This window comes from Thermoanaerobacterium calidifontis (genome assembly GCF_055381745.1).
The window spans coordinates 1,921,962-1,979,632 of the sequence record NZ_AP042436.1; the positions used below are offsets into that span (position 1 = coordinate 1,921,962).

At 34.8% G+C, this 57,671-nt stretch carries 55 protein-coding genes, 10 tRNA genes and 1 other RNA gene (2 of these 66 cut by a window edge); 9 read left to right on the plus strand and 57 right to left on the minus strand.

From position 1 onward, the window contains the following. Positions 1 to 1,219 carry the 5' portion of an ATP-binding protein gene (locus ACZ42G_RS10020; protein ID WP_085113727.1) on the minus strand. 614 nt of this gene lie to the left of the window's left edge, so the window shows 1,219 of its 1,833 coding nt (coding positions 1-1,219); the start codon lies at positions 1,217 to 1,219; its stop codon lies beyond the left edge, outside the window. 379 nt (positions 1,220 to 1,598) lie between these two features. Between ACZ42G_RS10020 and kdpA the strand changes: the two genes are divergently transcribed. From kdpA to kdpC, 3 genes are read left to right on the plus strand one after another with little or no spacing between them, the layout of a single operon-like run. After that, positions 1,599 to 3,305: a potassium-transporting ATPase subunit KdpA gene (kdpA, locus tag ACZ42G_RS10025; protein ID WP_464850317.1), complete on the plus strand. Its 1,707-nt coding sequence runs from the start codon at positions 1,599 to 1,601 to the stop codon at positions 3,303 to 3,305. Positions 3,306 to 3,321: 16 nt separating this feature from the next. Then, positions 3,322 to 5,358 (plus strand): potassium-transporting ATPase subunit KdpB, encoded by a 2,037-nt coding sequence (kdpB, locus tag ACZ42G_RS10030; protein WP_085113729.1) that lies wholly within the window; start codon positions 3,322 to 3,324, stop codon positions 5,356 to 5,358. A 31-nt stretch (positions 5,359 to 5,389) separates the two neighbouring features. Continuing rightward, a complete protein-coding gene (kdpC, locus tag ACZ42G_RS10035) occupies positions 5,390 to 5,968 on the plus strand; it encodes a potassium-transporting ATPase subunit KdpC (RefSeq protein ID WP_464850320.1) in 579 nt (192 codons plus the stop codon). A 22-nt stretch (positions 5,969 to 5,990) separates the two neighbouring features. On the opposite strand, the gene ACZ42G_RS10040 is transcribed toward kdpC, so the two are convergent. Together ACZ42G_RS10040 and ACZ42G_RS10045 are read right to left on the minus strand one after the other, a co-directional pair. Then, entirely contained in the window at positions 5,991 to 7,130 is a 1,140-nt protein-coding gene (locus ACZ42G_RS10040; RefSeq protein WP_085113731.1) for a universal stress protein, read from the minus strand. A 58-nt stretch (positions 7,131 to 7,188) separates the two neighbouring features. After that, a complete protein-coding gene (locus tag ACZ42G_RS10045; RefSeq protein WP_085113732.1) occupies positions 7,189 to 7,428 on the minus strand; it encodes a hypothetical protein in 240 nt (79 codons plus the stop codon). 114 nt (positions 7,429 to 7,542) lie between these two features. On the opposite strand from ACZ42G_RS10045, the gene ACZ42G_RS10050 reads away from it, so the two are divergent. Next, on the plus strand, positions 7,543 to 8,964 hold the full coding sequence (locus tag ACZ42G_RS10050) for a PIG-L deacetylase family protein (RefSeq protein ID WP_464850321.1): 1,422 nt from the start codon (positions 7,543 to 7,545) through the stop codon (positions 8,962 to 8,964). A 28-nt stretch (positions 8,965 to 8,992) separates the two neighbouring features. Further along, entirely contained in the window at positions 8,993 to 10,909 is a 1,917-nt protein-coding gene (locus ACZ42G_RS10055; RefSeq protein ID WP_464850322.1) for an FAD-dependent oxidoreductase, read from the plus strand. Between the two features lie 46 nt (positions 10,910 to 10,955). Here ACZ42G_RS10055 and murJ read toward each other — a convergent pair whose 3' ends face one another. After that, entirely contained in the window at positions 10,956 to 12,509 is a 1,554-nt protein-coding gene (gene murJ, locus ACZ42G_RS10060) for a murein biosynthesis integral membrane protein MurJ (protein WP_464850324.1), read from the minus strand. Between the two features lie 164 nt (positions 12,510 to 12,673). Continuing rightward, a complete protein-coding gene (locus tag ACZ42G_RS10065) occupies positions 12,674 to 13,000 on the minus strand; it encodes a thioredoxin family protein (RefSeq protein WP_464850326.1) in 327 nt (108 codons plus the stop codon). A 151-nt stretch (positions 13,001 to 13,151) separates the two neighbouring features. Between ACZ42G_RS10065 and ACZ42G_RS10070 the strand changes: the two genes are divergently transcribed. Both ACZ42G_RS10070 and ACZ42G_RS10075 read left to right on the plus strand, forming a co-directional pair. Next, entirely contained in the window at positions 13,152 to 13,451 is a 300-nt protein-coding gene (locus tag ACZ42G_RS10070) for a carboxymuconolactone decarboxylase family protein (RefSeq protein WP_045410569.1), read from the plus strand. 80 nt (positions 13,452 to 13,531) lie between these two features. Next, on the plus strand, positions 13,532 to 13,984 hold the full coding sequence (locus ACZ42G_RS10075) for a DUF1003 domain-containing protein (RefSeq protein WP_464850328.1): 453 nt from the start codon (positions 13,532 to 13,534) through the stop codon (positions 13,982 to 13,984). Position 13,985: 1 nt separating this feature from the next. Here ACZ42G_RS10075 and ACZ42G_RS10080 read toward each other — a convergent pair whose 3' ends face one another. The 29 genes from ACZ42G_RS10080 to ACZ42G_RS10220 all read right to left on the minus strand — a co-directional run bounded on the left by ACZ42G_RS10080 (position 13,986) and on the right by ACZ42G_RS10220 (position 39,876). After that, entirely contained in the window at positions 13,986 to 14,330 is a 345-nt protein-coding gene (locus tag ACZ42G_RS10080) for a PqqD family protein (RefSeq protein ID WP_464850329.1), read from the minus strand. Between the two features lie 64 nt (positions 14,331 to 14,394). Next, complete coding sequence (locus ACZ42G_RS10085; protein ID WP_464850330.1) at positions 14,395 to 15,798, minus strand: phosphodiester glycosidase family protein; 1,404 nt, start codon at positions 15,796 to 15,798, stop codon at positions 14,395 to 14,397. 376 nt (positions 15,799 to 16,174) lie between these two features. Then, positions 16,175 to 17,602: an amino acid permease gene (locus ACZ42G_RS10090; RefSeq protein ID WP_464850331.1), complete on the minus strand. Its 1,428-nt coding sequence runs from the start codon at positions 17,600 to 17,602 to the stop codon at positions 16,175 to 16,177. A 36-nt stretch (positions 17,603 to 17,638) separates the two neighbouring features. Further along, positions 17,639 to 18,829, minus strand: a complete 1,191-nt coding sequence (locus tag ACZ42G_RS10095) for a pyridoxal phosphate-dependent aminotransferase (protein ID WP_464850332.1) — start codon at positions 18,827 to 18,829, stop codon at positions 17,639 to 17,641. An 18-nt stretch (positions 18,830 to 18,847) separates the two neighbouring features. After that, positions 18,848 to 20,377, minus strand: a complete 1,530-nt coding sequence (pckA, locus tag ACZ42G_RS10100) for a phosphoenolpyruvate carboxykinase (ATP) (protein ID WP_464850333.1) — start codon at positions 20,375 to 20,377, stop codon at positions 18,848 to 18,850. A gap of 51 nt (positions 20,378 to 20,428) precedes the next feature. Next, a complete protein-coding gene (locus ACZ42G_RS10105; protein WP_464850334.1) occupies positions 20,429 to 21,421 on the minus strand; it encodes an asparaginase in 993 nt (330 codons plus the stop codon). A gap of 301 nt (positions 21,422 to 21,722) precedes the next feature. Next, positions 21,723 to 22,787: a M24 family metallopeptidase gene (locus ACZ42G_RS10110; protein ID WP_464850335.1), complete on the minus strand. Its 1,065-nt coding sequence runs from the start codon at positions 22,785 to 22,787 to the stop codon at positions 21,723 to 21,725. Positions 22,788 to 22,935: 148 nt separating this feature from the next. Beyond that, positions 22,936 to 24,456, minus strand: a complete 1,521-nt coding sequence (yjeM, locus tag ACZ42G_RS10115; RefSeq protein WP_464850336.1) for a glutamate/gamma-aminobutyrate family transporter YjeM — start codon at positions 24,454 to 24,456, stop codon at positions 22,936 to 22,938. 658 nt (positions 24,457 to 25,114) lie between these two features. Then, positions 25,115 to 25,188: transfer RNA gene (locus tag ACZ42G_RS10120), tRNA-Cys, on the minus strand. Positions 25,189 to 25,194: 6 nt separating this feature from the next. Next, positions 25,195 to 25,270, minus strand: a tRNA-Gly gene (locus ACZ42G_RS10125). 9 nt (positions 25,271 to 25,279) lie between these two features. Beyond that, positions 25,280 to 25,355, minus strand: a tRNA-Phe gene (locus ACZ42G_RS10130). A gap of 11 nt (positions 25,356 to 25,366) precedes the next feature. Beyond that, positions 25,367 to 25,443 (minus strand) — tRNA-Asp (locus tag ACZ42G_RS10135). A 7-nt stretch (positions 25,444 to 25,450) separates the two neighbouring features. Next, positions 25,451 to 25,523, minus strand: a tRNA-Val gene (locus ACZ42G_RS10140). Positions 25,524 to 25,661: 138 nt separating this feature from the next. Continuing rightward, entirely contained in the window at positions 25,662 to 26,825 is a 1,164-nt protein-coding gene (locus ACZ42G_RS10145) for an SIS domain-containing protein (RefSeq protein ID WP_464850337.1), read from the minus strand. 84 nt (positions 26,826 to 26,909) lie between these two features. Continuing rightward, entirely contained in the window at positions 26,910 to 27,764 is an 855-nt protein-coding gene (gene fba, locus ACZ42G_RS10150) for a class II fructose-1,6-bisphosphate aldolase (protein WP_464850338.1), read from the minus strand. Further along, positions 27,751 to 28,428, minus strand: coding sequence for an HAD family hydrolase (locus ACZ42G_RS10155; RefSeq protein ID WP_464850339.1), 678 nt, complete (start codon positions 28,426 to 28,428; stop codon positions 27,751 to 27,753). Before ACZ42G_RS10155 ends, fba begins: the two co-directional genes overlap by 14 nt. Positions 28,429 to 28,596: 168 nt before the next feature. Continuing rightward, positions 28,597 to 29,034, minus strand: coding sequence for a PTS sugar transporter subunit IIA domain-containing protein (locus ACZ42G_RS10160; RefSeq protein WP_464850340.1), 438 nt, complete (start codon positions 29,032 to 29,034; stop codon positions 28,597 to 28,599). Position 29,035: 1 nt separating this feature from the next. Continuing rightward, on the minus strand, positions 29,036 to 29,836 hold the full coding sequence (gene agaD, locus ACZ42G_RS10165; protein WP_435620009.1) for a PTS galactosamine transporter subunit IID: 801 nt from the start codon (positions 29,834 to 29,836) through the stop codon (positions 29,036 to 29,038). Further along, on the minus strand, positions 29,823 to 30,617 hold the full coding sequence (gene agaC / locus ACZ42G_RS10170; RefSeq protein ID WP_464850341.1) for a PTS galactosamine transporter subunit IIC: 795 nt from the start codon (positions 30,615 to 30,617) through the stop codon (positions 29,823 to 29,825). Before agaC ends, agaD begins: the two co-directional genes overlap by 14 nt. A gap of 14 nt (positions 30,618 to 30,631) precedes the next feature. Further along, positions 30,632 to 31,183 (minus strand): PTS galactosamine transporter subunit IIB, encoded by a 552-nt coding sequence (agaB, locus tag ACZ42G_RS10175; RefSeq protein WP_464850342.1) that lies wholly within the window; start codon positions 31,181 to 31,183, stop codon positions 30,632 to 30,634. 113 nt (positions 31,184 to 31,296) lie between these two features. Further along, positions 31,297 to 32,952 (minus strand): mannose/fructose/sorbose PTS transporter subunit IID, encoded by a 1,656-nt coding sequence (locus ACZ42G_RS10180; RefSeq protein ID WP_464850343.1) that lies wholly within the window; start codon positions 32,950 to 32,952, stop codon positions 31,297 to 31,299. Between the two features lie 3 nt (positions 32,953 to 32,955). After that, entirely contained in the window at positions 32,956 to 33,438 is a 483-nt protein-coding gene (locus tag ACZ42G_RS10185; RefSeq protein WP_333510739.1) for a PTS sugar transporter subunit IIB, read from the minus strand. Positions 33,439 to 33,451: 13 nt separating this feature from the next. Further along, positions 33,452 to 33,862 (minus strand): PTS sugar transporter subunit IIA, encoded by a 411-nt coding sequence (locus ACZ42G_RS10190; protein ID WP_464850345.1) that lies wholly within the window; start codon positions 33,860 to 33,862, stop codon positions 33,452 to 33,454. A gap of 63 nt (positions 33,863 to 33,925) precedes the next feature. Beyond that, entirely contained in the window at positions 33,926 to 36,679 is a 2,754-nt protein-coding gene (locus ACZ42G_RS10195) for a sigma 54-interacting transcriptional regulator (RefSeq protein WP_464850347.1), read from the minus strand. 128 nt (positions 36,680 to 36,807) lie between these two features. Further along, positions 36,808 to 37,011, minus strand: coding sequence for a cold-shock protein (locus ACZ42G_RS10200; RefSeq protein WP_013298441.1), 204 nt, complete (start codon positions 37,009 to 37,011; stop codon positions 36,808 to 36,810). Between the two features lie 76 nt (positions 37,012 to 37,087). Beyond that, positions 37,088 to 37,843 carry an SIR2 family NAD-dependent protein deacylase gene (locus ACZ42G_RS10205; RefSeq protein ID WP_085111536.1) on the minus strand — a complete coding sequence of 252 codons (756 nt, stop codon included), beginning with the start codon at positions 37,841 to 37,843 and terminating at the stop codon, positions 37,088 to 37,090. A gap of 42 nt (positions 37,844 to 37,885) precedes the next feature. Beyond that, positions 37,886 to 38,032: a small, acid-soluble spore protein, alpha/beta type gene (locus ACZ42G_RS10210; RefSeq protein ID WP_464850349.1), complete on the minus strand. Its 147-nt coding sequence runs from the start codon at positions 38,030 to 38,032 to the stop codon at positions 37,886 to 37,888. An 11-nt stretch (positions 38,033 to 38,043) separates the two neighbouring features. Continuing rightward, entirely contained in the window at positions 38,044 to 39,543 is a 1,500-nt protein-coding gene (locus ACZ42G_RS10215) for a peptidase propeptide domain-containing protein (protein WP_464850351.1), read from the minus strand. 111 nt (positions 39,544 to 39,654) lie between these two features. Further along, a complete protein-coding gene (locus ACZ42G_RS10220) occupies positions 39,655 to 39,876 on the minus strand; it encodes a NifU family protein (protein ID WP_013787627.1) in 222 nt (73 codons plus the stop codon). Between the two features lie 170 nt (positions 39,877 to 40,046). On the opposite strand from ACZ42G_RS10220, the gene namA reads away from it, so the two are divergent. Further along, complete coding sequence (namA, locus tag ACZ42G_RS10225) at positions 40,047 to 41,069, plus strand: NADPH dehydrogenase NamA (protein ID WP_464850353.1); 1,023 nt, start codon at positions 40,047 to 40,049, stop codon at positions 41,067 to 41,069. Here namA and ACZ42G_RS10230 read toward each other — a convergent pair. The 8 genes from ACZ42G_RS10230 to ACZ42G_RS10265 all read right to left on the minus strand — a co-directional run bounded on the left by ACZ42G_RS10230 (position 41,066) and on the right by ACZ42G_RS10265 (position 46,405). Further along, the gene (locus ACZ42G_RS10230; RefSeq protein ID WP_274893153.1) at positions 41,066 to 41,869 is read right to left on the minus strand and encodes a TPM domain-containing protein; all 804 of its coding nucleotides are present in this window, start codon (positions 41,867 to 41,869) and stop codon (positions 41,066 to 41,068) included. The genes namA and ACZ42G_RS10230 overlap by 4 nt on opposite strands. Positions 41,870 to 41,881: 12 nt before the next feature. Further along, the gene (locus tag ACZ42G_RS10235; protein WP_013787624.1) at positions 41,882 to 42,451 is read right to left on the minus strand and encodes a LemA family protein; all 570 of its coding nucleotides are present in this window, start codon (positions 42,449 to 42,451) and stop codon (positions 41,882 to 41,884) included. Beyond that, positions 42,448 to 42,954, minus strand: coding sequence for a GAF domain-containing protein (locus tag ACZ42G_RS10240; protein ID WP_274893155.1), 507 nt, complete (start codon positions 42,952 to 42,954; stop codon positions 42,448 to 42,450). Before ACZ42G_RS10240 ends, ACZ42G_RS10235 begins: the two co-directional genes overlap by 4 nt. Before the next feature lie 52 nt (positions 42,955 to 43,006). Next, complete coding sequence (locus ACZ42G_RS10245) at positions 43,007 to 43,783, minus strand: prolipoprotein diacylglyceryl transferase (RefSeq protein ID WP_085111541.1); 777 nt, start codon at positions 43,781 to 43,783, stop codon at positions 43,007 to 43,009. A gap of 123 nt (positions 43,784 to 43,906) precedes the next feature. Further along, positions 43,907 to 44,950, minus strand: a complete 1,044-nt coding sequence (locus ACZ42G_RS10250; RefSeq protein ID WP_464852159.1) for a glycosyl hydrolase family 18 protein — start codon at positions 44,948 to 44,950, stop codon at positions 43,907 to 43,909. Between the two features lie 105 nt (positions 44,951 to 45,055). Further along, a complete protein-coding gene (locus tag ACZ42G_RS10255) occupies positions 45,056 to 45,973 on the minus strand; it encodes a ComEC/Rec2 family competence protein (RefSeq protein WP_464850356.1) in 918 nt (305 codons plus the stop codon). A gap of 11 nt (positions 45,974 to 45,984) precedes the next feature. Beyond that, the gene (locus ACZ42G_RS10260; RefSeq protein ID WP_085111544.1) at positions 45,985 to 46,194 is read right to left on the minus strand and encodes a DUF3006 domain-containing protein; all 210 of its coding nucleotides are present in this window, start codon (positions 46,192 to 46,194) and stop codon (positions 45,985 to 45,987) included. Between the two features lie 139 nt (positions 46,195 to 46,333). Continuing rightward, positions 46,334 to 46,405 (minus strand) — tRNA-Ala (locus ACZ42G_RS10265). Between the two features lie 129 nt (positions 46,406 to 46,534). Here ACZ42G_RS10265 and ACZ42G_RS10270 point away from each other — a divergent pair. After that, positions 46,535 to 47,161 (plus strand): SGNH/GDSL hydrolase family protein, encoded by a 627-nt coding sequence (locus ACZ42G_RS10270; RefSeq protein WP_085111545.1) that lies wholly within the window; start codon positions 46,535 to 46,537, stop codon positions 47,159 to 47,161. 70 nt (positions 47,162 to 47,231) lie between these two features. Here the strand turns inward: ACZ42G_RS10270 and ACZ42G_RS10275 are convergent. The 15 genes from ACZ42G_RS10275 to ACZ42G_RS10345 all read right to left on the minus strand — a co-directional run. After that, positions 47,232 to 47,308: transfer RNA gene (locus ACZ42G_RS10275), tRNA-Val, on the minus strand. A gap of 39 nt (positions 47,309 to 47,347) precedes the next feature. Beyond that, a tRNA-Val gene (locus tag ACZ42G_RS10280) sits at positions 47,348 to 47,424 on the minus strand. 55 nt (positions 47,425 to 47,479) lie between these two features. Beyond that, complete coding sequence (gene manA, locus ACZ42G_RS10285; RefSeq protein WP_274893158.1) at positions 47,480 to 48,436, minus strand: mannose-6-phosphate isomerase, class I; 957 nt, start codon at positions 48,434 to 48,436, stop codon at positions 47,480 to 47,482. An 18-nt stretch (positions 48,437 to 48,454) separates the two neighbouring features. Next, the gene (gene deoD / locus ACZ42G_RS10290) at positions 48,455 to 49,156 is read right to left on the minus strand and encodes a purine-nucleoside phosphorylase (protein ID WP_274893159.1); all 702 of its coding nucleotides are present in this window, start codon (positions 49,154 to 49,156) and stop codon (positions 48,455 to 48,457) included. A gap of 69 nt (positions 49,157 to 49,225) precedes the next feature. Further along, positions 49,226 to 50,335, minus strand: a complete 1,110-nt coding sequence (gene mnmA, locus ACZ42G_RS10295; RefSeq protein ID WP_274893160.1) for a tRNA 2-thiouridine(34) synthase MnmA — start codon at positions 50,333 to 50,335, stop codon at positions 49,226 to 49,228. 76 nt (positions 50,336 to 50,411) lie between these two features. Then, positions 50,412 to 50,789, minus strand: an RNA gene (rnpB, locus tag ACZ42G_RS10300) — RNase P RNA component class A. Between the two features lie 63 nt (positions 50,790 to 50,852). Next, a complete protein-coding gene (locus ACZ42G_RS10305; RefSeq protein WP_274893161.1) occupies positions 50,853 to 51,968 on the minus strand; it encodes a Nif3-like dinuclear metal center hexameric protein in 1,116 nt (371 codons plus the stop codon). After that, positions 51,931 to 52,641 carry a tRNA (adenine(22)-N(1))-methyltransferase gene (locus tag ACZ42G_RS10310; protein ID WP_274893162.1) on the minus strand — a complete coding sequence of 237 codons (711 nt, stop codon included), beginning with the start codon at positions 52,639 to 52,641 and terminating at the stop codon, positions 51,931 to 51,933. The genes ACZ42G_RS10305 and ACZ42G_RS10310 overlap by 38 nt, the downstream gene beginning before the upstream one ends. A gap of 55 nt (positions 52,642 to 52,696) precedes the next feature. Further along, positions 52,697 to 52,772: transfer RNA gene (locus ACZ42G_RS10315), tRNA-Ile, on the minus strand. A gap of 6 nt (positions 52,773 to 52,778) precedes the next feature. Further along, positions 52,779 to 52,853: transfer RNA gene (locus ACZ42G_RS10320), tRNA-Asn, on the minus strand. A 45-nt stretch (positions 52,854 to 52,898) separates the two neighbouring features. Next, positions 52,899 to 53,909 carry an RNA polymerase sigma factor RpoD gene (gene rpoD, locus ACZ42G_RS10325; RefSeq protein WP_464852160.1) on the minus strand — a complete coding sequence of 337 codons (1,011 nt, stop codon included), beginning with the start codon at positions 53,907 to 53,909 and terminating at the stop codon, positions 52,899 to 52,901. Between the two features lie 94 nt (positions 53,910 to 54,003). Next, on the minus strand, positions 54,004 to 55,800 hold the full coding sequence (dnaG, locus tag ACZ42G_RS10330) for a DNA primase (protein ID WP_464850357.1): 1,797 nt from the start codon (positions 55,798 to 55,800) through the stop codon (positions 54,004 to 54,006). Positions 55,801 to 55,929: 129 nt separating this feature from the next. Beyond that, a complete protein-coding gene (locus tag ACZ42G_RS10335; RefSeq protein WP_464850358.1) occupies positions 55,930 to 56,940 on the minus strand; it encodes a deoxyguanosinetriphosphate triphosphohydrolase in 1,011 nt (336 codons plus the stop codon). A gap of 58 nt (positions 56,941 to 56,998) precedes the next feature. Further along, positions 56,999 to 57,238, minus strand: coding sequence for a preprotein translocase subunit SecG (gene secG / locus ACZ42G_RS10340; RefSeq protein ID WP_014759309.1), 240 nt, complete (start codon positions 57,236 to 57,238; stop codon positions 56,999 to 57,001). 70 nt (positions 57,239 to 57,308) lie between these two features. Further along, positions 57,309 to 57,671, minus strand: the 3' portion of a protein-coding gene (locus ACZ42G_RS10345; RefSeq protein WP_014759310.1) for a DUF134 domain-containing protein. It continues 6 nt past the right edge of the window; the window shows 363 of its 369 coding nt (coding positions 7-369); its start codon lies beyond the right edge, outside the window; the stop codon is at positions 57,309 to 57,311.

Genomic DNA, 57,671 nt, shown 5'->3' on the forward strand with positions numbered 1-57,671 from the left:
TCATGCTTGTACCCATCATTATGGATGTCAACGGTGTTTTAAACTCATGTGAAATTATCGATATGAAATCGTCCTTTGCTTGATCTAACTCCTTAAACTCAGTAATGTTGTGAAAAACCAACAGTATATCTGATATTTCCGATTTATAATTTTTTATTGGGGTGATTGTAACATCATAATATTTATCACCGTATTTAACCTGCTCAACCTTGTTAATATTAAATTTTGAATCAACAATTGCATTTATTTGCTCAAAAAGCTTCTCATCTTTAACAGACAGAAGAAAATGCTTATCAATCGCATTTTTTTCTTCGATTCCAAATAACTCTTCCGCCGCACCATTTAATAATATTATTTTATAATCTGAATTAAGCACTAACAAAGGGTCATTTATACTTTTTACTATAGACAATGTCTTGTTGCGCTCATCAATTATCTTGCCTAATTGACTTTCTTCATATTGCTTAAGTCTTCTTATCATGTTATTAAATTCTACTGCTAATTTACCCAATTCATCATCCGTCTTAATTGATATAACTTGATCAAGTTCCCCTTCTTTTACTTCCCTTATAGATTTTATCAAATATTCCATTGGCTTTAAAAATCTATTGGTAAATATTAAAGATATTATGAATCCGAAAATAGCTGCTAAAAGTGTAACTAACAAAATTGTGTACATTGAATTTTTTGCATCCAACGTCGCATTAGTCTTTTTCTTAAACATAGCATCTTCGTTTAATTTGGCAAGGGAATTTAAGAGATCTTTTATATGTTCATAGTTAGGCTTTATCTTCATATTATAATAGTTCAACATGCCAACTTTATCATCTGGTGGCATCCCTTGCAAATATGAAACGCTTGTCGTAAAATTCACATACGCACTTTTTATCTCATCGACATAATTGCCTTCATTTTTTTCTGTTATATTGTTTGCTTCTACATTGTACCAATTGTAAAATACCGAATTGTCCTGATTAAATTGCTTTATGGCAGTTTGCCTGTCTTCATATATAAATGTAAGTATGGCATTGTTTTGATTTTCTAATTCCTCATTCATCAAATTAACAGCTTTTATGCTTTTATAGTTATCAATCATTAAACCATCTATAGTTTTGCTTAAATAATACATATTAATGCCAGATATTATTCCGACTATCAATACCAGTACGACAAGCACCAAATACACAATCGATATCTTGCCTTTTAACGTCTTAAACATTAAATACACCTACCTACATATATTTCACCTTTTAATAGTTAAAGTATAATTTTCAGAAAATATAAAGTCAATAAAGAATTCTTACGAAAAAACGTGAAAAAATGTGATAATTATGTGTATTAGTGAGATAATTTAATATAAAGGGATTTGATAATATGGATAATTTTTTAATGAAAATTTAATGAAACTTTTGTTTTATTTTCCCCTGTATTATAATTTACTCATGCCTAAAAGCATTGATTATTTTATTTTTAAGGAGGAATTGGCAGTGAATATTGAATTTACTTTAGGTGGCATAATATCACTTGTAATACTTTTTTATTTGGTTTACATGCTATTAAAAGCTGATGAACTATGATAAGTGTCAGGGAGGATTAGTATGATATATGATATTTTACAAATGCTAATATTTATATGTCTTTTAGTGATAATTACAATTCCACTTGGTTCGTATATAGCAAAGGTGTTTACGAATCAACATACATTCTTTGATTTTGTGGCAAAACCAATCGAAAAATTTGTCTACAAAATTACAAGTATAGATGAAAACCATGAAATGAATTGGAAGGAGTATGCTTTGTCGCTGGTTATATTTAATTTTTTAGGCATGATCTTTCTTTTTATTCTACTCGTATCGCAGGGCAAATTGCCATTAAATCCACAAAAATTACCTGGAGTTTCATCATGGCATCTTGCTTTAAATACAGCAGTAAGCTTTGTAACAAACACAAACTGGCAAGCATATAGTGGTGAAACAACCGTAAGTTACTTAACTCAAATGTTAGGGTTTACAGTTCAGAACTTTTTATCTGCTGCTACCGGACTTTCTGTTGCGATTGCTTTAATTAGAGGTATAATGCGACATTCTACGAAAGATATAGGCAATTTTTGGGTAGACATCACAAGATCAATAATATGGATTTTTTTGCCTCTTTCATTAATTCTTTCTTTACTCCTTACACAACAGGGAGTAATACAAAACTTTAGCAGCTATATTAAAGTACATACATTAGAAGGTCTAAAGCAAGTCATAGCAATGGGTCCTGTGGCTTCTCAGGAAGCAATTAAAATGCTGGGAACAAACGGAGGAGGCTTTTTTGGTGCAAATTCCGCCCATCCTTTTGAAAACCCAACGCCACTTACAAACATGTTAGAAATGCTGGCAATACTTGCTATACCAGCTTCATTGCCATATACATTTGGTAAAATGGTAAAAAACACAAGGCAAGGATGGGCTATTTTTAGTGCCATGCTTATTTTATTTGTCATCATGTTGGGTACGACATATTATTCAGAAAAAACCGGCAATCCAATTATAAACCACATAAATATAACTGGTCCATCTGCTATGGAAGGAAAAGAAGTCAGATTTGGAATAGCTGGTTCTTCATTATTCTCAACAGTCACAACAGCCGCATCTTGTGGCGCCGTAAATTCTTCTTTAGACAGTATGACTCCTTTAGGTGGACTAATACCAATGCTTCAAATAATGCTTGGAGAAGTCATATTTGGAGGTGTTGGCTCCGGGCTTTATTCAATGCTAATAGATGCCTTTTTAGCAGTTTTTATCGTAGGTCTTATGGTAGGACGAACACCTGAATACATCGGTAAAAAAATAGAATCATACGAGATGAAGATGTCAATATTGGCCATCATAATACCGGCTTCCACAATACTTATAGGAAGTGCTATTGCATCGGTTACAAAAGCTGGTACAAGTTCCCTATTAAATCATGGTCCACATGGTTTAAGTGAAATATTGTACGCATTTGCTTCGGCAGCAGGAAATAATGGAAGTGCTTTTGCCGGACTTAACTCTAACACACTTTTTTACAACTTAATCACCTCAATCGCAATGATTATTGGTAGGTTTGGCGTCATCATACCAGCGCTGGCCATTGCAGGAAGCTTGGCAAATAAAAAGATTGTTCCTGTCAGTGTAGGAACATTTCCTACTGACAATGCATTATTTTCAGTCCTTTTAGTGGGAATAGTGCTTATAATTGGTGCTTTAACATTTTTCCCAGCTCTTTCTTTAGGCCCAATAATCGAACAATTGCTGATGAATGCTGGAAGATTGTTCTAACCATGGAGGTATTAATATGAGCAAAAAAGAATCTACGCGAATGAATATAAATAGTAAAGAACTCATTAAAAATGCTTTTAAAAAATTAAATCCTGCAACACTTTTCAGAAATCCTGTAATGTTTATCGTTGAAATAGGTTCAATATTGACGACTATAATAACGATCGTGGACTTCATAAGTAAAAGTGCTGAAAGAAATTTCGACTTGCAAATCTCAATTTGGCTGTGGTTTACCATCTTGTTTGCAAATTTTGCAGAATCTTTAGCTGAAGGCAGAGGTAAGGCTCAAGCTGATGCACTTCGAAAGACAAGAAAAGATATAAAAGCAAAAAAATTAATAGGTGATAAAACTGAGGTAGTGTTGGGCTCTACTCTTAAAAAAGGTGACATTGTCCTGGTTGAAGCTGGTGATATAATACCAGGCGATGGAGAAGTGATTGAAGGTGTAGCATCTGTAGACGAAAGTGCAATTACTGGTGAATCTGCACCTGTCATAAGAGAATCTGGCGGTGACAGAAGCTCTGTAACTGCTGGTACAAAAGTCTTATCAGACTGGATAAAAGTAAAAATTTCCTCAGATCCAGGTGAATCATTTCTTGATAAAATGATAAGCCTTGTAGAAGGTGCAAAAAGGCAAAAGACGCCAAATGAGATTGCATTGACGATTATGCTTATAGGACTCACTATAATACTGCTTTTAGCCACAGTCACAATTGAGCCTTATGCGATTTATTCAGGAACAAAAATATCGATTCCTACTCTCATTGCATTGCTGGTTTGCCTCATACCAACTACAATAGGAGGACTACTAAGCGCAATTGGCATAGCAGGCATGGACAGGCTCATAAAAAAGAATATATTGGCTATGTCTGGTCGCGCCGTTGAAGCTGCAGGTGACGTAGACGTGCTTTTACTGGATAAAACAGGTACAATCACATTTGGCAATAGAATGGCTACAGAATTTATTCCCGCTCCAGGTGTGACAGAAAATGAATTGGCAATGGCTGCTCAAATGTCCTCTTTATCTGACGAGACGCCAGAAGGCAGGAGCATTGTAGTCTTAGCAAAAGACAAATATGGTATAAGAGAGCACAATTTAAAAGAATTAAATGTTGAATTCATACCTTTTACAGCCAAGACTCGTATGAGTGGAATAAACATAAACAACAATAAGGAAATACGAAAAGGCGCTATCGATGCCATAGAAAATTATGTGAAAGAAAAAGGCGGTAATATGCCTGAAGAAGTTTTAAACGCAGTTAAAATGATTGCACAAAATGGCGGTACTCCTTTGGTAGTAGCAGAAAATGAAAGAGTATTAGGTGTAATACACCTAAAAGACATAGTTAAAGGTGGCATTAAAGAACGCTTCGCTGATTTACGCAGAATGGGAATAAAAACTGTAATGATAACAGGCGATAACCCAATGACTGCAAAGGCTATAGCAGACGAAGCAGGTGTGGACGAATTTGTTGCAGAGGCAAAACCTGAAACAAAGCTTAGCCTTATAAAGGAATATCAAGCAAATGGGCATTTAGTTGCAATGACAGGTGACGGCACGAATGACGCTCCTGCACTTGCTCAAGCAGACGTTGGTGTCGCTATGAATTCAGGAACACAAGCCGCTAAAGAAGCAGGAAACATGGTAGATTTAGATTCAAGCCCTACAAAATTAATAGCAGTCGTTGAGATCGGCAAACAGTTGCTTATGACACGTGGTGCATTGACTACGTTCAGCATCGCAAATGATGTAGCAAAGTATTTTGCAATAATACCAGCTATGTTTTCAGCTACATATCCTCAATTAGGCGTATTAAACATCATGCATTTAAAAACACCTGAAAGCGCTGTTTTATCAGCTATAATCTTTAATGCACTTATTATAATTGCACTTATTCCATTGGCATTAAAAGGTGTAAAATACAGACCGCTGGGCGCTGCAGCAATCTTTAAGCGAAACATGCTTATATATGGATTAGGTGGGCTTATAGTACCGTTTGTAGGCATAAAAATAATAGATATGATCATCACTTTCTTAGGATTAGTTCACTAATCAAGTGTAAAATGCCGAAAGGAGATTAGACATGATTAAAAATGCCATTTTAAAAAGCATAATGCTTCTTATTGTTTTTTCTGTTTTTACAGGTTTACTATATCCACTGGCTATTACAGGGATAGCACAATTAATTTTCCCACATCAAGCAAATGGAAGTCTGATTTACAAAGATGGCCAAGTCATTGGCTCATCTTTAATAGGTCAACAATTTAGCGACCCAAAATATTTTCACGGACGTCCATCTTCTGCCGGCGAAACCGGTTATGATGCAACGTCCTCATCAGCTTCAAACCTTGGTCCTACAAATAAGTTGCTAATTGAAAAAGTCAAAAAATTAGCACAGCAAGTCAGAAAAGAAAATGGCCTTAAATCAAATACCGCCGTTCCATCCGACCTTATTACATCATCAGCAAGCGGTCTTGACCCAGACATAAGTATCGACGCTGCACTTATACAAATACCAAGGATAGCTAAAGCTCGTAACATATCTGAAGAAAAATTAAAAAATCTTGTTAACGAGCATATTGTAGGGAGACAGTTAGGCATATTGGGAGAACCAAGAGTAAATGTATTAGAATTAAATATCGCTCTTGATAACCTCAAATAGCGGTACAATTTTTGTCTTTTGCTTAATTATATGGAATAACATGTATTTCAATGTTTTTTGCCGAGTTTATTAGTTTCAGCACCGTAGATCCTCTTAAAAGCGTCTCCCATTTTCTTCTGTTTGAATGTCCCATTATAATCTGTGTAATATGTCTTTCTTTGGCAAATTTAAGCAGTTCTTCTGATACGCTTTTGCCCCTTAATACAACTACTTCAGCCCCAAGCTGCTTAGCAAGCTTAAAATGGCTTTCCAATACCTCCATATCCTTTTTAGTTGGCTTTTTGGCGAAAATATTTGTGCATTCTACATACACGACTATCCATTCGCATTTGAAGCGGTGTGCTCTTCTTGCACCCCGCCTTATTAATTTTTTTACAAGCGGATTAAAACTTATGCATACCATTATCTTTTCATTTGTTTCCCAATTTTCTTGTATGCCGTGTTCCTTCATGTATTGCTCCAAGTCTTCATCAACTTCATCGGCAGACTGTCTGAGTGCCAGTTCTCTTAGCGCATTTAAATTTCCCTTGCGGAAAAAGTTTTTTAACGCTTGATCAACTTTATCGAGATTGTACACCTCGCCTCTTTTTAATCGATTTTGAAGAGCGTCAGGCGTTACATCTATGACTTCTATTTCATCAGCATTATTAACTATTGTATCGGGAATCGTCTCCCTCACTGTTATACCAGTAATCTGTTTTACAGTGTCATTTAAACTTTCTAAATGTTGTATATTCAAAGTTGACAAAACGTTTATTCCATTTTGCAGTATTTCCTCTACATCTTCATATCTTTTGTTATGCTTGCTGCCGGGGACATTCGTATGTGCCAACTCATCTACCAAAACGACTTGCGGTTTTCTCTTTAATATAGCGTCAAGATCCATCTCATACTGTACAGTACCTTTATATATGATTTCTTTTTTAGGTATTATCTCTAAGTCACCTATCATCGCCTCAGTTTCTTTTCTTCCATACGTTTCTACAACACCGATGACAACATCTTGACCTCTTTTTAATCTTCTGTTTGCCTCATCAAGCATGGCATACGTCTTTCCTACACCAGGCGCATATCCTAAAAATATCTTCAACTTGCCTCTTTGACTTTTATTGGCTATTTCCAATGCCTCTTCTGGAGTAAGTCTTTTAAAACTATCGCTCATTGTATCACTCCTGAAAATTTCTTTATTTTATTAAATGTCGATTTATCTTACAATTTATTTATGATACAGCATAAATATAAGCTGTCTGCTCTAATGAATCATCGCTTAATTGCCCTATAAGCCATCCAGGACTCGTTGTCTCTGCAAAGTAATATTTTGTACCACCAACGCTGTAATATGTAAAATCGTAATCTCGGTAGAGCGGAAGTTCATTATCGTTAAATGCTATTCCAACTGCCATGTGTCCAACTTGTTGGTTTTGAGGCGGAGGAAAACAGCTTTTACAATATTTTATCATATTTTGCTCAGCAACACCATTTTATCTTTTTTTAATCTTCTGTTAACAATTTGTTCATAAAGTTTTGATATTATTTTCTTACAATTATGACACAAATACGAGGGGGAATTAAAGTTGAACAAGAAACTATTCAAATGGAAGTATATATTTATAACTTTTGGGCTAATAACTGCCATTATTATCGCATCCGTCATGAATTTAAAAACTACTTTTGCCAATCTCACAGAGAAAAAGCCTGTTCCAAATAACGACGATCCGGGACAAAGAATACTTGTAGTCGTACCACACCCCGATGATGAATCATTGGGAATGGCAGGTGTCATACAAAAAGCTATCGAATTGAAAAGACCCATAAAAGTAGTAATTGTAACAGATGGTGAAAGCTACAAAAAAGCTGCTCAAGTCTTTACAGGTGACATCAATCCAACGCCAGCAGACTTTTATAAACTTGGACTTCAAAGGCACAGTGAAAGTTTAGCCGCAATGTCTGTATTAGGGCTTCCAAAAAATGACGTGATATTTTTAGGCTTTGCTGATGGTAGCACAAGATTTCTATGGAGCGATTTTTGGGATAACGGAAAACCCAGGATTAGCGGTGGAACAAATGTAGCATATTCTCCATATAAAGATGTATACAAACCTGGTGTTGCATATACAGGTGAAAATTTAGAAAATGAGCTGCAGGACATCATGAAGTCATTTAAGCCTACAGATATTTATTATCCTTTAGCAGATGACGTACATCCCGACCACTGGGCTGTAAGCAACTTCACAAGGTATGCAATAACCGCACTTAATCTAAACGTAAAAGAGCACATGTTCTTAGTTCATCATCCGCAATGGCCTGTGCCATGGTTACTGATGCCAAATGATTCCCTTTTGCCACCAACAGATATGAAAGACAGCAACACTGTATGGCATAGTATTCCTCTATCAAAGCAAGAAGAAGCTAAAAAAGAAGAAGCCATTAAGCAGTATACATCACAGATAAAAGTGATGGAGCCATTTTTATTGGCGTTTGTAAGGAAAAATGAGCTTTTCGGGACAAAGCCTGTCATTACGATTCCAGAAGTTGAAATAAAGCCAAACTTATACGACAAAAACATGCCTTTCTCGCTTTTAAGCATACCGGCAGGTGGAATTCTGGATCAAGAAATCTATAAAAGCGCTGATCTTACAAAGCTTGCTTCCTTCTACTATGATAATCACTTGTATATAGGTGTTCAAACACTGTCGCCTATATCTAAAAATGTAAGATACAACATCGAAATGAGGCTGTTTTACAATAACAGCATAAAGAGGATCGATTTAGGACTGGTAAATGGCAAGCTCTATCAGTACAGAAAAGCCAATAATTCGCTTCTCAAATCTATAGCATCAAGACCAATAATAGACAAAAATATATTGTGGATAAAATTGAATATCCCACAAAAACAGGACTTGCGCTATATATTCATGGGTTCTGACTCAATATACAAGGGAAGACTTATCGATAAGATTCCTTGGAATTTGTACAAGATATCTAAGCAAGCATAGCCTGTTTTCATGAATAGAGGTGACTAATTTGCAAAAGAAATATTTAAAGGCAGTGATATCGCTTTTCATCATATCAGTGTTAATAATCACAGCAGTAGGCGGGTATTTTTATGTAGAAAAGTACAAAAAATCATCACAGGAGACTAAAGCTAAAGTTATAGAGGAAAATTCAAATTTGCCTAACCCTATAAAGCTTAACCTTCCTAAAGACGGAAGTCAGTACGATGTCATAGTAGTAGGAGCAGAACCGGAAGGCGTTGCTGCTGCAAGGTCTGCCGCAAAAAACGACGCCAAAGTATTAATAATTGACAAGCATGATGGCCCTGGCGGCCTCATGACTTACGGAATGTTAAACACAATAGACATGAGTGTATCTCCTGACGGCACATTGCTTACACAAGGCACATTTAAAGAGTTTTTTAAAGGCATAGGCTCTAAAAACTCCTTTGATGTAAAAAAGGCAAAAGAAGTATTCTCAAAGCTTTTGAGCCTTCCAAACATTACCCAGTCGTACAACACTGTATTTGAAAAGCCTATAATGGACGGAAACAAGATAATAGGCATAACAGCATTGAAGGACGGAAAAGAAGTAAACTACTACGGCAAAAGGATAATCGACGCAACACAGGATGCTTCAGTCGCAGCATCTGCAGGTGTGCCTTACACAATCGGAGCAGAAGACATGGGTGTAAAAGGCAAAGTACAAGCATCAACACTTGTATTTAGATTGAAAGGCATAGACTGGGACAACCTAATAAAAATAATAAAATACGAAAAAAAGATACCAGAAACGTATATAAACGACACATCTGCAAACGGGTTTCTATCTATCACAAAAAACTACAAGCCTTCAACGCCTATGCTTAGGCTAAGAGGTCTTAATCTCGGCAGGCAAGATGATGGCACAGTATTAGTAAACGCACTTTTGATATACGGCGTAGACGGACTTAATCAATCATCAATAGAAAGAGGAATGGAACTGGCAAAGAAAGAGCTTCCGCGGATAGTACAATTTTTTAGAGAAAACATCCCTGGATTTGAGAAAGTGCAGCTTGACGGCACAGCAGACGAACTGTATATAAGAGAGACGAGGCACATAAAAGGATACTACACACTTGACATAAACGATGTTGTATTCAATAGGGACTTTTACGACAGGATAGCCATAGGCTCATATCCAGTAGACGTACAAGCAACATCGCCGGAAGACACAGGGTATGTGTACGGGAAGCCTGTAGAGTATGCAGTGCCATTTAGGTGCATAGTGCCAGAAAAGGTAGACAACCTCTTAGTAGTAGGGCGGTCAGCATCCTACAGCCACTTAGCAGCAGGCTCTGCCAGAACGATACCAATAGGGATGGCAGAAGGAGATGCAGCAGGCGTAGCGTCAGCGTACTCCATAGCCAAAGACAAATCATTTGAAGCCATCGCAAAGAATGAAGAAGATATAAAGAACATACAGTCCATATTAGTAAGCCAAGGAGCGTATCTTAAACCGTTTAAAGTAGAAGAAGCTTTAGAGAAAAGTTGGGCCTTTGACGGGCTAAAATTTGCCCTTCATTGGGGTCTTATAGTACCTGGATACACAAATGATTTTAAGCTTAATGAAAGCATAAAAAGCATATCATTTTACTATATGGCATCAAACATGATTAAAAGGTCAATACCAGATAAATCACAGCTTATAGATGATAATTATCAATATCTGCAAAAATACATTGTAGACAAGCCTCTTACAAAGGAAGAAGCTGCGGATATACTTTTGACGTATGCTGGATATAGAAATGAGGCTGACAAATACACCGGTAGTTTATACAATTTAGCACATGAAAAGGGACTAATATCTGATACAGCGTACGAAAAGATGAAAGATCTAAAATACGTAAAATGGGAAGATGCATACGACATGATGGCATCACTTCACAATTATCTGAGCAAACTCTGACAAAGTAAAGTATATGCAAAAAGCTCGGTTTTTAGCCGAGCTTTAATTAATTTTGGAAATTAATTATCCTGTTTGCCACAATGCCAAATAAGTATTTGAACTCTTTTACTTTTAAAAGAAGCATCATACCAACGTATATAGCACCGCCGATAATGACAATCAAACTTGTAAGCAACAATTCCATCTTAAATCCAACCATGTATCTTGAAAGAAAATTATTCATTAAAAATACCGCCGCGCCCATCACAAGCGAAGATAGCACCAATTTACCACCGGTAATTACAACATCGCGTCCGCCAAAAGACCCCATCTTTTTCCTAAAATCCTTCATCAACAACATGGCGCAAATTGCAGCAGATGCAGACGAACCTATGGCAAGCCCAGCGATACCTATATATTTTACCAGTATTATGCTTATCAATATATTTACTGCTATGCCTAAAATACTGTTTATCATAGGCGTCCTCGTATCATTTGTGGAGTAAAATGATACATTAAACACATCTCTTATGCCGTAAAAAATCATTCCTATTGAAAGGTACAAAAGCGCAATAGCTGTAATCTCAACACTGTAATCATTAAACCTGCCATGTTTAAACAATATATCTATTATGTGGTACCTTAAAATCATGATGCCTAAAGTAACCGGAATCATGATCATATTGATATTGTTTATAGCCTTTATCATGTGAGATTTCATGCCTTTATAATCGCCAGTACTTCCTTCCCTTGACAAAGTAGGAAATATGACTGTCACAACCGACGTGGCAAATGTGCCATAAAAAGCACCTGTCAATAAGCTGGCATAGCTAAAAGCGGTGATGTTCCCATTTGGCAACCCTGATGCAAGTCTCGTATTTATGATTATGTTTATCTGGTTCACAGATAATCCCACAATGACAGGACTAATAAGCTTAAGCATCCTTACTATGCGAGGATCTTTAAAATCAACTTTTAGGCTGTACCTGTACTTGTTTTTGATAAGCCATGGTATCTGGTTTACTACCTGAAGTCCAAATGCGACTGTAGTGTAGATAGTAAGGCCTACAATGCCACCATCCTTTGCAAAAAACAGCATAAACACAATAGGCGGAATATCTATCAAAATCCCATTTAAAGCAGGTGCAGTAAAATCATTGAGCGTCTGAAGGATAGCAGTAAAGCCTGCCGACATGCTTAAAAACAGCATGTTTACAATGCTTATTTTTGTCAAATTTACTGCAAGTTGAAATTTCTCACCTGTAAAATTCGATGCCATCAATCTTACCAAGTAAGGCGAAAAAATCCACGCTATTATAAATATGGCAAATGAAAACAGGAATAAAATATTCATGATATTGTTGGCAAAATCAAACATTTCATCTTTTCCGCGCTTAGCATATGTCTCATTTAAAAGAGGTATAAAAGCTGTGGATACAGCAACACCTATTATAGAGTAAAGCACTGTAGGGATATTTAAAGACACAGTGTATGCATCAGTAGCCCATGTAGTACCAAACACCTTACCCTGTACAGTATTTTTCAAAAGCCCAGCAAATTTCCCTAAAATCGTTATAAATGCAACAATGCTTGCCGACTTAAACAGTTTCTTATTACTCATACGATCTCCAATCTAACTCGTAATTTTTCTTAGCAGTGATTTCAAGCCCCATAACAATTTTATATTTTACATCGTAAACGGCTTTTAGGCAATACACAGCAATTTCAAAAATGAAGCGTTTTATCGACTAAAAATAAATTTTTCACATTAATAGCTATCGTAACTTATGAAAAAAACAGATCATAATACTTTTGTATCTTCTCTTCTAAGATGTCCATGCTTATAAATCTCGCCTCTCTTATGACTTCTTTCCCTTCCGCAAAAAGAAGCACTGTAGGCACAGTAAAAACCGAAAACTCCGATGATGCAGCAGGCAATTCATCTATAGAAACATGACAATTGGATATCTTGTCATAATTTAAGAGCATCGCTTCAAGTTTTGGAAGCAATGTAGTGCATATACCGCAATCATTTGTTGAAAAATACAATAACGCCATTTCTTCACTATCTACAAATTTCTTTATTTCGTCAACTGCATATAATTTCTCCATCACCTTTGCCCTCCGAAGCTATTTTTTAAATCTAACATATAAAGTATTTTACCACAAAGCGAAAAATTTTTATATATCTTGCCTTAATATTAAAATTTAATTTTTAAAGGTGATATAATATATATGTAAAAATATACAAGGAGGGATTCAGATGCCATTACCACCATTTTTGTCATCGCTTGATAAAAATGATCCTGAATTTGCATCTGCAATAGAGAAAGTTTATTCGTATGCAATGGGGCCAGGTGCATTAGATCAAAAGACGAAATTGTTAATCGCACTGGCTATTGATGCACTTCACGGCGCTAACCTTGGAGTAGAAAACATATCAAATCAACTGCGAAATATGGGAGTAAGCGACGAAGAAATAAAAGAAGCCATTAGAATCGCATACTTCGCATCCGGAAATACAATATTAGCTTCGTATATTTCCGCCTTCAAAAACAAATAGCTATTAAAAAAGTGAGAAGCTTAAATTTCATCAAAGCTTCTCACTGTATTAAAAAACATATAGTAGAGGTGAACACAAATATGGATAATAAAGAAAAACTGATACATTCATATATTGACAAGAAAGTCTCTAAAAATATCAATGAAGAGCACAAAGATTCGCTGACATTTGGCGATAGAATGGCAGACAAATTGGCAGACTACGCTGGAAGCTGGTCGTTTATATTTACGTTTGGCTTTTTGCTTATCGTTTGGATGGTTATAAACAGCGTCGCTCTTATAAAGCACTTTGATCCATATCCATTTATACTCTTAAATTTGGTTTTATCCTGTCTTGCTGCAATACAAGCTCCAATAATCATGATGAGCCAAAACAGGCAAGAAGCAAAAGATAGGCTAAGAGCACAAAATGACTACGAAGTCAATTTAAAAGCAGAGCTAATAATAGAAGACCTGCATACAAAAGCAGATAAAATCATCGAAAATCAAGAAAAAATACTGAAACTTTTGGAAAGCCAGTCACAAAAACAATAAATTATTGAATCCTCCACCTAATCCATCCATTTTGATGCAAATAGCGTAAATATCTGTTTAGTCTATCGTATGTAGGCTCAGCCTTATCGCCGTAAACTTCTTTAAGCTTAATGCCTATGTCATAAACAGTTCTTTTGCCGTCAATAAGTTTCCAAACGGTGCTGCCAATTTCATCAAGCTCTACCGTCGTTATCCTTGGTCTTTTGATAAAAAGCCTCGCCAACCACTCAACGATTTTATCGTGCCTAAACAAAAGCTTTACTATGTTATCATTCTCTTCCCACATAAGTTTTTTCGAATGAATAGGCACATAAAGCATGAAATTGTTGTTGTTCTTTTTAGCCATTTATCACATCATCCTCATATTATCGTGTTTTTTATTCAGTCACTAAATATATTATATCACACCATTATTTGTAGAATATAAGTGCATTGCTTAAATCTCTACCTGGCTTTGTTAAATACTCACCTTTAAAATAAAGCCCAGAAGAAGCACCGCCATCAAGATTCATTGCATCGTATGCGCCTAATTCTTTCATTATCTGTGCCAACTGATACACCGTAATCTCTGGTGTAGTCACAAGAAGAATGTCGCCTTGTGCCGTTACTCCAATAGCGCTTCTTGCGTATGATAAGCTTACGATTTTATCCTCTGTAAAACCCTCTCCTATAGGATCTACACTGACCACACCATCTTTAACGAGGGTAGGACCTGCTCCTACAGCCTCAGTGACATCAGACCAATCAACTGGATTTCCACCATCATTTGTAAAGTTGATTTTATACTCAACTGTCTTTCCTACATTGAATACTTTAGCCAAGTATTCCTCGCTGCCATTGAGATTTATGACATATCCATCTGCAGGAATATTTACATCCTGGTTTTCTTCAATATCTTTGACCACACCATTTTCTACAACAATATTTATTCCATAGTTGAAGCCAAGGTGACTGCCCCACTCAGATGTAAATATATATACCGAGTTTGTAGAAGGTATATGATTGAAGCCATAAGCATACCAATTATTTGGCCAGCTATAAGAGCCATTAGTCCCACCTACAATACTTATCCTCAGCTTATCCATCTTCACCTGCCCGTCAGCCGTAAAACCAAAGACAGATCCTACATTAACTACATGCACAACTTTGCCATCTTTGATTATAGTATTCCACGGTACTGGATCTCCACCATAAGCATTAAAAAATGTACCGTTTATTGCAACATCTGCATTGTAGTATTTAGCCATGTCATATAGGCTCTGCGTAGTACCTATCTGATTATTCGCCAAAATAACAGCAGGTTTATATGGCGAGTTGTGAGGTATTCTCACACCTGTCACAACAACGCCATCAACTTTCTGAGTAAAGCTTGTGGCGTCTAAGCTATAATCGACCGCTTTAACATAAATATGTGAATTATTAAAAGGGATAGCAGCAATTTGCGTATCATCATCCCATTTGACTTGATTATCACCAATCAATTCAGCCAAGAACCGAAGCGGCAAAAAGGTTGAACCGTCTTTTATTATAGCAGGCACCGGCATATCTTTACCTTCTCCGTTGACAACTGCATTTGTACTGTTAATCTTAATAACGATTTGAAGGCTGTCTTTTATGATTTTAACTGTTTGTGTATCACCATCCCATTTTACATCTGCCCCCATGCTCTGAAATACACCTCTGGCGGGTACCATCATATAGCTATTATTTTGATATGTATACAAAAAACCATTGTAGTATGTGTCAGCGTAAACATGTGAAGTAGATATAAAAACCAAAATCAAAAGTACAATAATTTGTAGAAATTTTTTCATATCAATTGGAACAACTGTTATTTAAGTGTTATTCCTTATCCTCCTCTCCTTTTTATGGATATGATTTACGCAAAATTATAATTGTTATAATACTTTATGAATTATTCGACACATTAAAAAAAATTCCTTCTTGATTTTTGAAAATCTGATTTTATTTTTTATTCATTCAATGTTATATTCAAAAACATTGCGATCTTTATATAAACATTAAAATTTGCTAGAAAGGCATTTTGCAAAATGAATGCTTAGAGACGGCATTACAACAAGGTTTTATGCAAGTAAAATCATAAGACCGCTGACATTATTATTAAATTATGTTTGTCAGCAGTCTGATATACTTATATTATAACACTGGAATGTTTTTCTATATAAATTATTAATTGTTAATTTTCGTAGGCGTAATTGCTGATGTAATACGCGTTATTATAAATCCTACTATTATTAATAAAACAGGTCCACCGTAATCCTTTAATATAGGTATTATTGCTTCACTGAAGCTCTTAGCATCGACAAAATCTCCCCAGCCAGCGCCAAAAAATGCAAATATCCCAAGAATAAGGACTATTCCAGAAGCTATAATAACTATTGATTTCGACTTAAGCATCTCAAATGGAGCATGATTTCCTCTCATTCTGAAAGCCAGGTATGCTGCTCCAAGTACAATGTAAGGAATAACTAATGAAAGTGATGATAAGTTAGTAAGCAGTACAAAGAAATCATTTATTCCCTTTAGTCCTACAAGAGGAACTGCGATAAGTACAATAAGAACTGCACACTGAATCCATAATGCGTTAACCATAGTTCCATCTTCACGTTTTTTAGTTATAAATTTGGGGAATATGTCCTCTGGAACTTCTGAAAACATAGCTCTAAGTGGTGATTCCATCCAAACGACATATGCTGCAATAGAAGTTATTGTATAGATAAGTGCATATATTTGAACAGCAACTTTGCCACTTCCTAATCCCCAATTATGCGCAAGAATTTTATATACAATATATCCTGCATCCTTGAGTCCTGCTTTTGTAAGTACTTCCGGTGATGCAACAAAACAAACTGCAAGTGAACCAATAATATACGCCAAAGCTATAAATATAGTAGCTATAATGACACCTTTAGGAAAAGTTTTTCTTGGATTATCTACATCTTTAATATAAGTACCGGCTACTTCTGAACCTGCAACAGCTAATAATAACCATGAAAATGTCGAAAAATATGATGCATTAAATTGAGGAATAATAGTTTTGGCAGTAAAAGTAGTTGCAGATGGAGTTTTACCAATTATTACTCCAACAATAGCAAATACTATAAATATAACAGTTGTTGCTAAGGTCAGCTTTCCGCCAATATCACTAATTTTTGAGAACGTCTTTACACCTAATGTCGCTATATATGTTAAAACAATTACTAAAACTAGACTCAGGTAGACAAGCATAGCTGGATTTGTAAATCTGTTTTCACCAAATAAAGCCCACGATACCATAACAGGTATTCTTGCAAAAACCATTTGAAGATAAAAAAGGTTTGCAACAAAATAAGACCATGTACCTATAAATGCCCAATTGGGGCCTATCGAACTATTTATCCAAGTATAAATACCACCTTCTTTATCTTGATTTGCAGATGCTAACTCTGCAATCATAATTGATAATGGTAAAAAGTATAATAGAGATACAATAAGCCAAGATGGAATTGCAGCTGGTCCTAATGCAACAGCATTCGACGTAATATTATTAAATCCAAACGTTGGTACAAAAGTTAACATTACTAATGACCATAAACCAATTTTTTTCTTGCTATTCAAAATTTATCGCTCCTTTATTATAGAATATTTGCCGTCTTAAACCAACTTTTCTAAAGCACTTTTTATTCTTTCAAGACCAATTTTGATATTTTCAACTGAAGTTGCGTAAGATAATCTAATATAATTGTCATTTCCAAAAGGTTGTCCGGGTATTATTGCCACATTAGCTTCATCTATTAAATATTTAGCCATATCCAATGAATCATTTATAATAACATTTTTATAAGATTTACCAATGTAATAATCTATGTTGACATATACATAGAAAGCACCTTTTGGTGTTATATATTTAAGCCCATTAATATTATCTAGCAATGACAAAATTAAATTTCTCCTTTTATCAAATTCTTTTTTTATTTCATCTGTAAAATCATGACCTTCTTTTAAGGCAGCAATACTGGCATATTGTGCTATTGTATTTGGATTAGAAGTAGTATGGCTCTGTATATTGCTAATTACCTTAGCTATTTCTAAGCTTGATGCACTATAACCAATTCTCCACCCTGTCATTGAATATGCTTTTGACATACCATTTATCACTATTGTTAAATCTTTAATTTTTTCATCTATAGATGCAATACTTACATGCTTTCCTTCATATATTAATTTTTCATATATTTCATCAGAAATTATAAATATATTATTTTCAACAGCTATTCTTGCAATGTCTGATAACTCTTCTTTTGAATAAATTGCTCCTGTAGGATTATTGGGACTATTTAAAATTAATAATTTTGTTCTTTCAGTAATTAAACTTTCAAATTCATCTGCAGAAATTTTGAAATCATTGTCTATCTTTGTAGTTGCAATTATAGGTTTGCAATTAATCAACTTTACCATTTCGGGATAACTCACCCAATATGGTGATGGAATTATAACTTCATCCCCCGGATTTAATATAGCAAGCATGGCATTGAAAATAGAATGCTTAGCTCCGTTAGATACGACAACTTGATCTACTGCATAATCTAATCCATTGTCTAGTAGCAATTTTTTGCATATAGCCTCTTTTAATTCCATTATACCTGACGATGCAGTATATTTCGTATAATTCTTATTTAATGCATCCACTGCAGCATCTTTTATAAATTGAGGAGTAGGAAAATCCGGTTCTCCAGCTCCAAAACTAATAACGTCTATTCCTTGTGATTTCAATTTATTTGCTTTAGCTGTTATTTCAAGTGTTGCAGAAGGTGTTATTCCCATAGCACTTTTAGATAAAATCATATTCTTATCTCCCCTAACTTAAATACCGTTTTTAATATTATCTAATTTTAATTTAAAAACAGATAATAATTTGTTAGCACTTTCCAAATAATTCTTCTTGTCATCCCATGTTTTTAAGGGATCTAGCAATTGGCTGGGGACATTATCACAATTTTCTGGTATTAATAAATCAAATACCATATCTTTTTTAAATTTTGTCTTTTCTAATTTGCCATTTAAAACATTTTTGATTATTTCTCTTGTATATTTTAAATCTATTCTTTCACCAATCCCATAAGGCCCACCTATCCATCCAGTATTTATCAGGTAAACTGATGTATTATTTTCTGTGATTTTTTTCTTCAATAAATCAGCATATTTCGTGGGGAATGATGGCAAAAATGGTGCTCCAAAACATGGTGAAAATGTCGCTTGAGGCTCGGAAACTTCCTTTTCTGTTCCAGGTATTTTACTCGTATAGCCTAATAAGAAATAGTCAACTGCTTGTTCATTTGTCAATTTAGCAATTGGAGGTAATACTCCAAAAGCATCGGCTGTCAAGAAAAATATAATTTTAGGATTTCCGCCGATTCCATCTGTAGATCTTCTGGGAATATACTCAAGAGGATATGAAGCTCTCGTATTTTCAGTTATTTTACTGTTTATATAATCCGGCACATTATTCGTATCATAAACTACATTTTCTAAAATTGTTCCAAACTTGATCGCATTCCATATTTCAGGTTCACTATATGGGGACAAATTTATACATTTTGCATAGCAACCACCTTCAAAATTAAAAATTCCACGCATAGACCATCCATGTTCATCGTCACCAATCAAATACCTTTCTGGATCTGTTGATAAAGTTGTCTTTCCAGTTCCAGACAATCCAAAAAAAAGTGCTGTATCATTATTTGGCCCTACATTTGCTGCACAATGCATAGGTAGTACATTTCTTTTCAACATCATATAATTCATCATTGTGAAAACGGATTTTTTTATTTCTCCAGAGTATTTTGTTCCACCAATTAAAATCATTTTTTCTTCAAAACTTATGATGATAAATGCTTCAGAATTTGTTCCATCAACAATTGGATCAGCTAAAAAATCAGGAACGCAAATAACTGTAAAATCAGATTCTTTTTTTAGTTCATTTTCACTTTTAGGATTAATAAATAATTGATGTACAAATGCATTTTGATAAGCATATTCATTAATAACTGTAAGTTGATATCTATATTGTGGATCTGCACCAACAAAACCTCTAAAAACATATAGCTTTTTATTTCTTATATAATTAATGACTTTGCTATAAATTTTGATAAAATTTTCTTTTTCCATAGATTTGTTGTTTGCCCACCAAATATCATTATGAATAGACTCTTCATCTACAATGTATTTATCTCTTGGTGATCTTCCAGTGTATTTCCCTGTATAGACATCAAATGCGCCATTTTCTAATAATTTTCCTTCATTATTTTTTATAGCTTCCTCTATCAAATCTGAAACAGGCATATTATAGAGAATATTGCTAGAATTTTTTAAAACATCACCTATATCAAGCATAAATAATTCTCCTCTCAAGCATCATAAAGGTATATTAACATTGCAATGCTCTTAATATGCAGATTGAAACATTTTTTTAATTTCGTCATAATTACTTGAATATCCTAAGCTAAGCATTAATTTTATTCTTGCTTTAAGCCCATCGAGATTTTCACCCAAAATAGCTCCTATTGATACTAACTCTTTACCTCCACCCTTATATCCATAAGTATCAAGCACACGGCCAGTAAGACACCGGGAAACTATAACAACAATAACATTATTGGCAACTGCATATTTGATTCCTTCTACCATAGTAGGCGTTACATTACCTCTTCCTGTACCTTCAATAACTATTCCTTTATCTCCAGAGTCGACGCAAAACTTTATTAATTTGTCATCCATCCCAATTGCGGTTTTTACAAGGCTAACTTTCTCTTCTACTGTATCAGTTAAAATTTTTTCATGCGGCATTATGTCTCTGTAAAATATGACTTTGTCAGTATCCACAATTCCAACAGGACCTAACATCGGACTGCAAAAAGCATCCAAACTGCTGGTACTAATCTTAACAACTTCACTGGCAGCAAATATCTTATTATTAAACACAACTAATACGCCTTTGCCAATAGATTTTTCATCAATCGCAACTCTAATTGATGCCTTTATGTTATTTATCCCATCATACTCATCTTCAGAAATATTTCTCATTGAACCAGTAAAAATAACTGGTTTAGAAGAATTCACCGTTAAATCCAAAAAATACGCTGATTCTTCTAAAGTGTCAGTACCATGTGTTACTACAACTCCACATATATCACTTCTGTTTAACAGACTCAGAATTACACTCTTTAATTTTTTTAATAAGTCAATTGTAATATGTGGACTTGGGTAATTCCCAAAATCAACTATTTCTATTTCAACATCATCAAAATGATTATTAAACAATTTCATAATTTCATAACCTGTTAATGATGGAACGAAAGAATTTTTATCTTTGCTCATCGCCATGGCAATAGTTCCACCTGTAAATACAATTGCAACTTTTTTGCTCAAACTTTTCACCCTACTTCTTTAATTAGATTTATACCTTAACTACGCATTTCCATAGCTTCATATATTCTATTTAGAGATGTAATATATACACTTTGTGCGCATGTCTACTTTGTAGGCATTTGAAGTTTCGTAAACTTTTTTAAATAGCTCTATCATAATCTTTCACTGCCTATCTTCAACATTCAATGTCAAATAGTAATTGTCAAGATTTTGAACCCATTCAAAATATGTTGGTTTTTACCCAATAATTATTTTTTAGTGCAGTTTTTGTGCCAGCAAAGTAGCAATTCGTCATTCAAATTTTTCAACATCAAATCTCAATTAAATCTTTCGGTGAATTTGTAAGATCTAAAACATTATTTTCTTTTATAACTACCATATCTTCAATTCTGACTCCTCCAAAATTTGGTATATATATTCCTGGCTCAACAGTTACTACCATATTAATTTTTAAAATACCATTTTTATTTTTAGCCATAAATGGAGCTTCGTGTATTTCAAGTCCAACACCATGGCCTAATGAATGTCCAAAATATTTACCATATCCTTCATTTTCTATGATACTTCGTGCTAGATAATCTCCTTCATTTTCTTTTATATTTGCTTTTAAATTCTCTATAGCATATTTTTGCGCATTTAACACGATATTATATATCTTTTTTTGTTCTTCTGTCGCTTTTCCTATGACTATTGTTCTAGTCATATCTGAACAATATCCATTATATTTGCATCCAAAATCAAATGTAACAAACTCTCCATTTTCTATTGTTTTTTCCGATGCTTCACCATGTGGCAATGCAGATCTAAATCCTGAAGCAACGATAGTATCAAAAGACGTACCTTCTGCTCCCTCTTTTCTCATGTAGTATTCCATTTCAGCAGCTATGTCTATTTCCTTCATTCCTACTTTTATAACACTCAAAATATGTTCAAATGCTTTTTCTGTTATCTTCTGAGCATGTTTAATATTTTCAATTTCTTTTTCATCTTTTATTGAGCGAAATGACTCTATTATATTATTTAAAGGTTCTAGCTCAATTTTGTAAGTTTCCTTTAATATTGAATATATTTCATATGTCATATAATCGCTTTCGAAACCTAATTTTTTTATTCCCGATGAGTTAACGCATTCACTTACTGCTTTATACATATCACGATTATTATCTATTATTAGAAAACCATCTGTCTCAATTTTTGCCTGTTCAGTATATCTTGAATCTGTAAGGAAAAAAGCTTTATCTTTTGTTACAATTGCAACACTATCGTCTCCCGTAAAGCCGGTTATGTAAGTAACATTTGCCGGTTTTGATATATAATATCCATCTAAGTCATATTGGCTTAGCAAATCTTGTAATTTTCCCAAACGTTTATTCATATTAAAATCCCCTTCTTACATTTATTTTTAATATATTGACATATTTTCTAAATCCTTAAATATTTTTTCTTAAAGGGATAGGAAGTCTTCTATCCCTTTAAGTTATTTTTGTCAACCAATAATTTCGTTCTTTTTATGAATTATTAAATTAATTTTTTAATTCATTTTTTGCATACACTACATTCTTACTTTTCTCGTATCTTCTAAACATTAGTAAAGCTACAACTGTGAAAAACAATGGTCCAGCAATCATCCAAAGTGTTGAAGCTATATCTTTTGAAAATGCTGGTTCGATTATAGTGAAAATATTTGCAAATCCTACTGTGACTGACGTTAATACAGTCGCAATTATTACAGATGTTCTGCTTTTAAAGATTTCAAACGGTCTATTGATCTTTTTATTATTTTTAAATGACGGATATGCTAAGCACAAAAATACATACGGCAATGTCATTGCTACATTCGTCATTAGCACTATGCGAGCAAAGAAAACTTTTGCTATGTCTCCTCCAAATGATATGAGGAACAACATAACAGCAACTAACAAACATTGTATCCACATTGCATATTTCGGAACACCTTTATCATCTATTTCTGCTGTCTTTCCAGGCCATAATTCAGCAGGTGTGCCTTCAATCAGTTGTCTTAATGGCGCATAGCTAAGTGTAAAGAATGCACCCATTAATGATAAGAATACAGATAGCGCTACTATTCTAGCAGACCAATTTCCAATGATTATTGCTGTGCTTTTGCTTGCGCCTAAGCTTAATCCAATTTGATATCCAAAATTATTCATTATTACATACTGGGCATTTGCCATATTGACATTGTTAGACGCTAAAACACTATTCCACTTTGTAAATATTCCAACCAGGAATATTCCTAAAGAATACCCGATTGCGATTATTATAGCTGAAAACAATACGCCTTTAGGAAATGTCTTCTCTGCATTTTCCGTTTGATCTACGACACCGCCAACTACCTCTGTTCCTCCATACGCAAATATCGCAAATACTATGAATGACAAAACTGCAATCGGTGATAAATATGACGGATTCGGTGAAACTATAAACGATTTTAAAGATGTAATGGGTTCAGCTAATTTTCCTCCATTTGCTATCAATACAACAATTGAACCAAGTAAGAATATAACGTTTATAGCTAATACTGATGTTCCACCGATTGAAGCAATTTTCGATACCCAATTTAAACCTTTACTTGCTACATAAGTAATCAATATGATAAGCAATATTCCCATTAATCCAATAACTTGAGTAGAATTTAGTCCAAACAATCTAAGAGAAGAAGTTCTATCAGTTCCAAAAATTATATTTGAGATATTTATAAAAATCGTTGAACAAATGCTGACCATCCATACAACATATGATGCATACCACATGAAAGTACCTACAAAAGCGTATTTAGGGCCAACCGATCTTTCCATCCACGTGTATATCCCGCCGCTTTCTTCTTTAAAAGCCGCGCCAAATTCCGCCATCATAAAAGCATAAGGCAAGAAAAATGTTATTCCTGATAAAATGTACCACGGTATCGCGCTGTATCCCATCAAATAAAATGCTCTTGGCATATTGTTGAAACCAAAAACAGATGTGAAAATCATCAAGATAAGTGGCACCAGTGTCAACTTTTTCTTTGATTCATCGTTCATAATAACACTCCTTTCCTTTTGATTAAACTTTTATTCTATTTATTAAAATTTTTTAATTCAACTAAATTATAATACCTTCCTCGACTAATTGCAATACTATTTTGAATTGAATTATTAATTTTAATTTATGCAATTTTCTGTCTAAACTATCTAACCTTAATGGAATTTTTGTGATATGAAAAATATCTTCCTTGATTGCTTGAATAAGTTGTAATAGAAAATTTCAATAAGTTTTTAGAGATTTTTTATAATGCTGTATCTTCAATTAATATTTAACAGAAAGTATAAGTACGTTTGAATATTGAAAAACATTTTAACTTTTATTAAAATATTTTAATACTATTAAAATATAAAAAATTACATCAACTATTAAATAATGAATTCGATGCAAAGATCTCTCGATTTATATGTACAACATTATTGTCTTATACGTATTATATTCGACGTATTTCATCGAAATCCTGCTTAAATGCAATAAATAATTCATTAATATTTTAAATAATTTAATTTTGTTGCGAGATAATATTTGCATAATACTAAATGTTTTATAAATTCTTAGATTTGTATATGTTTATTTATATGTTAGCAAAATATGCTTTTAAAAACAAAATGCAAAAAAATAAAAGCCATGAAAGGCTTGATATCGCTTGATTAAATATGGAGGCGGCATCCAGATTCGAACTGGAGATAAAGGTTTTGCAGACCTCTGCCTTACCACTTGGCTATGCCGCCAAATTTTGGAGCGGACAACGAGACTCGAACTCGCGACCCTCACCTTGGCAAGGTGATGCTCTACCAACTGAGCTATGTCCGCTTAACTTAATGGTGCCTCGAAGTGGAATCGAACCACTGACACAGGGATTTTCAGTCCCTTGCTCTACCGACTGAGCTATCGAGGCTTTTAAATTTATGGCGACCCAAAAGGGGCTCGAACCCTCGACCTCCAGCGTGACAGGCTGGCGCTCTAACCAACTGAGCTATTGGGCCATAACAGTGGTCGCAATAGGGCTCGAACCTATGACCCCCTGCTTGTAAGGCAGGTGCTCTCCCAGCTGAGCTATACGACCAATTTCCGTGACAAGTATTAGTATACATAAAAAATGCCGATTCGTCAATATCCTTTTTTAATTTTTTATTTAGTAGTTGTAAATATCTAAAAACACCATCAAATACTTAGATGTATTTGATGGTGTTTATGTCAATTTTTAATTATAGTTATAAATTGTTACACCTTTCACAACCCTATTTACTCGTCCCTCTGGATTTGGGTTGTCAGGTGTTATACTCAGATTTAACGATTTATAAAATCCCAGCATCTGTGCATAAATAATGTATAAAGGTGTTAAAAATGCTTCATCCACTGTTTCAAAATCTTCTTTTAATCTAAATACATAATTTATCCCCCTTATCGATATATGACTTGGTAAAAATGCCATTAATTTCCTCTTGCCCGGTTCATTTACTATCTCATTTATTAAATCCAAATCGTATTTTTGTGTATAGACATCGTTTGAAACAAAGAATCCTATTAACGTAGTATCATTAATAGCAGATTTTGGTCCATGCCTAAATCCCAATGGTGTGTTTGAATTCGTATTAACATCGCCATGAGATAATTCCAAAGATTTTAGAGCAGCCTCGCTAGCACATCCTTTCAAACTTCCACTACCTAGGTATATTAGTCTGTCATAGTTATTTTTGGATATTTCCTCTATTATTTTGGAGTCTTCATTTATTATTCTTTCAGCCTCATCTGCTAACTTCTCAAATATATCTTTTTCATTCTCAATCTCTTCAATATGTGGTAGCATTAAGTCAGTCAAAAGCATACATGTGAAGCTGCTCGTCATAGCAAAGCCGTCATCATTAGATTCTTCTGGCATAAAAACATTTAAACAATTTTTCTTATCAATTGTACCTTTCGCCATTTTTCCATCTCTATTGCATGTTATATTCAAAAAATAAACATCCTTTATAATTTTTTCTGCAAGTTCTATCGTAGCTAAACTTTCGGGACTATCGCCAGATCTTCCATGAGATATAAGAAGAGTTGGTTTATCTTCAAAGAAGAAATTTTGAGGTGCAGCAACAATATCCGTTGTATCAATGGCCTCTACATCCATCTTAAGTTTTCTTCTTAAATAACCTTCGCTACTATCCCCAACAAAAGCTGATGTTCCTGCACCAGTTAAAATAATTCTTAAATCTTTTTTTGACAATATTGGATGTAAAAATTCAACAATTTTACTCTTTTGTCTTAATAAGATATTATAAAGTTCTCTCCACACTCGAGGTTGCTGCTCTATTTCTTTTGCCGTAGCATAACCTTTCTTTTCTTTTAATTCTTCTTCGCTTAGCCTAAGTAACATTTTAATTCCTCCTAATCTATAAACTATAATTTTCACCAAATGTATGTTTTAGCATGTCGCTTGTATTTAATGTAATCGTCAATATCATGCTTTGCCACCACAGCCAAATAGCTTTATTTTCTCTTTTACAACTTCTTTTATACTCTCCTCACCAGGTGCAAGGTATTTCCTTGGATCACTTTCACTGGGATTATTTTTAAAGACTTCTTTTATTGCATTTGCAAAAGGTATCTTTAATTCTGTAGCTATGTTTAATTTGTTTATACCAAGCTCTATTGCCTTTCTTACTAAATCATCAGGCACACCTGATGCACCGTGTAATACTAACGGAATATCTATTAAACTTCTTATTTCTTTTAATCTGTCAAAATCTAGTCTTACTTCTCCTTTGTATAGACCATGTGCCGTACCAATGGCTATCGCCAGTGAGTCAACTCCCGTCTTTTTCACAAAATCTGCTGCCATTTTCGGATCTGTAAAGGCATTTGCATCTTCATTTACGTACATATCGTCTTCTACCCCTACTATATTACCAAGTTCCGCTTCTACAGTAACGCCTGCTGCATGAGCTACTTCAACTACTTTTTTGGTAGTGGCAATATTTTGCTCGTAAGGAAGCATTGAACCATCAAACATAATCGAAGTGTAACCTGCCCTTAAGCACCTTACAACAATGTCAAAAGAATTTCCGTGGTCTAAATGTAGTGCTATTGGTATGTCATATTTCTCAGATGCCACTTTTGCAATTGCTGCTATATAGTCTTCTCCTGCATGCTTAATTGTACCTGGTGTTGTCTGTAAAATTAACGGTGAATTCATCTCAAAAGCAGCTTTTACAACAGCTTTTAATGTTTCGAGGTTGTGTATGTTAAACGCACCTACTGCATATCCATTTAATTTCGCGTCATTTAGCATTTTTTCTGTATTAACTAACGCCATTAATGTAACCCCCTATAATATAGTTCAATAAATCTAATGGTTTATTGCATATTTTTATATTTTTATCATCGAAATTATCTCTTCGATCGACTTCTCCCCAATTAGCCAGTAAAAAATCCACATTACAGCTTTTCGCACATCCGTAATCATAATTTGTATCACCAACATATACTGCTTCATCTGGATTTATATTAAGCTCTTTTAATGCTTTTAACAATTGATCAGGATATGGTTTTGGCCTTAAGCTTTCATCATATGTCACTATTAAATCAAAATGATGTAAAATTTCATTCAGCATAATGTCTTCTTTTACTTCAAAATCATATCTTGAAGTAACAATTCCTAATTTAATATTTTTATTTTTTAAGGAATTAAGGGTCTCTTCTATTTGAGGGTATATCCTCACTTCATTTATAAATTTTCGAATTTGTTCATTCCAAACTCTAAGTGTTGCATCAATATTCTCAATGTCAAGTTTGTGTAAAGTATGCTTACCAGGAAGTCCTACAGCAAAATTCAGTTCATTCTTGCTGTAATCTCTGTTGTAAAGTTCTTTCATAGTTATCTTTAACGCTTCAATAGTAACTTTCTCAGTGTCTACTAATGTTCCATCAACATCAAATAATACACATTTTTTTTGATGCATGTAATCACTTCCAATCAAAATCATCAAATTTATATATTAAAATATGACTATAAATCATTTTATTTAGCATCTTTTACGTATCCAAATAAAAATTTACTGGAAATTTCACAAAATTTAATGAAGTTATTTAGGAGCAGAGGTTCTAAAATATCCATTTCCCTGCTCCCATTCCTAAACATTCCTAAATCAAATTCCATCTTCTATTTCTTGAACATTTTTCACTTGACTTACTACAATTTTTTTAAATCGAATTGTTGAATTTTTACTAGCATTAACAATAAATTCAGCTAGTTCATCCAAACTCAATGTGTCATTTTGAAATATCGCTTCTAACAACGAGCTTAAATTGCATCCTGCTACCAACTCCATATTGTCATTAAAATTAGCAATGCTGGCAGCCACTTTAAATGGAGTTCCTCCTGCGATATCGCAAACAAATAATATTGGCTGATCAATAATCTCATTTATCACATTGTGTATCTTTTCTTTTAAAGTTATATCAGAATCATTTTCTGTAAAATCTATAGCAAATAAATGACTATTTATACCAGCTATCAAATCTATCGAACTTTTCATGCCTGTTGCATAATTTCCATGCCCAATTAATATGATATTTTTCTTCATATTATAAAACTCCAATAAATGATAGTAAGATAGCTAGTATAAATGTCGTTAAAATAAGTATTACCGGACTTACATTTTTCTTTTTTAGAAGATAAAATATCAACAGCGTATACCCTAATGGCAATATATTAGGAAAAATTTTGTCAAAAAAGTCTGTCTGTAAAGATACAGCATGTTTAGCATTTATAGCAATCTTACTTACAACATTTATGTGAACATAAGATGCTATTAAACCTCCGATGACAGTTATGCCTAATATTGATGCAGCTTTAGAAATAATTTGTGAATTAGTCTTAATTAAATCAATCGCTTTTGTGCCTAAATTATAGCCTAAATGTGTCCATACTATCCTAAGTAAAAATATTGTCAAATATACAGAGAAAAACAATATTGGGCCTAATGCATTTCCCTGCATAGCAAATGAAGAACAAATACCAGCAACTATCGGCAAAATTGTAAACCAAAATATTGCATCTCCAATTCCAGCCAGTGGTCCAAATAAAGCGACTTTCAAACCCTTAATGATAGCTCTATCTTCATGATTTTCCTCCAAAGATAAAAGCAATCCCATTAAAAATCCTACAAAATTTGGATGTGTGTTTATAAATTCCAAATCGTCCGTCATTGCTTCTGATAGACCTTTTTTATCGTTCTTGTAAATCTTTTTCAAAAAAGGCAATTGTGCGACTGTAAATCCGCCAGCTTGCATTCTTTCATAGTTAAAGCTAGCTTGCAAAAAAGAAGATAAAAGTCCCAGTTTAGTTATGTCTTTCTTAGTCAATACTTTTTTAGATTCCTTCATCATAATCATCTCCATTCATTGCCATCATTTCATTTTTGATTAATTTATTTTTAGAATTGAAATATTCATATATTGCTAACGCTGCACCAATCACAGCCACTGGAAGTAAATTTGAAAAAGGTATAAATGATGCTATGAAAAATCCTACAATGAAATATGGTACATATTGACCTTTCATCATAACTTTTAAAAGCATTCCAAAACCAATAGCCGGCAATATACCTCCTGCTATTTCAAAACCATGTCCTAACCATACTGGCATAGATTTAACTAGTATCTTCATCAAATCTTGAGCAACATACACACTTAAAAACACAACTATTCCATAAGTAATTGCAACAATCGCTGTTGTCAAAATATTTAACTTAACAAGGCCACTAGTATTAGCTTCTTCAGCGTATTTATCAGCTTTTGGCATAAAGAATGAAAAGCTCGAATAATAGAATAATATTATATACTGCATTAGAAAGCTAAACGGTAATGCTAATCCAATCGCTGTTTTTGGATCAGTTCCTGTAGTATATGCTATAACAGTTGTCATTATCCCTGCTAAAATAGGATTAGGTGGTTGTGTCCCACCAGCAGGAGTTAATCCTGCAAAGGCTAATTCAGTAAGTCCACCTGCAATTAATCCTGTCTGCAGATCGCCAAGTATCAATCCTGTCAGTGTTCCTACTATAATTGGCCTAAACAAAAATAATGCTTCCAACCAAAAATCAATACCAACTATGACCGCTAAGATTGCCAGCAACAAGCCTTGTACCAATGTAATACTATGCATAAATCATTACCTCCTCAATTAATATATTCTTTCCTATCACTAGGAACATCCTGAATATAAAGGTTTACCCCCTTTCCCTTAATATAACGCAAGTCATCCATATCTTTGTCATCTACATAAACTTTTTTGCTGATTTGATGTTTACCTTGCGAAAAATGCATATTGCCTACATTCACCTCTTTTATTGGTACACCACCGTCAATTAATTTTCTAACTATTTCAGGTGTCTTGCAGACAATAAATATCTTTTGAGTTGGTGCAGCTTTATGGATTATATTTATTGTTTGATCCACTGAAAAAAACCTAATTCCAACACCTGACGCTTGAGCAGTAACAGCCATTAATTCTTGTTGAAGTGGATCTTTTGCGACTTCATCATCAACAACAACAATCAAATTTGCACCTAAAGATGTAGTCCATGTAACACCTACTTGACCATGAACCAGCCTATTGTCTATACGTACTAATAAAATATTTGGTGCTGGCATCTCTACCCCCCTCTCTTTCAAAGATTTTACTTTATATAATGCAAAAAGCATGCCAAGCAGTGTAAAACTGCTAGACATGCTTTTTCATCGTTCTTTACAGTAAATAATTCTTAATTTTATAAACAACTTGTTACACTATATTTCCTAAATCGGTCATTACGTAAACTGTCAATTACACTATATCTATAAATCTACGAAGCTAACCCTAAAAAGCCTAAATTATAACCTATAATCCCTAAAATCATAAGTCCAATAATACAAAATATTGCAGGAACTTTTCTTTTAAGAAGCCAATATATTAAAAAAGTTAATATAAGTGGTAATAAATTAGGCATTATAGTATCTAACTGTTGTTGTGCCGTAACAACAACTATTTTGCCATCAGTTGAATAGGAGTATAATTTGATTGGTATATTGATTATCGTCCATTTAGCTACCAATCCACCCATTACAACATAAGCTAAAACAGCAACTGTCTTCATTATTTTAGGCAATATTTCTTTCATAGACGCAATCATATTTATACCTTTATAATAAGGAATCATTAATCCATAATATCGCATAATTAATCGCACCGAGTTTATAACTACAAAAAATATTAAAGGTCCTAATAAACTTCCACTGAGACCTATTCCTGCACCTATGGCTGCAATCATCGGTCTAAATATTCCCCAAAATATTGGATCTCCTAAACCCGCTAACGGTCCCATTAAAGCTATTTTTATTCCTGTAATAGCTTCATCATTAATTTTTTCTTCGTTCGCTAAAGCTTCTTCCATTGCAACATTTAATCCTAAAATTATCGGCACAGTAAATTGATGAGTGTTAAAATATTCCATATGCCTCTTTAAAGCCTCTGATAATTTTTCTTTTGTTTTATATAATTTTTTCAATACAGGAATTATACTGTAGCAATAACATAAATTTTGCATTCTTTCATAATTCCATGATATTTGATAGAATTGCATTCTCCAGAATATCTTTAAAAGATCTTTGTGCCCTATCTTTAATGATTCATCTTTAATAATTGCTTCATTATTTTTTTCATTATCAATATCATCAGCTATATCATTTATAATTTTACTTCTTTTATTTCTATGTGCGTTTTTATTTTCATCTTTTATGAAATAAAAATAAAAAATTGCTGCAAAACTAGCTCCCATAATTGCTAATCCAACTAAAGTCATTTTAGTAAAAGTCATAGTCAAAAATCCAACAAAGAAAAATGGCAGTAATTCATTAGCATTTAATAATTCCATAATCATAGCATAACCAACTACAACTAAAAAACCAGAAGAAACTTGCAAGCCAATTGTAATTGATTTCGGTAAATTATCTAATAAAACCCTTACATTAGACGCATTAGCAAAATAAGCTACCATTAAAGACGGTATCGAGACTCTTAATGCACTAGGTATCGCAGTCAAAAAATGCATTGCAGTTACACCTTTTGTACTACCTTTTTCCGCATATTTATCTGCTAAATGCATTATAAATACGTCAATTGTACTTTTTTGAGCAATTTGTAACACTTGTCCAGCAACCGCAACTGGAACAGCTATACTTATAGCCACGCCAATATTTTGTTTTCCTATAATAGCCATTACAGCGGCTATAGTGCCCGCAATAGCAGGATCAGGTGGAACAGATGCACCAATTGTCATCCACCCTAACGCTATCAACTCCATAGAAGCCCCAACTATAATTCCTGTTTTTAGATCACCAAGAACTAAACCCACTAAAGTAGATGCAATCAAAGGTCTATGTGTTTGAAATTCTTCTGCTGCAGCTCCTATTCCCGAAATTGACGTGACAATAAATAACAATATAAATTTTGTTATTGTCAATCGTCATTCCTCCTTAGATTGTATTAATGTCAATATATTAATACTTCTATCATTTGGAAGCATCCTTACATCTAAAGAAACATTTTTTTTAGCTATTTCTTTTAAAACATCAATTTCATTCTCATTTAAATACACAGCGGTAGTTATACGTTTTTTACCATTTTTATATGGCAGACCGCCAATATTAATTCTATTTATTTTCCCTCCTTTGTCCAAAAATTCTAATATTTCAAAAGGATTACTAAATATAATCATCAAGTTCTCATATTTGCTTTCTTCTTCATATATTTTGATAGCACTATCAACATCACAAAACAGCACTTCTATGTCTTCAGGAACTGCCATCTCGATGAAAGTTTTGCGTATTTCATCTTTTACTACATTTTTGTCAACTACAATTATTTCAGTTATAGCTTCACTTGAACACCAATTATTTACTACCTGTCCATGCACTAATCTCTCATCAAGGCGAACCACTTTCAACATCTTGTTATTCCTCCTAATCGCAAAGCTTGTTAAGTCTCTCAGATAATTTCTCATGAACATCCACTATTCCATTTTTGCCCGCATTTTTAGCAATATCTGATACAACTGATAATCTTTCATTTCTTTTTGACAAAATTTCCAAAATCATAGGCATATTGAAACCTGTTATGACATTAACTTTGTCATCTATCTCCAATGAACTTACATTATACGGACTTCCTCCTATTATGTCAACAAATATTAATATTTCTTCGGTTTGTAATCTTTTTTTTGCTAAATTTATCTTTTTTTTAAGATCATCTATACTTTCTCCAATCGTGAAATTAATCGCTTCAACTTTTTCTTGCTCACCATATATCATTTTTAGTGATTCATATAATGCTTCAGCATACGGCCCATGTGATACCAAAATTATTCCAACCATTTTTTAATTTTTTACCTCCTCTTAGACAATAAATTGCAAAAGTTGTGCCATACCTTGTTATTTTTAAATAGCCAGATCATTAATCTTCTGATGTATTATATCATATATAAAACCTATTTCCGACGTTGGTATTTGAACTTTGTAGATATCTTTTATGACACTAAAGCTAGAATTAATCAAATCTATAAACTGTCTATGACACTTTTCAAACTCATTTAAATTACTGTAAGACATAATTGGATCTTTCATAATTAACCTTTCAATAAGACAACTTATGTGTATATATAACCCTATCTTTAAATCATTTGAAAATTTAAATCCCAAACTTAATTCCAAATCTGAAATAGCTTTTTCAACTTGATCAATTATTTTATCAGGATTTAATATAGTTAAATAATTCAATACATTTTGAAGTGAAAAAAGCTTAACTATAGCTTGATTAATCTGCTCTATAGTTCTATCATCAGTTAAATCTTTTAATACTTTATTAAGTATAAAATCTCCACGCCCTGCAATCAAATCCTCCAAAGACAGATATGGAACCTCTTTTATTCCAGGATCAGCCGTTCCTATTATAAGTTTTACATTGTAATTTTTGAATATCTCATCTTTAAATCCATTGCCTTTAAGCCTATCATAATCATATGCAATTATTTCAATGCCATCATTTGCTAAGCATTCATACAAAAGATATTTTATCTTTACAGCCGTTCCTATTCCAGTCATACATGTTGTTATGATGCCATTCTTTTTGTTTTTATTTGATTTTATATATTTGTAACTACTATTATTTTTTTTAACAGACTCTACAATAATCTCTTCTAGAGATTGTCCCTGTATAATTCTGTTACCCACATCCAAAGCCAATTGGGTCGTAATATTATTTATAATACCTATGTCACCATCTATTACATTAATTAATGACTTATATATTTCTTCTAAAGAACCCATGTCAACTAATATAATAATACCCTTCTCTGTATTGATATTTTTTAAATAGCTTTCTACCTTTACCATAATATCTTGTATCGTCATATCTATTGGCATATCAAAGGCCTCAAAAATAAAACGTCCTAAGAGCCTATTTGCAACACTTGCTATACTGCTTGCGGTAGAATATCCATGTGCAATTATTATCGAATTTATCACGTTTATATTATCATTTTTATTTATACTTTTTATATAAAGTGTAAAATAAATAATAGCTATTTTCTCGAGTTTAGCATCCAGATTAACTTCGATAAGTTCAATCATCTTATTAGCAATTATAAATTCTTTAGGGAAAACATTCTTTAGAATATTTACTACAATTTCAACTTTAGAAGCATATTTTATAGATGCATTCTCTAACAATTTATTGGTAAAATGCGCTAATACAATAGCAGTATTACCGTAATATTTTATTCCATAATTATTTTCAATAACATTTAAAACATTGTCTATTACACTTTTTATAGTATTAAACAACAATGAGTCTGCAAAATTTTGATTCTCATTATTACCAAAAACAATAATGTCAGAAAGTTGATTCAAATACAGCAAAGATTCATTTTTTACCTTATCTATATTTAAATTTTCGTTTTTAAATTTAACAAACAAATCTAATATCTTTTCTGTTATTTCATTTATATTCTTATCATTTTCCACATCATCAACAAAATATTTATCTATTTTATTATGAGATATAAACATACCGTTAAATTGTAAACTGTCTTTTAGAAAGTCCTCAGCATTATACTGTAGATCTCTTGGCAAATCATATAAATGAATTCGTAATATACTAATTTTATTCCTCGATATTTGACTATATGCCTGAGCACAGCTATATTTTATGACATTTATCATTTTGCCTATATTGCCTGAAATATTTGTCTTAACTAATGCGTTTAAAACTTGTTTACTTATTAATATATCCATTTCAAGATTTTTTGCTTCAATTTTGTAAAAATTATATATTAATTGTAGTCTCTCATGTAAAGGTCTATCACTAAGTGATGGAATATTAACAACAAGGGGTATCCTTCTTAAGAAAGTTTTTATTAAAGTTTGTTCAGGATCTTCAGTTGTCGCAAATATAAATCTGACTTTTGACGTCCTCCAATTACCTGTCTCACCTAACCTTCTAAATAAACCTTTATCCAAAAACAAAAATAATTTTTCTTGGCCTTCCGGCGGTAATCTATGAACTTCATCCAAAAAGAGATATCCACCATTAGCTTCTTCTAAAAGTCCACTTTTATCTTTGTCGGCTCCAGTAAAAGCACCTTTTACATAACCAAATAAATTAGCCGATAATAATTCCGGATTGTTGGCATATTCTGCGCAATTAAATATAATATAAGGCGCATTTTTTTCCACAGCATTTATTGATTTTGCATATTCATATATAAGCTGCGCAATAAAACTTTTTCCGACACCTGTATGACCAATCAGTAAAATAGGTAAACCATTTGGCGGATAAGATGCTGCAGATTTACAGAGTTTGACCTGTTCCTTAAGGCTTCCATTATATCCAATTAATTTCATAAAAGGATCATCGCTTTTTATCTTTATAGGTGCTTCAGAATCAGAAATTTTATTTCTAAACAAATTCGACTGCTTCTCATAAAACTCTTTATCTATAAAATAAACTGGCCTCGTATTTATCTTAACAACTTTACCTTCTTTATGCAATTCATTTAAAAAATGACTGACAACATTCCTTTTGATATTTAACTTATCTGCAATCTCTTCTGCAGTCAAACCCCTTTTTTTTGTAATATCAAGGCTACTTGACAGGTTTTTCAACTCAATAAAAATTTTTTCTTTATTTTTCATTAACCTCAACCACCCTTAAATTGCAATAAAACGTTTTTATAATTAATACTAATATTTTTTTAAATTAACCATATATTCTCAACTATATTTCAAAACCCTAACATTGCTGTTAGGGTTGATTTTCTCCATTAGGAAACTTTTTTAACGTTAGCGGCTTGTGGCCCTTTTTCGGCCTCCACTATATCAAACTCGACTTCCTGTCCTTCTTCTAACGTCTTAAAACCATCCTGTTCAATTGCTGAGTAATGAACGAATACGTCTGAGCCTCCTTCTCTTTCTATGAAGCCATAACCTTTCTCAGCATTGAACCATTTTACTTTACCTCTTACCATTATATCTTCCTCCAAACGTGATAAATAATTTACTTCTTTATAATAGCACTGAAACATATACATTGTCAAATGAATTTTAGCCTTGTTGTGCCGTCTTTAAATATCTTACGATTTTGCTTAAAGCTTCGCCTGCCGATTCTCTTATAATTGCATCGGCCCTTCTATCTTCAGGTGTCTCTGACTTATTTATTATGACAAGATGCTTTGATAGTCCCGGAAGAAAGTTTACAGGTGATACAGTAAGCGATGAACCAATGACTATCATCAAATCGCTGTCTTCGGCCTCATGCCATGCCTTTTCAAAATCTTCAGGCATCTGATCTCCAAACATTACAACATCTGGCCTTAAAATCCCATTGCATTTGTCGCATTTAGGCGGGATTTCCCCTTTAGACACTTTGACCTCCAATAAATCAATTGGTACCACTGTACCACAATTTGTGCAACTTCCTGTCCTCGTCTGGCCGTGTACTTCGTATACTTTCTTCGATCCTGCTTTTTGGTGCAAATTATCTATGTTTTGGGTAATTACGCATGATACAAACCCATCCTGCTCCAGTTGCGCCAATATATAGTGTGCTTTGTTTGGCTTTGCATCTTTCATGGACAACAAAATCTTAAAACCATTGTCGTAAAACTTTTTAGGGTCATTGTATAAAACTCTTGTTGACAGTGCTTCCATAGGGTCCATCTTTTCCCAAAGTCCAGTTCCTGGACTTCTGAAATCAGGAATACCGCTTTCTGTAGATATTCCAGCACCCGTCAGCACAACAGTCTTTTTAGAATTCTCTATCAACCTTGCAACTTTTTCATATACATCCTCTTGACCCATTTGTCTCACCTCAAATACAAGTATACCACCACAACAAAAATTTTACATGGCCGATTTATATTTTTTCTTTTTCACAATGGCTCCAATCTTCCCTGTTTCTTGTGCCGTCAAATTCGACCATCCTACCTTATGTATCTTATCTAATAGCCCCAACTCTTTAGCCGCCTCTATCTTTAATTTTTCATCCATAGTATCATCTCCTAATAGCCTTTTTCAAATTCATTTACAGATACCTTTTGACCAGTTAATGCATCCACTATTGAATCCATTGTAGACAAACGATATATTGGCATAAGCTCATATTTACTTGTGTATAAATAATAAAGAGATGGTTTTTCACCTACTAATATATTTTTTGCAATACTTTCATTCAAAATATCTGTTGTTGATGGTTTATGGGCCTCATCCCAATTTAATGAGACATTTATTATTTTGCCGTTTTTATCTGTTTTAATTCTCACATAATTATCCAGAACTATTGCACCATTGTAAACTCGATAAAATACGTATGTATAATCAGCATCTTCTATGGCAGGTTTCTTTAAAAGATCCAAATTGCAATCTTTTCCTCTTAAAACTTCCTTTGTAAAACCGATTATTCTGTCCAAATTGCCATACGTATCAAATAACCCATCATCATCAGAAATATCTACGTTCTCGCTTATTATATTTCCTGTCTCTTTGTCGACTGCTATATTTGCATTGGCTATTAAATTTCTATCAGTATGGTTCATATTAAATGTATATGTTTCTCTTTCAGTGAGAAAATACCTTTCAATTGTCTTGCTGTCTAATACTTTAATATCATTTATGTGAAAGTTATTCATTTCATTCATTGCTATTTTCAATGCCTCGTCGTAAGCTACTATGCTATACGATTTTTTAAAATCATTGGCATCACACTTAATCTTTAAAACATCATCATATAGCATATTACCATTAAAATCTACCAAATCACCATTTACTGCGTCTATACCAACGAGATTATAATCGATGCTTAAAGCATAGTACAGCCGATATTTAGGAAAATCATCGTTGTTGTTTTTCAAATACACAAGAGTAGGATCAAGTTTGCTATTAAACGCCTTCAAGGCATCAACACTGCCAATCGTCTTTATGTCTTTATTATAAGATGACTCACCTATACTTTGTCCTTTTAATTTCAATATATCGCCACTTTCAGAGTCAATGTAAACATAAGCGTCTATATTGTACACAGGTATATCGTCAACTAAATTCTTGTAACAAAATTTATAAATTATTCGTCTTTCCAAAGCATCATCAATATACGTTGAATCATTAACCTCAGATACATAACCAAATTTTTCTCCAAAAATATTTTCCAAAAGTTCTTTGCCTATTATTACAGCATCGTCCTTCCTTATTTTTGATTTACCGCTTTTGCCAAATAAGTATTTCATTTGATCAACATAATAATCCACGCTTTTGATATTTCCATTGTCTAATACAGCATCAAGGGTTTTATACATGTCGCCATCGCTTTTCATGTTTATTTGGATAGATCCATCGCTATTTTTTCTGATTTGATCTACCGACATATTACTTATAAATGGCATCTTATCTTTTAACAATTTTAAGTAATCTTGATTTTGAATATCGTCAGGGAAACCAAATGAAAAAGCATTTAAGCTGAATACCATTACCAATGTCAAAGTTAAAAGAAAAATCCTTTTAATCATACATAGAATACCTCCATTAAGTAAAATATTACCATATATAGTATTCTATGTATTTTTGAAAAATCCTTTTTTTAACACAAAAAAATCCGGTTAATTCCGGATTTTTTATCTTTAAAGAGCAACAACTTCCTTTACTTCAGGTATTTCTTCTTTTATTGCTCTTTCAATTCCTTCTTTCAATGTCATTACTGCAAATGGACAGCCGCCGCAAGCACCTGTAAGCCTTACTTGAACTACGCCATCATCAGTAACGTCGACGAGTTCTACATCTCCGCCATCTGCTTGAAGAGAAGGTCTTAAAAGCTTTAAAACTTCTTCTACTCTTTCTCTCACGATATGCCCTCCTTTTTAAAATCTACAACATATATTATAACACGAATTGAGGAAAATAGAAATAAAACAATCTTAATGAATACGTTTTTGCATATAAAATAACTTTTTATTTAATAATTTTTATTTTTGTAGCTTAAGTGGTAATATATATTTTGAAAGGAGATGTTTTTATGTTATTTACACCCATAAAAATAAAAGACATTACTATAAAAAACAGGATTATGATGTCTCCAATGTGTCAGTATTCCGCTGACAAAGATGGACTTGCAAACAGTTGGCACTTTGTTCACTACTTAAGCAGAGCCGTCGGCGGTGTAGGGTTAATAATGGTTGAAGCAACGGCAGTAGAAAGTCGAGGGCGAATAACTGATCGCGATCTTGGCATCTGGAACGACCAACAGGTAGAACCACTCAAAAGAATTGTTGATGAGTGCAAAAAATACGGTGTTACAATGGGAATACAATTAGCCCATGCTGGAAGAAAATCAGAAGTGGCAGATGAAACGCCTGTTGCGCCTTCAGCAATAAACTGGAGCGATGATTATAAATTGCCACATGAACTCACAAAAGAAGAAATAAAGGCTATCGTAGAAAAGTTTAAAGATGCAGCAGTAAGAGCCTTGAATGCTGGTTTTGATGTCATTGAAATACATGCGGCACACGGTTATTTGCTACACGAATTTCTGTCGCCCCTGTCAAACAAGAGAAATGACGAATACGGCGGTGATGTCACTAACAGAGTGAGAATGCTTAAAGAAGTCATAGAAGCTGTAAAAAAAGTATGGCCAGAAAATAAACCTTTATTTGTAAGGGTTTCATCCGACGATTACATTGAAGGCGGCATCAACATTGACGAAATGATAAAAATTTTATCATACATAAAGCCTTTAGGCGTAGACGTGATAGATGCAAGCAGCGGTGGACTTCTAAATGCGAAAATCGATCTTTATCCTGGCTATCAAGTCAAATACTCTGAAAAAATAAAAAGCCAGCTTGGTTTTAAAACAGCGGCAGTAGGCTTAATAACAAAAGCTGAAATGGCTGAACAAATCCTCAAAGACGGAAAAGCTGATTTAATAGCGTTAGGCCGTGAGCTTCTGAGAAATCCGTATTGGCCACTGTATGCAGCCCACGACCTTAAAGAAGATGTAGAATGGCCAAAGCAATATGAAAGGGGAAAGTTCAGAGTTTAGCGGCCAGCTCCACCTCCACCGGTGGATCCGCCGCCAAAACTTCCACCTCCTCCGCTGCCAAAGCCTCCTCCGAAGCCACCACCGCCGGTTCCAAATCCGCCAAAGCCACCGAATCCTCCAGGGCCAAACCCGCCAGGACCACGCCACCACCATCCACGTATATTAGAAAAAATGATAAGCAATATTATTAGAGCAATTACAGAAATTATTCCTTCCGCTTTTTTACTGCTACTGTCATTTTGCTGAGTATACTGGCTTTGGTCAACATTTTTTAAATCCACATTGTATTCTTTGGCAACCAATGTGGCTATTGCTTTATATCCTTCTACGATGCCCCCAGAATAATCTTTATCATTCCATTTAGGCAGTACGTAATCGTCCAAAATCCTTCCTGCTACAGAATCTGGAATAGCGCCTTCCAATCCATATCCGACAGATATAAATACTTTGCCGCTTAATCCCTCCAATAGCCTTTTTTTATCTACTAAAAGAAGTACGCCATTATTTTTGTCTTTCTGTCCAATTCCCCAGTTTCTAAATAAGTTTAATGCATAATCTGATATTTGATAGTCTCCTATATCGTCAACCGTCACTACGATGATCTGAGCACCAGTTAAGTTTTCTATCTCTTTCCCTATGTTTCTTATTGTATCAATATCGTTTTGGCTCATAAGTTTTGCGTAGTCGTACACATAATCGTACTGGGAAGGCTTAGGAGGAATTGTAGCAGCAAATATTTGACCAAAAATTAGTATAGGAAAAAATATCAGCAAAAATAATGTTTTAGCATATTTTAACACCACATAACCTCCCTATTTCGAAAAATCGACTTTTGGAACTTCTGATGCTGATGCTTGTGCTTTAAAATACTGTTTCTCCGTAAATCCAAACATCCTTGCTATGATGACGTTAGGAAACTGCCTTATGCTGGTGTTATACTGTTGAACAGCATTGTTGTAATCCATTCTGGCAACAGCGATCCTATTTTCTGTACCTGCCAATTCATCGCTTAACTGCCTGAAATTTTGATCGGCTTTTAAGTTAGGATAGTTTTCTGATATGGCCAGAAGCCTTCCTAAAGCTGTTCCAAGCTCATCATTGGCGTTGGCTTTTTCTTGAACCGTATTTGCAGCAAGAAGCTTCTCTCTGGCTTTATTTACGCTATCAAACACAGACTGTTCATGAGCAGCATAACCTTTTACAGTCTCAACGAGATTAGGAATCAAATCAGCCCTCCTTTGTAGCTGATTTTCTATTTGACTCCACTTGCTATTTACATTTTCCTGCTGACTTACAAGCCCGTTATAACTTGAAAAAAAGTAAACAACTATTAATAGCACTACTGCTGCTACTGATATCAACACAACAGAAGATCTTTTCATGTTGTCTCTCCTTTCTCTGTTTTCTCTGATATTATATGATCATTTTTTATTTTTTTGCTGACTATTTCTGCCACAGCTTCTAAAAATGCTCTATCATCATCGTCAAAAGCCGCTTTTTCATCGCTGTCTATGTCAATTTCGCCGATTATTTCATCACCAATTCTTATAGGCACTACTATCTCAGACTTTGTCTCAATGCTACAAGCCAAGTAATTGTCCTCTTTTGTCACATCGTCAACGACAATTGTAGCATTTTCAGCCACAGCTCTGCCACATATACCTTGACCAACGTTTATCTTCACATGTTCTGTGGGCCTTCCTATGTATGGACCAAGTTTTAACATTCCATCTTCCATGAAATAAAAACCTGTCCAATTGTAGTAAGACAAATTGCTGTCCAATATTTTCACAACCTCATGGTAAAAATAGTTTAAATCATCTATCTCACTTGATGATTTCTCTATCATCGAAAGCAATCTTTTAAATAATTCTTTTTTCTCCATCACAATCTCCCTCTCTCATTTTTCATTATATAAAAAACCCGCGTAAAGCAGGTCAATAATTTACTTTCTTATTTTCTGGATCATTTAATACACGCCTCATCATCCAATATGCCAATATAAGTATGAAAGGAGTTGCAATCTGCGTCAAAGTAAAAAATCCAATTCCAAGGTGCTTATTCAGATAAACTGGCCAAAACAGTGGATTGTCCCTTACAGTTTCTTCAATAAGCCCTCTCATAAGCTGATAATAAAATATAAAAGACCAAAACTGATACCCGTACGGCATGTGCTTTCTCTCGATGTAGAAATAACGTATTAAAAGAATAAGTCCCATTGCTACACCAACTAATTGTGCAGGCCATCTTCCAAAAGCAAAATCAGTCTGCCTTCCCAAAACCTCTTGGTTAAATATATTTCCTATTCTTACAAGCATATTCCCTATAGCCAATCCTATGACAGCGTAATCTTCCAATGGATTTATCTTGACGTTTTTCTTACGGCAGTAATAAAGGCCTGCAAGAAATCCTCCCAATACAGCTCCATGCCATGACAACCCACCTTGATAAATCTTAAGAATCTGTATCGGATCTTTGTAAAACCAATCAATGTCATTCGCCAATACAAACATCAATCTTGCTCCTACTATTCCGGATATGACCACAATCATCAAAAGATTTAACAAGAAATCTTCATCGTAGTTAAGCTCTTTCGACCTAACGTACAAGTAATATGCACCAGCAGCTATAGATAAAGCCATAAAAATTCCGTACCAATGTACAGCAATCGGTCCAATTTTAAATGCATACGGGCTAATAGATGGTATATACATAACTAACCTCCAATATATGTTTATTTGTCATGATTTGATTATATTATTCTTTTAACAGTAAGTCAACGTTTTATTGAATTTACAGATGAATCAAAAACCACCCGCTATGCGAGTGGCTACTACTTACTTTGCTCCAATCTTTTTGGCTATAACCTGCCAAAATGATGGTGTTTCAAAACCTATTCTCCATATGCAAATGCCATGAATGCCGTATTTTTTCGCTATATCTATTTTCTCAGCCATCGTCGTAGAATTTTCAAACCATACCTGCCTTGTGGCGCCATATGTGCTGTCATAATATGTGTAATATGGCTCTTGATACGTATTGCTCCACTGTACTGTCACACCTTTCTGCTGAGCATTCTGAAGTATCGTCTTTGTTGGAGCAGAAAAACCACCTGACTTATTTGCAGGCCAATCGTATCCATACGTCGCAACACCAAGGCAAATCTGACTTGGTTTAAAGCCTTCTTTTAATGCATCCTTCACATTGTTCTCAACCCACTGCTCCGGTGATACTGGTCCCGGTGGCGATGAAGCATTATGCCTGTCGTAAGTCATCAATGTCACATGATCAACTAATGGCGCCAATTTATGATAATCGTAAATTCCCGATATATCAGGTGAAACCTGATAATGAGGAATCACAGACATATCTAAGATTTTACCCTCTCTTTTCATCATCGTCCTAAAAGTACCCATAAATGCCGTAAGGTAGTCTTTATCCTTAACATAATTTTTTGTGCCATGTGGGATAAACTCAAAGTCTATGTTGTATCCGTCAAATCCATGTTTTTTAAGAAGACTTATAAGCTCATTCATAGTCTCAGTCTTCACTTTAGAATCAAGCAAAACCGAATCCTTGCTGTCAGCCACGTTTACAAGCGGTACAACTTTTAAACCATTTTTTTTTGCGAAGTTTAAAGCTTGCGGATTTGTTGAATCTTTAACAGATCCATCTCCTTGCACAGTAAGCCACAGTGGCGAAACCGTGTCCATATACTTTGCGTATTTTACAAGCGAATTGTATGAGTTGTCGTACCCAGGTGAATCAACATAAAATCCAACAACATTTAAACTTCTCTTGGATGTGACTGGCTTTTTAACTGAGCTTTTGCATCCTGCCAATGATACAGTTGCAAGCATCATAACAAAAGTCAACATCATCGCAATATATTTTTTATATTTTTTCATGAGATATAACCTCCTCATAATTCTTTCTGGTTATATCTTTTCATGAAATCTACTTATTTATGTAACAAAAATCCGCTTTTAGTTTTTTTGTCCCGGCGTGTAATCGCCTGGTTTCACATTAAATGAAATACTTTGCCCATTGCTTAAAGCAATTATTGTCCCACATTCGTCTGTCCTATAGACCGGTATGTTTCTGGCTTTAAGTTTTTTTAATGTAGAACTGTGGGGATGTCCGTAGTCATTGCCTTTTCCACAGGAGATTACAGCGTATTTAGGACTGACATCATCTAAAAAGCTCGCAGTAGTTGATGTTGAGCTTCCATGATGACCAACTTTAAGTACATCCGATTTCAAATCATACCCATTTTCAATCATTTCCATCTCCGATTCAGCACCAGCATCGCCAGTAAACAAAAACGATGTGTTTTTATAAGCAAGTTTTATCACTGCACTGTATTCGTTAAGATCGTCGTATTTAGAGCTATTTGGCGCTATCATTTCAGCGCTGACAGAAGGACCAAGGTCCAAAGTCACTCCTGCTTTTGCCACATCTATCTTCAATCCCTTATTTTTCGCTGCGTTTAATACATATTCAAATGTCTTCGTGTTTGTAGTTACTCTGGGCATGTAAAACTTCCCTATTTCAAAGCTTTCTATTACTCTATCCATTCCACCAATGTGATCTTCGTGTGGGTGTGTTCCAACTAATATATCGATTTTTGTTACACCTAAACTTTTTATGTAGTCGACGACCTTTTTCCCCATTTCTGGTACACCAGCATCGATTAGCATTGTCTTATTGTCAGGTGTCTTAATAAAAATGCTATCGCCCTGTCCCACATCGATAAAATACACTTTAAGTAAGCCATCTGTAGATTTCACTGTAGAATTCTGAATTTCGCCTTGTTTCTGATTGAAATTTGTGGTGTCAGAACATCCAACCAAAGAAAAAACTAAAACAAATATCAAACCAAAAATTGCTATTTTTTTAAACATGATGCACCTCCCTACTCTCTAAAAAGTTCATCTGCCAGCCTTTTTATTTTCTGGCTTCGCTTAAGCGTTTCTTCACTGTCAATGTATACATCAAACTTTATTACATCGCCTTCTTTTAAATCTTTCGGTAAAAGAGTACGAGGAAAATTAAATGTAATACGCCCAAACTCAATTACAGCGTAATCACCTTCGAATCTGTCTATTATGCACATTTCATTCATAATCATCCCTCCCAAATTATTATATCATGGGAACATTTTATTCCATTCACTAAAATGAAAAAAATAAAAAGATATGGCATCAATCGGCATAAAAAAGGGGGTTGGACTTAAGTTAAATGTCCAATCCCTTTTTTCTAAGTGGAGATGAAGGGATTTGAACCCTCGACTCCCACAATGCGAATGTGGTACTCTCCCGCTGAGTTACATCCCCATCGAAAATAATTATATCATAAGATGGCGATGATTTCTACTTTTTTGTCAAAAAGTTGAAATCATCATCTAAAATGTGATAACATAGTTTACGATATCATATCGTCAATTTTAATAGAGGTGATTTAATATGTTATTAAAAGATGGTGATGTAGTATTATTTCAAGGCGACAGTGTAACAGATGCTGGTCGAAATCGAGAAAACCCTGACGATTTGGGATTTGGGTATCCCAATATCATTGCATCAATGTTTTACGCATTACATCCTGAGTTAAACGTAAAATTCTTAAATAGAGGCATAAGTGGAAACAGGGTTAGAGATCTCAAAGAACGCTGGCAAAATGACTGTATAGATTTAAAGCCGACTGTTGTATCGATACTCATTGGGATAAATGATACATGGAGAAATTACGACAACAACGACTACACATCACCGAAAAAATTCGAAGAAGATTATAGATACATACTTGAAAAGACAAGAGAAAATCTTGACGCAAAAATCATCATCATGGAGCCTTTTGTCCTTCCAGTCCCTGAAGACAGAAGAGAATGGAGAGTGGACTTAGATCCAAAAATCCATGTGGTCAGAAATCTGTCAAGGGAATTTGGAGCATATTTCATCCCGCTGGATGGCATCATGGCAAAATATTCAACCGCAAAAGATCCAGCTTTTTGGGCTTCAGATGGTGTGCATCCCACAAATGCGGGACATGCCCTCATTGCTAAAGAATGGCTTAATTTAATCAATGCTTTCTAATCTTCAAGCCGCCTTTTTAAGGCGGTTTTTTGCAAAATAAAAACAGCTTTTAAAGCTGCATATTTCAGATTGGTGGGGTTAACAGGATTCGAACCTGTGGCCTCTACGATGTGAGCGTAGCGCTCTAACCGGCTGGGCTATAACCCCACTTAAAAATTCCATATTTAAATTTTAAATTAGTTAAAATGGTGGGGTTAACAGGGCTCGAACCTGTGACCTCTACGATGTCAACGTAGCGCTCTAACCAGCTGGGCTATAACCCCACTCGCCTCACATGTTTAGTATATTATATTTTTACCTCTATGTCAACATCACTTTCTACACGTAAGACCTTATAAGTTTGCAATTGCCAGTAATGGTGTATTTGCCAATTGACGCAGGTATCAAAAGCGATTCACCGCTTTTCAAATCGGCTTCTCCATCTTCGTAAATTATCTTTCCTTCGCCTTCTACCATCACCAACGTATTAAAAATGCCGTTAGTCTCTATATTGACCGTTGAGTCAACATAGATTACATCCGTTTTAAAGTATTTTGACTGAACGACATTGGCGATGCTTCCCCCATCTACCTTTTTATATTTAGGAACTATTTTATCGCTTTTTAAATTAAAATCAATCACGTCTAAAGCTTTATCAATGTGAAGCTCTCTTTTGTTTCCATTGTCATCTACTCTATTGTAATCATAAACTCTGTAAGTTAAATCCGAATTCTGCTGTATTTCGCAGATTAATATGCCTTCTCCGATGGCGTGTACCATCCCTGAAGGTATGTACACTACATCTCCTGGCTTTACCTCTATCTCATTGAGACATTCTTCAAGTCTTTCCTTTTCAAGCAATGACTTAAATTGTTCCTTCGTCGTGCCTTCTTTTAAACCACAGATAAGTTTGGCACCAGGCTTTGCATCGATTATATACCACATTTCTGTCTTGCCTATATCGCCATTTTCATGATGATAAGCGTAATCATCATCTGGATGCACTTGAACAGATAATTTATCATTGGCATCTATTATCTTTATAAGCAATGGAAATCTATCGTACGATTTGCCTTCTCCATAAAGCTCGTCTCCATGCTTATTTGCAAGTTCGCTTAATTTAACTCCATCGTAAATACCGCCATCTACTTCACTTACAGCAGTTGTATTGTCAGAAATGCACCAAAGCTCACCTATCTTTTTGCCGTAAGGCCCATTAAAGCCGTACTTTGTCTTCAAGGCATCTCCGCCCCATATCCTTTCCATAAATATGGGTTTAAACTTTAGTGGTTGCATTCTCATCACTCCCACATATTATTCAGCGATATTTAGAGCAATTTCTATCATATCGTTAAATGTCTTCTGCCTTTCTTCTGCAGATGTAGCATGACCTGTAACTAAACTATCGCTTACTGTCAATATGGTAAGAGCATCTACTCCATACTTAGCAGCTAAAGTATAAAGACCTGCCGTTTCCATCTCAACTGCTAAAACGCCAAACTTGGCCCATAATTTCCAGCTATCTTTATCATCGTTGTAAAATGTATCTGATGAAAGTATATTGCCTACTTTTACATTGATGCCTTTCTCCAAAGCCGCATCATAAGCTTTTTTCAAAAGCTTAAAGCTGGCTGTAGGAGCATAGTCCATGCCATTAAACCTGATCTTATTTATGGCAGAATCTGTCGATGACGCCATTGCCAATATTACGTCTCTTATGTTTATATCTTCTTGCATAGAGCCGCATGTACCTATCCTTATGAGATTTTTTACGTTGTAGCTTTGGATAAGCTCGTTTACATATATGGATATAGATGGTATACCCATCCCTGTTCCCTGAACAGATACTCTTTTGCCTTTGTAATTGCCAGTAAATCCGTACATTCCGCGGACTTCATTGTAACAAATTACATCAGTTAAAAAATTGTCTGCAATGTACTTAGCCCTAAGTGGATCTCCAGGCAATAATACTGTACTTGCAACTTCTCCATCTTTTGCACCTATGTGAATACTCAAATTATCCATCTCCTTTTAATATTTTACAATTATATAATATCAAAAATGATGTAAACCTTCAATCGCTTTCTATATCAAGGCTTTTTTATCTTTATATACGGTTTCTATCACACCGCCTCCAAGACAGTATTCACCATCGTAAAAGACGACAAATTGACCTGGTGTAACAGCTCTTTGCGGTTTATCAAACACAACTAAATAGCCATCATCTTTATTAAAGACCATCACGTCTTGGTCAGGTTGCCTGTACCTGAATTTTGCTTTGCACCTAAGTTCATCAAAGCTTATGTCTCCGTCTATCCAATTTACATCCTTCGTAAACAAGCCGTACGAATACAATGCAGGATTTTTCTCGCCTTGTGCAACATAAAGTATATTGTTTTCAACATCCTTGTCAACCACAAACCAAGGCTCTCCTGTGCCTACACCACCTATGCCGATGCCTCTTCTCTGTCCTAATGTGTAAAACATAAGCCCATCATGACGTCCCAATACACGCCCCGACAGATCCCTTATTTCTCCCGGCTTCGCAGGCAAAAACTGGTTTAAAAATTCTTTAAACTTCCTCTCTCCGATAAAGCAAATACCTGTACTGTCTTTTTTATCAGCCGTCTTCAGACCTGCCTTTCGTGCTATCTCCCGCACTTCCGATTTATCAAGGTGTCCTATTGGAAACATCGTCTTTGACAACTGCTTCTGCCCAAGCTCACATAAAAAATACGTCTGATCTTTGTTTTTGTCTACACCTTTTAGCATCCTATAGTGCCCACCTGTATGCTCTATCCTTGCATAGTGGCCTGTTGCAATATAATCTGCTCCAATTTTCATCGAAAACTCCAAAAAAGCCTTAAACTTTATCTCTTTGTTGCACATTACGTCTGGATTGGGTGTTCTACCGCTTTTGTATTCATTTAAGAAATACTGAAAAACTCTGTCCCAATATTCTTTTGTAAAGTTTATCGAATAGTAAGGAATACCTATTTTATCGCAAACCCTCACAACATCTTCATAATCCTCTGCTGCCGTACAGTACCCCGAGTCGTCTTCTTCATCCCAATTTTTCATAAATATGCCTATCACATCGTATCCCTGTTCTTTAAGAAGCAGTGCAGACACAGAGGAATCTACTCCTCCAGACATCCCCACTACAACTTTTACGTTTCGATTCTCATAAGCCATTTAAAATTACAACCTCTCTCATAAAAAAATTATTTAAAAAAACTCAATGCCACATGACATTGAGTTTTTACCTTTTAATACGAGCAAGTCTATAAGCCGAGTTCTGTTTTAGATGGTCATCTATCTACGATATCAGTTGCCTGATACCTCCAGCGGTTTTACCCGAGGGTCAAGCGGGCCACTTGTATTTCCCTCCTATTCTACCTTGCTCCAGGTGGGGTTTACAGAGCATTCCAGTCGCCTGGATGCTGGTGAGCTCTTACCTCGCCTTTCCACCCTTACCCACCACCAATCCGCTATTAATAAAAGCATTATTATTGACGAATTAGTGATAGGCGGTATATCTCTGTTGCACTTTCCTTGGAGTCACCTCCACCGGGTATTACCCGGCACCTTGCCCTGTGGAGCTCGGACTTTCCTCGTACATAATGTACGCGACCATCTGGCTTACTCGTAAGTATTACTCTCCAGATATAGAATGATACCACTATTAAATAAGTTTGTCAAATGGCAATTATTACATGAATATAAACGGATCAGCCTGTACCTCGCTGGTAATGACATTTAAGTCTACATCCATTTTTTGCGCTTCATCTCTTATGTATTCAGCGATGAAATTTACAGAAATCTTTTCTGTGCCAAAATGACCCGCATCTATTACAGCCAGTCCAAGATGTCTTGCATCTACTGCATCATGATAACCAACATCGCCTGTTATCAAAACATCGGCACCTTTAAAAGCTGAAATGGACACAAGACTTCCTCCACTGCCACCGCACACAGCCACTTTTCTAACTGTCTTGTTTAAATCACCTACGACACGTATGTTTTTTAATCCAAGTTTTGCTTTTACATCATTTGCAAGGTTGCCTAATGTAGTGTCTTTTATGAAACCAACTCTCCCGATTCCATATTCGTCGTAAAATGTATCAACTGGGTATATGTCATAAGCTACCTCTTCGTATGGATGAACTTTTAACATAGCGCTTATAACCCTATTTACCAATTTATCTGGCGCTATAGTCTCTATTCTAACCTCCTGAGTATTTTCCACTTTTCCTATCTCACCTATAAAAGGATTCGTTCCCTCTAACGGTTTAAAGCTTCCTATGCCCATCGTTTGAAACGTACAATCGCTGTAATTTCCTATGTAGCCTGCACCTGCATTGCACATGGCTGTCTTTACTATCTCCTCATATCCAACCGGAACATATACTACAATTTTCTTATAGCCTTCCTTATATGTAACTTGCAAAATCTCCTCGTCGTATATTCCCAGTATGTTGCAAAGAATATCGTTCATTCCACCTTTCGCAGCATCAAAGTTGGTATGCGCTGAATACACAGGTATGTCTTCTCTTATAAGCATCGTCAAAACTTCGCCTAACGGATTATCAGCACGCAAATTCTTAAGTGGCTTAAATATTACAGGGTGATGCGTTACAATCATGTCGACTTTTTTTGATATGGCTTCTAATACAACTTCTCTTGTAGCATCTAAAGCCACCATGACAGACGACACATCTTTTCTGGGATTTCCCACAAGAAGTCCAACATTATCCCAATCTTCAGCACATTTGTGCGGTGCAAGTTTGTCAATCATTCCTGCTATTGTCTGGCATTTCAGACTCATACAATAACACCTCATATTTTTTTATTTTATTTAAAATATCCTCTTTCAGTAAATCACTTTCATTGCTTTTCGATACTTCATCAAAAATCTTTTTTAGCTTTCCTATCTTATATGATATATAATCTTTAAGCAATGGGTGACGTTTTTGAAAGAGCTTTTCGCCTATTTCATAAAAAATTTCGTCGTGGACATTTCCCTTGCCATGTTCTACAGCAATTATCTCGAAGAACTTTCCTTTCTCAAAAACTAAATCTTCGTCAACAATCAAATACCCATTCTCATAGATGTACCTGCGAAGATGGTCAGATGCCGTCATAGGCTGCAAGATAAATCTCTCTACAGTTGAAGCGATGCTTTTGTCTTTTTCTAAAATATCTGAAATCAAAATGCCACCCATGCCGGCTATTACAGCAGTATCAACTTCATTTGGCCTTAAAACGCTTAATCCATCGCCAAGCCGTACAATTATATTTTCTGACAGATTGTACTTTTTAATAACATCAATTGCTTTATTGAGGGAAGCAGATTTCACATCTGATGCGATTATGTAGTCTGAAATGCCATTTAAGTAAAGGTAAACTGGTATATATCCATGATCTGTACCTATATCAGCAACTTTAGAATGAAGTTTTATCATTTTGACGATAGAATTTAATCTCTGTGACAGCTTCATACTATAAAATAAAAAGCATTTGTAAAATCAAATGCCTATCCTTTCATCAATTATATGGTGGGCCTTCAGGGACTCGAACCCCGGACCAATCGGTTATGAGCCGACCGCTCTACCAACTGAGCTAAAGGCCCTAAATATGGCTCCTCAGGTAGGGCTCGAACCTACAGCCTACCGGTTAACAGCCGGTTGCTCCACCATTGAGCTACTGAGGAATACATTTATTATTATACTACATTTTTAACAGGTGTCAAGCAGTGTCAATCCAAAAAATCTTTTAATTTCTTGCTGCGGCTTGGATGTCTCAATTTTCTCAATGCCTTTGCCTCTATCTGTCTTATTCTCTCTCTTGTGACATTGAATTCTTTGCCTACTTCCTCCAATGTCCTTGCCCTGCCGTCATCCAATCCAAATCTTAGCCTCAACACCTTTTCTTCCCTCGGCGTCAAAGTATCCAATACGTCTATAAGCTGCTCTTTAAGCATCGTAAATGCCGCCGCTTCAGCAGGCGCTGGAGCATCTTCATCTGGTATAAAATCGCCAAGATGGCTATCTTCTTCTTCGCCTATAGGAGTCTCTAACGATACTGGTTCCTGAGCAATCTTCATTATCTCTCTGACCTTGTCAACTGACATGTCCATCTCTTTAGCGATCTCCTCCGGTAGAGGGTCACGTCCCAATTCTTGCAAAAGTTGCCTTGAAACCCTTATAAGCTTATTAATAGTTTCTACCATATGGACAGGAATGCGTATCGTCCTGGCCTGATCGGCTATAGCCCTTGTGATTGCCTGTCTTATCCACCATGTAGCGTATGTGCTAAACTTAAATCCCTTTCTGTAGTTAAACTTTTCTACAGCTTTTAAAAGGCCTAAATTTCCTTCTTGAATCAAATCGAGAAATAACATACCTCTGCCTACATATCTTTTAGCAATGCTTACAACAAGCCTCAAATTTGCTTCCGTAAGCCTTTTTTTAGCTTCCTCATCGCCTTTTTCTATCCTCTTTGCCAACTCTATTTCTTCATCAGGAGATAAAAGAGGTATTTTTCCTATTTCCTTTAAGTACATTCTTACTGGATCGTCAATATTTATCCCTTCAGGAATAGACAGATCCAAATCCAGATCTTCCTCTGGAATTAATTCATCCTGCTGCGGTTCTTCCCCCACGATTTCTATACCCAACTTTTCGAATGTATCATATACTTTCTCTATCTGATCTGCATCCATATCAATATCTTCAAGGGAATTCATTATTTCATTGTACGTCAGCATGCCATTTTTTTTGCCTTTATCAATAAGCTCTTTTATGGAATTTTTTACTTTTTCTTTATTCACGGGTGTCCCCTCCTTTTGGGCAACCTTTTTCTCAGCCATTTTTTAAACTCAGCATCTCCTTTTCATATTTCTGTAATTGTATCAAAAGTTCTCTTTCCTTTTCGACGTCACCTGCATTATATGAATCGTCAATTTCACGTTTAATGCTTGCAATTTTTTTTCGTATGTCGTCTTTTATTATCTCTTTTACACAGTCATCCACTATCTTCTCACTTGCCACTTTCTCGCTATACAGAACGTTGAATATATCGTTAAATTCGTCTTTTAAATCAGCATTGTCCAGCATAAAGCTTAGGTCTTTTGCATCCACATGTCCACCATCTTCAAGCCTTTCAAAAATATACGACATCACTGCCTTTAAATGTTCATCTTCGATGTCATCTACAGAAAGCTTCCCTTTTACCCTGCTATAAAGCTTGTTGTCAATTAAAAGCAGTGCAATCAAGTACTTAAGAGACGGTATCTTTTTTGCTTCACTGTATTTAATATTATGCCTATTATTGCCAACTGTATACCTAATTTTTTTATTATTTTGCAAAAAACCCTTGACAAACTGGTCTATTTCTGCTCTAATAGTGTTTTCAGGTATTTCAGCGTCTTTTGATACGATGGAGATATACACATCTCTCTTTACTTCGTCTTTAACTGTGGCAAGATCCTTGCACACCTTTTTGATGTACTTTATCCTGTCTGATGGCTTTCCTAAATCCAAATCTTGTTTGTACTTCTTTATCTTATACTCTATCAATGTATCTGTCTTTTCAAGAAGCTTTTTAAATGCGTCAAAACCTTCTTTTCTCACATATTCATCAGGGTCCTTGCCATTAGGCACTGTCAATATATTTACATTCAAGTCCAGTTCGTCTAAAAGGTTAAGACCCCTCATTGTGGCCTCAATGCCTGCCTCATCTGCGTCGTATGAAATGACGACAGTGTTTTTGTACTTTTTTATAAGCCTACCTTGCTCTAAAGTCAGCGCGGTACCCAATGATGCGACGACATTGTCAAGTCCACTTTGGTACAATGCAATTGCATCCATATATCCTTCAACGATAATAAACATATCTTCTTTAGATTTTTTGGCGTAATTAATCCCATACAATGTCTTTCCCTTTTTAAAAACAACCGTCTCAGGGGTGTTTAAATACTTTGGCTTTGCATCATCCATGACTCTACCGCCAAATCCTATCACATTGTTTTTCTCATCTATTATGGGAAACATTACTCGATTTTTAAATCTATCGTAATATGAACCAGTGCTGCTTTTTGAAACAAGACCAGCCCTTACAAGTACGTCAATATTGTAATTGCGGCGCTTTAAATACTTAAGCAATTCAAGTCCACTTGACGGAGAAAGCCCCAATCCAAATCTCTTTATCGTAATATCGTCAATGCCTCTATCGTAGAGGTATTTTAATGCAGCCTGTCCAAATTTTGAATAAAGATACCTATGGTAAAACAAAGCAGCTAACCTATTTACTTCATATATTTCATCTTTCAGCTTTTTTTTCTGATACTCTAAACCTGACAAATTTTCTTCTTCAATCTCTATACCAGCTCTATCTGCCAAGAACTCAACGGCCTCCTTAAAACCTACATTTTCAATATTCATTACAAAGGTAATGACATTTCCGCTGGCTTGGCAACCAAAACAATGATAAAGCTGCTTCTCTTGGCTTACATTGAAAGATGGTGTTTTCTCATGATGAAACGGGCACAATCCCTTAAAGTCCCTGCCAGATTTTTTAAGCGAAACATAGCTTGAAACAACATCTACTATATCATTTTCTTCTATTACTCTATCGATCACGTCTTTTGAATAAGACATAAACACCACCTTAATTAATAGTTCGACAAAAAACAGGAAAATCCTCTTTTTTAAAAACAATTATAAAATTTTCATGGAATTAATATATTCGACACAAATTCCTAAAATCCTTCTTGAAATTTTTACATTTTAAAAATTTTTATCTTCCCATGGCGATGGAAGAAAAATTTCCTTATACTTTGTTATGGCATATTTATCAGTCATTCCTGCTATATAATCGGCAACTGCCCGTTCTTTGCCATATTCATGTGTTAATTCGATAAATTCTGCAGGCATATCTTCTACATTTTCGCAAAAATAATAAAAAAGCTGTTCAACAACTTTTTTTGCTTTTGCCTCTTCGCTTTTCGCCTTCGAACCTATATAAACCTTTTTAAACAAAAAATCTCTAAGGCTGTAAGTAGCATCATAAATCTCACGGCTCATGGAGATGTTATCTTTTCCCATGCTGTTTTCAATTATGTCCTTCACCATTGTATTTATCCTCTTGCTGTGAGTATCTCCTAATATATGCCTTAAATCTCTTGGTATATCATCATTTGTCAATACCTTGCCTCGAATTGCATCATCAATGTCGTGATTCACATAGGCAATCTTGTCTGCCAATTGAACGATTTTACCTTCTAACGTCCCAGGACTGCCGGATGTGGAATGGTTTAAGATGCCATCCCGCACTTCCCACGTCAGATTAAGCCCTAAACCATTATTTTCTATCACATCCACCACTCTTAAACTTTGAACGCTATGTCTAAAGCCATCTTTTAAAAGCCTATTTAGAACATCTTCACCTGAATGACCAAAAGGAGTATGTCCTAAATCGTGGCCTAAAGCTATGGCTTCTGTCAAATCTTCGTTAAGCCTTAATGCCCTCGCAATAGTCTTTGATATTTGTGCAACTTCTAAAGTATGTGTAAGTCTCGTCCTGTAATGGTCGCCTTCAGGAGATATAAAAACCTGCGTCTTATGGCTCAATCTCCTAAAAGCCTTGCAATGTATGATTCTATCTCTATCCCTTTGGTAATCTGTGCGAATATCGCACTTTTCCTCGTCTTTCATTCGTCCTTTTGATTCTCTGCTGTGTGCTGCGTACGGTGATAGTATTTTATACTCCATATCCTCGGATATTTCCCTTATTTTCATCATATCACCTTCTCACAAAAATAAAACCCAATAAGGGTTTTATTTTATATAGACGATATTATTTTCCCATCAGCAACGTCAATATCAATGAAGTAATTATGAAAACTACAGCACTTATCGTAGTAAGCCTCTCCAAAGTGCCTTCCATCGTTCTGGCCTTATTTTTGCCAAAGAAAGTTTCCGCACCACCTGCAATCGCGCCGGATATACCTGCACTTTTGCCTTGCTGCAATAGTATAACTGCCATCATAAACAAACTAACAATAATATGAACTATAAGTACTATTATTTTTAGCATATGTTTAACCTCCGAAAATCATATTTGCACTATTATATATTATATAACAATAGCATATTTATATCAAGCATTAATTTTCTTCATCAGGAATCGATTCGCTCATCATGCCATGCCTATGACAATGTCCATGGTGCGGTGCGTCCTCGCCGTAGACTTTGTAATTGCCGCCTTCCACTCTTATGGCTTTGCCATTTACAAGTGCATCTGCAACTTTCTCGCGTGCCGACATTATGATCCTAAAAAATGTAGGTCTTGAAACTTTCATCCTCTCCGCACAATCTTCTTGTTCTAATCCCTCTAAATCTTTTAGGCGTATGGCTTCAAATTCCTCAACTGTAAGCACAACTTCACTCAATGAGTGCATCGGAATCCCTACTGGTTTAAAATAGTTTATGTTTGGTTCGCACTTTACCCATCTGCATTTTTGAGGTCT

Bases quoted from the DNA above. Each gene is read 5' to 3' on its own strand.
- kdpA (WP_464850317.1), top strand. From the start codon at position 1,599: ATGATATATGATATTTTACAAATGCTAATATTTATATGTCTTTTAGTG.
- kdpB (WP_085113729.1), top strand. From the start codon at position 3,322: ATGAGCAAAAAAGAATCTACGCGAATGAATATAAATAGTAAAGAACTC.
- kdpC (WP_464850320.1), top strand. From the start codon at position 5,390: ATGATTAAAAATGCCATTTTAAAAAGCATAATGCTTCTTATTGTTTTT.
- ACZ42G_RS10040 (WP_085113731.1), bottom strand. From the start codon at position 7,130: ATGAGCGATAGTTTTAAAAGACTTACTCCAGAAGAGGCATTGGAAATA.
- ACZ42G_RS10045 (WP_085113732.1), bottom strand. From the start codon at position 7,428: ATGATAAAATATTGTAAAAGCTGTTTTCCTCCGCCTCAAAACCAACAA.
- murJ (WP_464850324.1), bottom strand. From the start codon at position 12,509: ATGAGTAATAAGAAACTGTTTAAGTCGGCAAGCATTGTTGCATTTATA.
- ACZ42G_RS10065 (WP_464850326.1), bottom strand. From the start codon at position 13,000: ATGGAGAAATTATATGCAGTTGACGAAATAAAGAAATTTGTAGATAGT.
- ACZ42G_RS10070 (WP_045410569.1), top strand. From the start codon at position 13,152: ATGCCATTACCACCATTTTTGTCATCGCTTGATAAAAATGATCCTGAA.
- ACZ42G_RS10075 (WP_464850328.1), top strand. From the start codon at position 13,532: ATGGATAATAAAGAAAAACTGATACATTCATATATTGACAAGAAAGTC.
- ACZ42G_RS10080 (WP_464850329.1), bottom strand. From the start codon at position 14,330: ATGGCTAAAAAGAACAACAACAATTTCATGCTTTATGTGCCTATTCAT.
- ACZ42G_RS10085 (WP_464850330.1), bottom strand. From the start codon at position 15,798: ATGAAAAAATTTCTACAAATTATTGTACTTTTGATTTTGGTTTTTATA.
- ACZ42G_RS10095 (WP_464850332.1), bottom strand. From the start codon at position 18,829: ATGATTTTATCTAAAAGTGCTATGGGAATAACACCTTCTGCAACACTT.
- pckA (WP_464850333.1), bottom strand. From the start codon at position 20,377: ATGCTTGATATAGGTGATGTTTTAAAAAATTCTAGCAATATTCTCTAT.
- ACZ42G_RS10110 (WP_464850335.1), bottom strand. From the start codon at position 22,787: ATGAATAAACGTTTGGGAAAATTACAAGATTTGCTAAGCCAATATGAC.
- yjeM (WP_464850336.1), bottom strand. From the start codon at position 24,456: ATGAACGATGAATCAAAGAAAAAGTTGACACTGGTGCCACTTATCTTG.
- ACZ42G_RS10145 (WP_464850337.1), bottom strand. From the start codon at position 26,825: ATGTTACTTAGGCTAAGCGAAGAAGAATTAAAAGAAAAGAAAGGTTAT.
- fba (WP_464850338.1), bottom strand. From the start codon at position 27,764: ATGGCGTTAGTTAATACAGAAAAAATGCTAAATGACGCGAAATTAAAT.
- ACZ42G_RS10160 (WP_464850340.1), bottom strand. From the start codon at position 29,034: ATGAAGAAAAATATCATATTAATTGGGCATGGAAATTATGCAACAGGC.
- agaD (WP_435620009.1), bottom strand. From the start codon at position 29,836: ATGAAGGAATCTAAAAAAGTATTGACTAAGAAAGACATAACTAAACTG.
- agaC (WP_464850341.1), bottom strand. From the start codon at position 30,617: ATGCATAGTATTACATTGGTACAAGGCTTGTTGCTGGCAATCTTAGCG.
- agaB (WP_464850342.1), bottom strand. From the start codon at position 31,183: ATGTCTAGCAGTTTTACACTGCTTGGCATGCTTTTTGCATTATATAAA.
- ACZ42G_RS10185 (WP_333510739.1), bottom strand. From the start codon at position 33,438: ATGTTGAAAGTGGTTCGCCTTGATGAGAGATTAGTGCATGGACAGGTA.
- ACZ42G_RS10190 (WP_464850345.1), bottom strand. From the start codon at position 33,862: ATGGTTGGAATAATTTTGGTATCACATGGGCCGTATGCTGAAGCATTA.
- ACZ42G_RS10195 (WP_464850347.1), bottom strand. From the start codon at position 36,679: ATGAAAAATAAAGAAAAAATTTTTATTGAGTTGAAAAACCTGTCAAGT.
- ACZ42G_RS10200 (WP_013298441.1), bottom strand. From the start codon at position 37,011: ATGGTAAGAGGTAAAGTAAAATGGTTCAATGCTGAGAAAGGTTATGGC.
- ACZ42G_RS10205 (WP_085111536.1), bottom strand. From the start codon at position 37,843: ATGGGTCAAGAGGATGTATATGAAAAAGTTGCAAGGTTGATAGAGAAT.
- ACZ42G_RS10210 (WP_464850349.1), bottom strand. From the start codon at position 38,032: ATGGATGAAAAATTAAAGATAGAGGCGGCTAAAGAGTTGGGGCTATTA.
- ACZ42G_RS10215 (WP_464850351.1), bottom strand. From the start codon at position 39,543: ATGATTAAAAGGATTTTTCTTTTAACTTTGACATTGGTAATGGTATTC.
- namA (WP_464850353.1), top strand. From the start codon at position 40,047: ATGTTATTTACACCCATAAAAATAAAAGACATTACTATAAAAAACAGG.
- ACZ42G_RS10235 (WP_013787624.1), bottom strand. From the start codon at position 42,451: ATGAAAAGATCTTCTGTTGTGTTGATATCAGTAGCAGCAGTAGTGCTA.
- ACZ42G_RS10240 (WP_274893155.1), bottom strand. From the start codon at position 42,954: ATGGAGAAAAAAGAATTATTTAAAAGATTGCTTTCGATGATAGAGAAA.
- ACZ42G_RS10245 (WP_085111541.1), bottom strand. From the start codon at position 43,783: ATGTATATACCATCTATTAGCCCGTATGCATTTAAAATTGGACCGATT.
- ACZ42G_RS10250 (WP_464852159.1), bottom strand. From the start codon at position 44,950: ATGATGTTGACTTTTGTTATGATGCTTGCAACTGTATCATTGGCAGGA.
- ACZ42G_RS10255 (WP_464850356.1), bottom strand. From the start codon at position 45,973: ATGTTTAAAAAAATAGCAATTTTTGGTTTGATATTTGTTTTAGTTTTT.
- ACZ42G_RS10260 (WP_085111544.1), bottom strand. From the start codon at position 46,194: ATGAATGAAATGTGCATAATAGACAGATTCGAAGGTGATTACGCTGTA.
- ACZ42G_RS10270 (WP_085111545.1), top strand. From the start codon at position 46,535: ATGTTATTAAAAGATGGTGATGTAGTATTATTTCAAGGCGACAGTGTA.
- manA (WP_274893158.1), bottom strand. From the start codon at position 48,436: ATGCAACCACTAAAGTTTAAACCCATATTTATGGAAAGGATATGGGGC.
- mnmA (WP_274893160.1), bottom strand. From the start codon at position 50,335: ATGGCTTATGAGAATCGAAACGTAAAAGTTGTAGTGGGGATGTCTGGA.
- ACZ42G_RS10305 (WP_274893161.1), bottom strand. From the start codon at position 51,968: ATGAGTCTGAAATGCCAGACAATAGCAGGAATGATTGACAAACTTGCA.
- ACZ42G_RS10310 (WP_274893162.1), bottom strand. From the start codon at position 52,641: ATGAAGCTGTCACAGAGATTAAATTCTATCGTCAAAATGATAAAACTT.
- rpoD (WP_464852160.1), bottom strand. From the start codon at position 53,909: ATGCTGACGTACAATGAAATAATGAATTCCCTTGAAGATATTGATATG.
- dnaG (WP_464850357.1), bottom strand. From the start codon at position 55,800: ATGTCTTATTCAAAAGACGTGATCGATAGAGTAATAGAAGAAAATGAT.
- ACZ42G_RS10335 (WP_464850358.1), bottom strand. From the start codon at position 56,940: ATGAAAATAAGGGAAATATCCGAGGATATGGAGTATAAAATACTATCA.
- secG (WP_014759309.1), bottom strand. From the start codon at position 57,238: ATGCTAAAAATAATAGTACTTATAGTTCATATTATTGTTAGTTTGTTT.